At 67.8% G+C, this 55,492-nt stretch carries 57 protein-coding genes and 3 tRNA genes (1 of these 60 cut by a window edge); 27 read left to right on the plus strand and 33 right to left on the minus strand.

Annotated features, from left to right (window positions below; all coding sequences use genetic code 11):
* Window positions 1-166: 166 nt before the first annotated feature.
* Window positions 167-1,471 carry a DUF4032 domain-containing protein gene (locus DW307_RS04470; RefSeq protein WP_029258683.1) on the minus strand — a complete coding sequence of 435 codons (1,305 nt, stop codon included), beginning with the start codon at window positions 1,469-1,471 and terminating at the stop codon, window positions 167-169.
* Between the two features lie 83 nt (window positions 1,472-1,554).
* On the minus strand, window positions 1,555-2,658 hold the full coding sequence (locus DW307_RS04475; RefSeq protein WP_021199080.1) for an ABC transporter ATP-binding protein: 1,104 nt from the start codon (window positions 2,656-2,658) through the stop codon (window positions 1,555-1,557).
* Window positions 2,659-2,887: 229 nt separating this feature from the next.
* Here DW307_RS04475 and DW307_RS04480 point away from each other — a divergent pair, with 229 nt between their 5' ends.
* Both DW307_RS04480 and DW307_RS04485 read left to right on the plus strand, forming a co-directional pair.
* Window positions 2,888-3,838, plus strand: coding sequence for a DsbA family protein (locus tag DW307_RS04480; RefSeq protein ID WP_136024143.1), 951 nt, complete (start codon window positions 2,888-2,890; stop codon window positions 3,836-3,838).
* A 45-nt stretch (window positions 3,839-3,883) separates the two neighbouring features.
* Window positions 3,884-3,956 (plus strand) — tRNA-Thr (locus tag DW307_RS04485).
* A 192-nt stretch (window positions 3,957-4,148) separates the two neighbouring features.
* Here DW307_RS04485 and DW307_RS04490 read toward each other — a convergent pair.
* On the minus strand, window positions 4,149-5,009 hold the full coding sequence (locus DW307_RS04490; RefSeq protein ID WP_081859764.1) for a M15 family metallopeptidase: 861 nt from the start codon (window positions 5,007-5,009) through the stop codon (window positions 4,149-4,151).
* A 453-nt stretch (window positions 5,010-5,462) separates the two neighbouring features.
* Between DW307_RS04490 and DW307_RS04495 the strand changes: the two genes are divergently transcribed.
* Window positions 5,463-5,741 (plus strand): hypothetical protein, encoded by a 279-nt coding sequence (locus DW307_RS04495; RefSeq protein WP_021199068.1) that lies wholly within the window; start codon window positions 5,463-5,465, stop codon window positions 5,739-5,741.
* Between the two features lie 31 nt (window positions 5,742-5,772).
* Here the strand turns inward: DW307_RS04495 and DW307_RS04500 are convergent, their stop codons facing one another.
* Window positions 5,773-6,111: a DUF7882 family protein gene (locus tag DW307_RS04500; protein WP_029267214.1), complete on the minus strand. Its 339-nt coding sequence runs from the start codon at window positions 6,109-6,111 to the stop codon at window positions 5,773-5,775.
* Between the two features lie 238 nt (window positions 6,112-6,349).
* Here DW307_RS04500 and ppk2 point away from each other — a divergent pair, with 238 nt between their 5' ends.
* Window positions 6,350-7,138, plus strand: a complete 789-nt coding sequence (ppk2, locus tag DW307_RS04505; RefSeq protein WP_036331583.1) for a polyphosphate kinase 2 — start codon at window positions 6,350-6,352, stop codon at window positions 7,136-7,138.
* 66 nt (window positions 7,139-7,204) lie between these two features.
* Window positions 7,205-8,158, plus strand: coding sequence for an aldo/keto reductase (locus tag DW307_RS04510; protein WP_029267210.1), 954 nt, complete (start codon window positions 7,205-7,207; stop codon window positions 8,156-8,158).
* Between the two features lie 10 nt (window positions 8,159-8,168).
* Here DW307_RS04510 and DW307_RS04515 read toward each other — a convergent pair whose 3' ends face one another.
* The 5 genes from DW307_RS04515 to DW307_RS04535 all read right to left on the minus strand — a co-directional run bounded on the left by DW307_RS04515 (window position 8,169) and on the right by DW307_RS04535 (window position 12,568).
* Window positions 8,169-8,843, minus strand: coding sequence for a response regulator transcription factor (locus DW307_RS04515; protein WP_021199064.1), 675 nt, complete (start codon window positions 8,841-8,843; stop codon window positions 8,169-8,171).
* Window positions 8,840-10,114 carry a sensor histidine kinase gene (locus DW307_RS04520; RefSeq protein WP_021199063.1) on the minus strand — a complete coding sequence of 425 codons (1,275 nt, stop codon included), beginning with the start codon at window positions 10,112-10,114 and terminating at the stop codon, window positions 8,840-8,842. Before DW307_RS04520 ends, DW307_RS04515 begins: the two co-directional genes overlap by 4 nt.
* A 9-nt stretch (window positions 10,115-10,123) precedes the next feature.
* Window positions 10,124-10,939, minus strand: coding sequence for a transporter (locus DW307_RS04525; protein ID WP_029267208.1), 816 nt, complete (start codon window positions 10,937-10,939; stop codon window positions 10,124-10,126).
* Window positions 10,936-11,847 (minus strand): ABC transporter ATP-binding protein, encoded by a 912-nt coding sequence (locus DW307_RS04530; RefSeq protein ID WP_021199061.1) that lies wholly within the window; start codon window positions 11,845-11,847, stop codon window positions 10,936-10,938. Before DW307_RS04530 ends, DW307_RS04525 begins: the two co-directional genes overlap by 4 nt.
* Before the next feature lie 94 nt (window positions 11,848-11,941).
* Window positions 11,942-12,568: an SOS response-associated peptidase family protein gene (locus DW307_RS04535; RefSeq protein WP_029267207.1), complete on the minus strand. Its 627-nt coding sequence runs from the start codon at window positions 12,566-12,568 to the stop codon at window positions 11,942-11,944.
* A gap of 101 nt (window positions 12,569-12,669) precedes the next feature.
* Between DW307_RS04535 and DW307_RS04540 the strand changes: the two genes are divergently transcribed.
* Complete coding sequence (locus DW307_RS04540) at window positions 12,670-13,581, plus strand: DMT family transporter (RefSeq protein ID WP_029258672.1); 912 nt, start codon at window positions 12,670-12,672, stop codon at window positions 13,579-13,581.
* Between the two features lie 4 nt (window positions 13,582-13,585).
* Here the strand turns inward: DW307_RS04540 and DW307_RS04545 are convergent, their stop codons facing one another.
* A complete protein-coding gene (locus DW307_RS04545) occupies window positions 13,586-14,233 on the minus strand; it encodes a nitroreductase family protein (protein ID WP_136024146.1) in 648 nt (215 codons plus the stop codon).
* Window positions 14,230-14,634: a peptide-methionine (R)-S-oxide reductase MsrB gene (msrB, locus tag DW307_RS04550; protein WP_029258670.1), complete on the minus strand. Its 405-nt coding sequence runs from the start codon at window positions 14,632-14,634 to the stop codon at window positions 14,230-14,232. The genes DW307_RS04545 and msrB overlap by 4 nt, the downstream gene beginning before the upstream one ends.
* A 71-nt stretch (window positions 14,635-14,705) precedes the next feature.
* Between msrB and DW307_RS04555 the strand changes: the two genes are divergently transcribed.
* From DW307_RS04555 to groL, 4 genes are all read left to right on the plus strand, one after another.
* Entirely contained in the window at window positions 14,706-15,698 is a 993-nt protein-coding gene (locus DW307_RS04555; protein ID WP_136024148.1) for a DUF2332 domain-containing protein, read from the plus strand.
* Window positions 15,699-15,707: 9 nt separating this feature from the next.
* Window positions 15,708-15,965 carry a DUF3263 domain-containing protein gene (locus DW307_RS04560; RefSeq protein ID WP_021199055.1) on the plus strand — a complete coding sequence of 86 codons (258 nt, stop codon included), beginning with the start codon at window positions 15,708-15,710 and terminating at the stop codon, window positions 15,963-15,965.
* Window positions 15,966-16,046: 81 nt separating this feature from the next.
* Entirely contained in the window at window positions 16,047-16,625 is a 579-nt protein-coding gene (locus DW307_RS04565; protein ID WP_021199054.1) for a LytR C-terminal domain-containing protein, read from the plus strand.
* A 124-nt stretch (window positions 16,626-16,749) separates the two neighbouring features.
* Window positions 16,750-18,369, plus strand: coding sequence for a chaperonin GroEL (gene groL / locus DW307_RS04570; RefSeq protein ID WP_021199053.1), 1,620 nt, complete (start codon window positions 16,750-16,752; stop codon window positions 18,367-18,369).
* A 66-nt stretch (window positions 18,370-18,435) separates the two neighbouring features.
* On the opposite strand, the gene DW307_RS04575 is transcribed toward groL, so the two are convergent.
* The 3 genes from DW307_RS04575 to DW307_RS04585 all read right to left on the minus strand — a co-directional run bounded on the left by DW307_RS04575 (window position 18,436) and on the right by DW307_RS04585 (window position 21,313).
* Window positions 18,436-18,723: a WXG100 family type VII secretion target gene (locus DW307_RS04575; protein WP_021199052.1), complete on the minus strand. Its 288-nt coding sequence runs from the start codon at window positions 18,721-18,723 to the stop codon at window positions 18,436-18,438.
* 141 nt (window positions 18,724-18,864) lie between these two features.
* Window positions 18,865-20,559: a sensor histidine kinase gene (locus tag DW307_RS04580; RefSeq protein ID WP_021199051.1), complete on the minus strand. Its 1,695-nt coding sequence runs from the start codon at window positions 20,557-20,559 to the stop codon at window positions 18,865-18,867.
* Between the two features lie 61 nt (window positions 20,560-20,620).
* Window positions 20,621-21,313 carry a response regulator transcription factor gene (locus DW307_RS04585; protein ID WP_021199050.1) on the minus strand — a complete coding sequence of 231 codons (693 nt, stop codon included), beginning with the start codon at window positions 21,311-21,313 and terminating at the stop codon, window positions 20,621-20,623.
* 175 nt (window positions 21,314-21,488) lie between these two features.
* On the opposite strand from DW307_RS04585, the gene DW307_RS04590 reads away from it, so the two are divergent.
* Window positions 21,489-22,538, plus strand: coding sequence for a CPBP family intramembrane glutamic endopeptidase (locus DW307_RS04590; RefSeq protein ID WP_136024149.1), 1,050 nt, complete (start codon window positions 21,489-21,491; stop codon window positions 22,536-22,538).
* 10 nt (window positions 22,539-22,548) lie between these two features.
* On the opposite strand, the gene DW307_RS04595 is transcribed toward DW307_RS04590, so the two are convergent.
* Genes DW307_RS04595 through DW307_RS04605 form a run of 3 tightly spaced genes read right to left on the minus strand, consistent with a single transcriptional unit; the run spans window position 22,549 to window position 26,221 of the window.
* Window positions 22,549-24,189, minus strand: a complete 1,641-nt coding sequence (locus DW307_RS04595; RefSeq protein WP_021199048.1) for a DNA repair helicase XPB — start codon at window positions 24,187-24,189, stop codon at window positions 22,549-22,551.
* Window positions 24,190-24,225: 36 nt separating this feature from the next.
* The gene (locus DW307_RS04600; RefSeq protein ID WP_136024151.1) at window positions 24,226-25,935 is read right to left on the minus strand and encodes a helicase-associated domain-containing protein; all 1,710 of its coding nucleotides are present in this window, start codon (window positions 25,933-25,935) and stop codon (window positions 24,226-24,228) included.
* A 10-nt stretch (window positions 25,936-25,945) separates the two neighbouring features.
* The gene (locus DW307_RS04605) at window positions 25,946-26,221 is read right to left on the minus strand and encodes a hypothetical protein (protein WP_021200011.1); all 276 of its coding nucleotides are present in this window, start codon (window positions 26,219-26,221) and stop codon (window positions 25,946-25,948) included.
* A gap of 117 nt (window positions 26,222-26,338) precedes the next feature.
* Between DW307_RS04605 and DW307_RS04610 the strand changes: the two genes are divergently transcribed.
* A complete protein-coding gene (locus DW307_RS04610) occupies window positions 26,339-26,719 on the plus strand; it encodes a cold-shock protein (RefSeq protein ID WP_021200010.1) in 381 nt (126 codons plus the stop codon).
* Entirely contained in the window at window positions 26,703-27,311 is a 609-nt protein-coding gene (locus DW307_RS04615) for a DUF3027 domain-containing protein (RefSeq protein ID WP_136024153.1), read from the plus strand. The genes DW307_RS04610 and DW307_RS04615 overlap by 17 nt, the downstream gene beginning before the upstream one ends.
* A gap of 10 nt (window positions 27,312-27,321) precedes the next feature.
* Here the strand turns inward: DW307_RS04615 and serC are convergent, their stop codons facing one another.
* A complete protein-coding gene (gene serC, locus DW307_RS04620) occupies window positions 27,322-28,434 on the minus strand; it encodes a phosphoserine transaminase (protein ID WP_136024156.1) in 1,113 nt (370 codons plus the stop codon).
* Between the two features lie 100 nt (window positions 28,435-28,534).
* Between serC and DW307_RS04625 the strand changes: the two genes are divergently transcribed.
* The 3 genes from DW307_RS04625 (at window position 28,535) to DW307_RS04635 (ending at window position 31,151) form a co-directional block, all read left to right on the plus strand.
* Window positions 28,535-29,236 (plus strand): metal-dependent transcriptional regulator, encoded by a 702-nt coding sequence (locus DW307_RS04625; RefSeq protein WP_021200007.1) that lies wholly within the window; start codon window positions 28,535-28,537, stop codon window positions 29,234-29,236.
* A 361-nt stretch (window positions 29,237-29,597) separates the two neighbouring features.
* On the plus strand, window positions 29,598-30,344 hold the full coding sequence (locus tag DW307_RS04630; RefSeq protein ID WP_036271506.1) for a M23 family metallopeptidase: 747 nt from the start codon (window positions 29,598-29,600) through the stop codon (window positions 30,342-30,344).
* A 309-nt stretch (window positions 30,345-30,653) separates the two neighbouring features.
* A complete protein-coding gene (locus DW307_RS04635) occupies window positions 30,654-31,151 on the plus strand; it encodes an HNH endonuclease (protein WP_029258662.1) in 498 nt (165 codons plus the stop codon).
* Between the two features lie 46 nt (window positions 31,152-31,197).
* Here DW307_RS04635 and DW307_RS04640 read toward each other — a convergent pair.
* The 9 genes from DW307_RS04640 to idi form a co-directional block, all read right to left on the minus strand.
* Window positions 31,198-31,270 (minus strand) — tRNA-Arg (locus DW307_RS04640).
* A gap of 40 nt (window positions 31,271-31,310) precedes the next feature.
* Window positions 31,311-33,497: an MMPL family transporter gene (locus DW307_RS04645; protein WP_136024158.1), complete on the minus strand. Its 2,187-nt coding sequence runs from the start codon at window positions 33,495-33,497 to the stop codon at window positions 31,311-31,313.
* Between the two features lie 27 nt (window positions 33,498-33,524).
* Window positions 33,525-34,418 (minus strand): prenyltransferase, encoded by an 894-nt coding sequence (locus DW307_RS04650; RefSeq protein WP_021200003.1) that lies wholly within the window; start codon window positions 34,416-34,418, stop codon window positions 33,525-33,527.
* On the minus strand, window positions 34,415-34,759 hold the full coding sequence (locus tag DW307_RS04655; protein WP_136024159.1) for a lycopene cyclase domain-containing protein: 345 nt from the start codon (window positions 34,757-34,759) through the stop codon (window positions 34,415-34,417). The genes DW307_RS04650 and DW307_RS04655 overlap by 4 nt, the downstream gene beginning before the upstream one ends.
* On the minus strand, window positions 34,756-35,103 hold the full coding sequence (locus DW307_RS04660) for a lycopene cyclase domain-containing protein (RefSeq protein ID WP_029258659.1): 348 nt from the start codon (window positions 35,101-35,103) through the stop codon (window positions 34,756-34,758). Before DW307_RS04660 ends, DW307_RS04655 begins: the two co-directional genes overlap by 4 nt.
* Window positions 35,103-36,704 (minus strand): phytoene desaturase family protein, encoded by a 1,602-nt coding sequence (gene crtI / locus DW307_RS04665; protein WP_029258658.1) that lies wholly within the window; start codon window positions 36,702-36,704, stop codon window positions 35,103-35,105. Before crtI ends, DW307_RS04660 begins: the two co-directional genes overlap by 1 nt.
* Complete coding sequence (locus DW307_RS04670) at window positions 36,701-37,609, minus strand: phytoene/squalene synthase family protein (RefSeq protein WP_136024161.1); 909 nt, start codon at window positions 37,607-37,609, stop codon at window positions 36,701-36,703. The genes crtI and DW307_RS04670 overlap by 4 nt, the downstream gene beginning before the upstream one ends.
* Window positions 37,606-38,685 (minus strand): polyprenyl synthetase family protein, encoded by a 1,080-nt coding sequence (locus DW307_RS04675; protein ID WP_136024163.1) that lies wholly within the window; start codon window positions 38,683-38,685, stop codon window positions 37,606-37,608. The genes DW307_RS04670 and DW307_RS04675 overlap by 4 nt, the downstream gene beginning before the upstream one ends.
* A 3-nt stretch (window positions 38,686-38,688) precedes the next feature.
* On the minus strand, window positions 38,689-39,210 hold the full coding sequence (gene idi / locus DW307_RS04680) for an isopentenyl-diphosphate Delta-isomerase (protein ID WP_029258655.1): 522 nt from the start codon (window positions 39,208-39,210) through the stop codon (window positions 38,689-38,691).
* An 88-nt stretch (window positions 39,211-39,298) separates the two neighbouring features.
* Here idi and DW307_RS04685 point away from each other — a divergent pair, with 88 nt between their 5' ends.
* Window positions 39,299-39,946: a MarR family winged helix-turn-helix transcriptional regulator gene (locus tag DW307_RS04685; protein ID WP_081860086.1), complete on the plus strand. Its 648-nt coding sequence runs from the start codon at window positions 39,299-39,301 to the stop codon at window positions 39,944-39,946.
* Between the two features lie 45 nt (window positions 39,947-39,991).
* On the opposite strand, the gene DW307_RS04690 is transcribed toward DW307_RS04685, so the two are convergent.
* From DW307_RS04690 to DW307_RS04700, 3 genes are all read right to left on the minus strand, one after another.
* Entirely contained in the window at window positions 39,992-40,336 is a 345-nt protein-coding gene (locus tag DW307_RS04690) for a histone-like nucleoid-structuring protein Lsr2 (protein WP_136024165.1), read from the minus strand.
* 97 nt (window positions 40,337-40,433) lie between these two features.
* The gene (locus DW307_RS04695) at window positions 40,434-41,291 is read right to left on the minus strand and encodes a LuxR C-terminal-related transcriptional regulator (protein ID WP_029258652.1); all 858 of its coding nucleotides are present in this window, start codon (window positions 41,289-41,291) and stop codon (window positions 40,434-40,436) included.
* Between the two features lie 168 nt (window positions 41,292-41,459).
* Entirely contained in the window at window positions 41,460-41,972 is a 513-nt protein-coding gene (locus DW307_RS04700; protein WP_021199993.1) for a methylated-DNA--[protein]-cysteine S-methyltransferase, read from the minus strand.
* Window positions 41,973-42,211: 239 nt separating this feature from the next.
* Between DW307_RS04700 and DW307_RS04705 the strand changes: the two genes are divergently transcribed.
* Entirely contained in the window at window positions 42,212-45,880 is a 3,669-nt protein-coding gene (locus DW307_RS04705) for an ATP-binding protein (protein WP_136024167.1), read from the plus strand.
* The gene (locus DW307_RS04710; RefSeq protein WP_029267182.1) at window positions 45,873-46,076 is read left to right on the plus strand and encodes a hypothetical protein; all 204 of its coding nucleotides are present in this window, start codon (window positions 45,873-45,875) and stop codon (window positions 46,074-46,076) included. Before DW307_RS04705 ends, DW307_RS04710 begins: the two co-directional genes overlap by 8 nt.
* A gap of 118 nt (window positions 46,077-46,194) precedes the next feature.
* Here DW307_RS04710 and mscL read toward each other — a convergent pair whose 3' ends face one another.
* Genes mscL through DW307_RS04725 form a run of 3 tightly spaced genes read right to left on the minus strand, consistent with a single transcriptional unit; the run spans window position 46,195 to window position 47,525 of the window.
* Window positions 46,195-46,617 carry a large conductance mechanosensitive channel protein MscL gene (gene mscL, locus DW307_RS04715; protein WP_021199990.1) on the minus strand — a complete coding sequence of 141 codons (423 nt, stop codon included), beginning with the start codon at window positions 46,615-46,617 and terminating at the stop codon, window positions 46,195-46,197.
* Between the two features lie 24 nt (window positions 46,618-46,641).
* On the minus strand, window positions 46,642-46,914 hold the full coding sequence (locus DW307_RS04720) for an FmdB family zinc ribbon protein (RefSeq protein WP_021199989.1): 273 nt from the start codon (window positions 46,912-46,914) through the stop codon (window positions 46,642-46,644).
* Between the two features lie 14 nt (window positions 46,915-46,928).
* Entirely contained in the window at window positions 46,929-47,525 is a 597-nt protein-coding gene (locus tag DW307_RS04725) for a 5-formyltetrahydrofolate cyclo-ligase (RefSeq protein ID WP_136024168.1), read from the minus strand.
* Window positions 47,526-47,566: 41 nt separating this feature from the next.
* Between DW307_RS04725 and galU the strand changes: the two genes are divergently transcribed.
* The 8 genes from galU to DW307_RS04765 form a co-directional block, all read left to right on the plus strand.
* Window positions 47,567-48,454 (plus strand): UTP--glucose-1-phosphate uridylyltransferase GalU, encoded by an 888-nt coding sequence (galU, locus tag DW307_RS04730; RefSeq protein ID WP_029267178.1) that lies wholly within the window; start codon window positions 47,567-47,569, stop codon window positions 48,452-48,454.
* Between the two features lie 43 nt (window positions 48,455-48,497).
* A complete protein-coding gene (locus DW307_RS04735) occupies window positions 48,498-49,109 on the plus strand; it encodes a GNAT family N-acetyltransferase (RefSeq protein WP_021199986.1) in 612 nt (203 codons plus the stop codon).
* Window positions 49,110-49,201: 92 nt separating this feature from the next.
* Window positions 49,202-50,047 (plus strand): hypothetical protein, encoded by an 846-nt coding sequence (locus DW307_RS04740; protein ID WP_029267172.1) that lies wholly within the window; start codon window positions 49,202-49,204, stop codon window positions 50,045-50,047.
* A gap of 52 nt (window positions 50,048-50,099) precedes the next feature.
* A tRNA-Ala gene (locus DW307_RS04745) sits at window positions 50,100-50,172 on the plus strand.
* Window positions 50,173-51,033: 861 nt separating this feature from the next.
* Window positions 51,034-51,579, plus strand: coding sequence for a hypothetical protein (locus DW307_RS04750; protein ID WP_136024169.1), 546 nt, complete (start codon window positions 51,034-51,036; stop codon window positions 51,577-51,579).
* A 64-nt stretch (window positions 51,580-51,643) separates the two neighbouring features.
* Window positions 51,644-51,934, plus strand: a complete 291-nt coding sequence (locus DW307_RS04755; RefSeq protein WP_029267162.1) for a hypothetical protein — start codon at window positions 51,644-51,646, stop codon at window positions 51,932-51,934.
* A 543-nt stretch (window positions 51,935-52,477) separates the two neighbouring features.
* A complete protein-coding gene (locus DW307_RS04760) occupies window positions 52,478-53,191 on the plus strand; it encodes a GntR family transcriptional regulator (RefSeq protein ID WP_168440984.1) in 714 nt (237 codons plus the stop codon).
* Between the two features lie 195 nt (window positions 53,192-53,386).
* Window positions 53,387-55,492 carry the 5' portion of a LamG-like jellyroll fold domain-containing protein gene (locus tag DW307_RS04765; protein ID WP_205810379.1) on the plus strand. The gene runs 1,023 nt beyond the window's last position, so the window shows 2,106 of its 3,129 coding nt (coding positions 1-2,106); its start codon is at window positions 53,387-53,389; its stop codon lies off the right edge, out of view.

A 55,492-nucleotide genomic window follows, 5' to 3' on the forward strand; every position in this document is an offset into this window, starting at 1 on the left:
CCCCCCCCCCCCCCCCCCCCCACGCCCGCCGGGCCGCGTCGAGATCACGTGATCTCGCCGAGCGCACGGCTTGCTGGCGTCAACAGGCGGTGCACTCGAAGACAACCCGTGCACTCGACTACCCCCGCACTCGACGACAACCCGTGCGCGGGGAGCGGAGGGGCGGTCAGACCAGGTCGCGCCAGTCGACGTCCTCATCCTCGTCGGCCACCGGGGTCACGCCGGTGATCACCGGAAGGCTCATCGTCTCGGTGGGCGGCCCCATGATGGTGGCTTCGTCGCGCCGGTGGCGCAGCACCTCGTTGATGTAGCTGGTGAGCACCTCGGCGAGTGGGATCGAGCGTCCTTCCGCCTGAGACAGGTACCAGCGGTGTTCCAGCACCTGGTGGAACACCTCAGCCGGCTCGAGCTTGGCGCGCAGCTCGTAGGGGATCGCGCGAACGACGGGCTCGAACACGCGGGTGAGCCACTCGTGCGCGTACATCTCTTCGTCCGCCCATTGCTTGGTCGAGCGCGCGCGGAACTCGTCGAGGTCGTTGAGCAGCCGTCGTGCCTGGTTCTCCTCGACGTCGAGCCCCGTGAGACGGATGAGGCGCCGCTGATGATGCCCGGCGTCCACGACCTTCGGCTGGATCTCGACGACGGTGCCGTCCGCGGTGGTCGACATCGACATCTCATCGATGTCAAATCCGAGGGCGTTGAGCCGTTCCACGCGCTCGGTGATGCGCCACGTCTCGGCGGCGGAGAAGGACTCCTGTGCGGTGAGCTCGGCCCAGAGCGAGCGGTAGGACGACACGATGCCGTCGGCGATCGCGACCGCATCCACCCCGTGCTCGAGGCGTCCGCCGGCGGCGAGGTCCATGATCTCGCCGGCGATGTTCGTGCGAGCGAGGTCGAGATCGTAGGCGCGCTGCCCGTCGGTCAGACCCTCCTCATGGAGCTCTCCGGTCTCCGCGTCGACGAGATAGGCAGCGAAGGCCCCGGCATCACGACGGAAGAGGGTGTTCGACAGGGAGACGTCGCCCCAGTAGAAGCCCACGTTGTGGAGGCGCACGAGCAGCAGTGCGAGCGCGTCTACCAGACGGTTGGCGGTGTCCGGGCGCAGGACGCGCGTGAACAGCGCACGGTACGGCATCGAGAAGCGCAGGTGCGAGGTGACCAGTGCCGCGGGGAGGGGATCGCCATGGGCATCGGTGCGCCCCGCGATCACAGCGACCCGGTCGACGCACGGTACGTCGAGCCGGGCGAGGTTGCCCAGCATGTCGTACTCGCGCTGTGCCATCTCGGCAGTGGTCTCCTTGACGGCGACGACGCGACCCGAGAGGTCGGCGAACCGGACGAGGTGGCGGGAGAGCCCCTTGGGGAGCGAGACGATGTGCTCGGACGGCCACTTGGCGAGCGTGGTGGACCAGGGGAGGGCGAGCAGTCCCGGATCGACCTTGCTGGCGGTGATCCGCAGCGAATCCTGCATGATGCTCCTGGTGAAGTACGAAGAGGAAAAAGAGACGCGGCGCAGGCGACCGAGGTCAGCCTGCGCCGCGTCTGTGGATCCGATCAGGCGGAGACGACCGGCTTGTCGTTCAGACGGTCACCCGACTCGATGTCGAACGCGTGCACGTGGCCGGCCGAGGCGGCGAGTGTGACGGTCTCGCCGGCGTTCGGGTGGTTGCGACCGTCGACGCGAGCGACGAGGTCGGCGCGCTTGCCGTTGATCTCGGTGTGACCGTAGAGGTAGCCGTCGGCGCCGAGCTCTTCGACGAGGTCGACCGTGACCGAGAGGCCCTTGCCGTCGGCGGGGCCGACGACGATGTCCTCCGGACGCACGCCGACCGTCACCTGCGAACCGTTGGCGCGACCGACGGTGTCGCGGTCGAGCGGGACGACCTCGGTGCCGAAGCGGATGCCGCCCTCGGCGAGGTCGGCCGAGAACAGGTTCATCGCGGGCGAGCCGATGAAGCCGGCGACGAAGACGTTGTTCGGCTTCTCGTACAGGTCGCGGGGCGAGCCGACCTGCTGGAGCAGACCGTCCTTGAGGACCGCGATGCGGTCGCCCATGGTCAGCGCCTCGGTCTGGTCATGGGTGACGTAGACCGTGGTGACGCCGAGACGACGCTGCAGCGATGCGATCTGGGTGCGGGTCTGGACGCGGAGCTTGGCGTCGAGGTTCGACAGCGGCTCGTCCATGAGGAACACCTGCGGCTGACGCACGATCGCACGGCCCATGGCGACACGCTGACGCTGACCACCGGAGAGGGCCTTCGGCTTGCGGGTCAGGTAGGGCTCGAGGTCGAGGAGCTTCGCGGCCTCGAGCACGCGTGCGGCGCGCTCTTCCTTGCCGACGCCGGCGATCTTGAGCGCGAAGCCCATGTTCTCGGCGACGGTCATGTGCGGGTACAGGGCGTAGTTCTGGAAGACCATCGCGATGTCGCGGTCCTTCGGCGGGACGTCGGTCACGTCGCGGTCGCCGATGAGGATGCGGCCGGCGTTGACCTCTTCGAGGCCGGCGAGCATGCGCAGAGATGTGGACTTACCGCAACCGGAAGGACCGACGAGGACGAGGAACTCTCCGTCACCGACCTCGAGGTTCAGCTTGTCGACGGCCGGACGGGTTCCACCGGGGTACAGGCGGGTGGCTTCGTCGAAAGTCACAGATGCCATTGTGTTTCTCCTTCACCGGCAGGTACGTGCCGGACGATCCGTAGTGATGAAGCGGTGGGGTGAGCCACCGTGACCCGTCTTTGGGTCGAGATCAGTATGACATGAACGGCTGTACCTGGGTATTTCTCAGCCTCACTGGTTAGCATCGATCTCGGCCGCGCCCAGCGGCGATCGTCGCTCAGCGGCGGTCGGGGCCAACCCGGACCCCCGCAGACTCACAAGAGGAACGATGTCGAGCGACGAAACGCCGAACGTCCCCACACCTCGCAATTCTCGCGAGGCCGTGCGGGAGAAGGCTCAGAAAGTGCACGCCCAGCAGTCGAGGGCGCGCCTCATGCGACGGATCATCATCGGCGCCGTCGCCGTCGCCGTCGTCGCGGTGGGGGCGATCGGCACCGCCGTGACCCTTGCGGTGTCCGCTCAGGTGTCGAAGCCGAAGCTCACCCCGACGGGGATGGAGTCGGATGGCGTCGTCGTCACCGACATCACCGCCGTTGCCGGATCCGATGAGGTCCCCGCGACGCCCTCGGCAGAGCAGACCGATGCGGGCGCCTCGACTGAGCCGACCCCCAGCGCGACCTCCTCCGACAAGGTCGACATCCACGTCTACGTCGACTACCTCTCGCCGGACGCCGGAAAGTTCGAGCGGGCCAATGCGCGTCAGCTCGCCGGTTGGATCGGGGAGGGGGCGGTCACCGTCAGCTACCACCCGGTCGCCTTGCTCACCGCGAGCTCGAACGGCACCAAGTACTCGTTGCGTTCCGCTGCGGCCGCCGCGTGCGTCGCCACGCACTCGCCTGCGCAGTTCTACGCCTTCAATCACGACCTGCTCGACGACCAGCCCGAGGTCGGCAGTGACGGGATGTCAGACGAGGACCTGGCGAATCTGGCAGCCGCCGTCGGCACCGACAACACCAAGGCCGTCCGGTCGTGCATCGAGAACGGTGACTTCGTCGGTTGGGCGAAAGAAGCGACCACGCGCGCACTCGACGGACCGCTCGCCGGCTCGAAAGACCTGATGCTCAACACCGCACCCATGATCGTCGCGAACGGCGAGGCGTACGTCGGTGCGTTCGACGACCCGGCCGAGTTCTCGCAGTTCGTGCTGAGCGTCGCGAGCGATGCCTCCCGTGCGACGCCGTCTCCGACGCCCACGTCGACCACCACGCCCGCCCCGTAGTTCGAACCGGGGTCGATGCCATCGCTAAGCTGGTGGATGGCATCCGCCGACTTGGCGCAATTGGTAGCGCACCGTACTTGTAATACGGGGGTTACGGGTTCGAGTCCCGTAGTCGGCTCAAGAAGTAGCGGTTCGGAAAGCAGAAGACCGCCTCGGTTTCTACTCGAGGTCGGGCATCAGGGCAGCCCAGGTCCGGGAATGGGTAGCATCGAGGATCGAGCGTCCCGGAGGGCGAAGACCCCCACCAAGCCTTGCGGCTGGGCGGGGGCCTTGTGCCGTTCAGGCTGTCGCGCTGAAGAACGCTGCGTTCTTACTCGGGCGCACCGATGTAGCGCGAGAGGTATATGAACGTGTCCCACGTCACGCCGGGAACCGTGGACAGCTCAGGCAGCGCCATAACGTCGGTTGCACCAGCGTTACGAAGGAACGCGATCTGATCGCGGAACGTGTTGTATTCCTGCGGCGTCCCGAAGTTCGTCTTTCCGCCGGGGCGAAGGTGAACCACGATTCCATTCGGTGCTCTTACGATTGCTTCCACTGAATCCTCCATCGTTGTCGTTGTTGGCGTGCCGTTGTAGACACCGTTGAATTCCCAATGCCAGGGTTCGGGACGTGACGTCCCGGGCTCGGCCCAGGCCGGGTGTATGTAGCCGAACTGTCGGGCATTCGACTTGAGCCACAGGTAGATCGGATGGCTGAAGCTCAGCTGCACTCGATTGGTGTCGGCCAGGTCGACGGCGATTGCCCATCCGTGGTTCGAGGTCCCCGGCTCCGCAGCCTTGTCTCCGTACTTCTCCTTCGCACGGACCTGCTCGGCGAGATCTCGGTAGCCGTCATTCACGGTGATGTTGTGCCCAAATTGAGGGCGGAACGCGTTGTTCAGCTGAACGAGCGCGTCCCGTGCGTCTGTCCGCAAGATGCGGACGGTGTCCCAGGGCACGGGAGCCAGGATGTTGACCGGGATGCGCCCGTTCTGGTAGTTGCCCCAATCCGCGAACGCCGGAGCTGCGTGCCCGACGAGTGGTCCGGCGGCCGCGACAATCGCAGCGATCGCAGAGGCGGACAAGAAGGTTCGTCGTGAGACAGGTTTACGGCCGGCGGGTGGTGACGCTGTGACCGTGCGTTCGGCCGCAACGATCCCCGGCGGCGGTGCCTCGAGGGTTGTGTTCATGGAGCCAGGCTATGGCTCAGGCGTCGGCCCGCGCTGTCCCCTTTTCGGCCTACAGACACTCGACCGCGAGCCTCGATAGGTTGAGAGATCCCCACCTGGCTGTCCGAGTTCTCGTGGTCGTTGCAGCACCTGATCCAGGGAACTCCGCCCGGTCGGCAGGGCGGGGCCCCGCGGCGTTTCCGGGGCGAGGACGTGGGGCCGCCGATGTAGCCGGTGCCAGTTGTAGGCGGGCCGGGGATGCTCCTCACGAATGTGATGGGCGGGGGGATCGAGGTGTCGCCGACGTTCCTGATCGGGGCTGCCGAGGGGTACTCGGTCGTAGGTGTTGTCGGACGAAGGGTTCTGCTCCTCGACCCTGGTTTCCACTCATCGCCGCCCTTCGGGGGGAAGGCCTCGCTCACGTGCGTGCGCGGGAGCATCGCGGCGGCCTGTCCCTCGCCCTAGGCTGGTCTGATGCTCCACGGACTGATCCGCCCGCTCGAAGCCCACAGCGTCACCCTCAAAGGCGAAGATCTCGCCGAGGTCCGTGCACAGCTCACCGCTCAGGCGCCTGCGGGATGGGACCTGGTGTCGGCCATGGCGACGATGGAGAAGGCCGGATCGATGCGATCCGTCGAGGGCAAGTTCCTGCGTCGCGACGGCATCCGCGAGATCGAGGGTGACGACATGGCCGCGCTCGAGTCCCAGGTGCCGGAAGGATGGCAGCTGCTCTCCGTGTGGCGAGCGAGCTGACGCGCGTCCGCACGTCGCTCATTCGGAGAGTTCAGTCCAGGTGAGGTGAGTCCGCGTCGCCGGTCGGCGGCGCTTCGACCACTTCCTCGATGAGGCTGATCCCGCCCGTGGAGCTCGCCGACTGCATGAGGTCCTGAATCCATTTCGGGTTGAGCTGAGGGGCCTCTGGCTCGTCGAAGGTGAAGCGCAGCGGGATCGATGGGTGCAGCCAGATGGTCGAACGGCCGGGGGCGTCGCCGTCGGGGTGCCGCCACGACAGGGTGAAGCTCTCATTGCGTCGCAATTTCGTGGCGATGACCACTTTGAGATGTGCGAGTGCGCGGTCCTCGATGTGGATCTCGTCACCGCTGCCGTACTGGATCGTTCCCATGAGTGAACGATAGCCGTGACTTCGACCTCGTCGCGTCTCCGGTGACGGCTGGGTGCGAGAAGTACATTCCGGAGTATCGCGCTACGAGGTGATATGTTACTGAGCGTTGAGTTTCCTGGTGGATTCAACGAGATCACGCCGGGTCGATGACGGCGCAGGTGGCCGACTCCCCGCCGCGGCCACCTGCGCTTTGCCTCATGCGTCGCGCGATCGACAAGCGCCAGGGGAGGGGGAGGCGATGGGCAGCACGTCCGAACTCCCGACGGTCACACGGGCGGCATACGCGCGCGAGAAACGACTGCTGCAGATCGAACTCCTCAAACTCCAGGCGCACATCACGCGCTCGTCGGGACGGGTCCTCATCTTGTTCGAGGGGCGGGATGCGGCGGGCGCGGGCGGTGCGATCGCACGCTTCATGGAGCACCTGAACCCCCGCGGCGCTCGTGTCGTCGCGCTCGACAAACCCAGTGATGTCGAGCGGACGCAGTGGTATTTCCAGCGCTACGTCGCGCATCTGCCGTCGGGCGGTGAGATCGTGCTGATGGATCGCTCCTGGTACAACCGAGCGGGCGTCGAACGCGTGATGGGGTACTGCTCGTCGGCGGAGTACGAGGAGTTCATCCAGACCGCGCCGGAGTTCGAGCGCATGCTCGTCGGTTCGGGCATCCGCCTCATCAAGCTGTGGTTCTCGATTGGCGAGGCGGAACAACGGCGCCGCTTCACCCGTCGCGGCGAGGATCCGCTCAAGCAGTGGAAGCTCAGCCCTACCGACCTCACGAGCGTCGACAGATGGGAGGACTACACCGAGGCAGCGGCGGCCATGTTCTTCCACACGGACACCCCGGCCCTCCCGTGGGTCGTCATCTCGTCGAACGACAAGAGGCGCGCGCGGCTGGAAGCGATGAGATGTGTTCTCGCACGGTTCGACTATCCGGGCAAGGACCCGATGGTCGCCCACGCTCCGGATCCGCGGATCGTGGGCCGCCCCTCGCAGATCCACGACGAGGGGGAGGCATCGCCACCGTGACGTTCATGGAGCGCAACACGGCGTCGTCCGGGAATGCGGGAGGCGGGCTCACCGGTTGCTCTCATCATGACCCGCATCGGTACCAGTGATCTCGACGTCCTTCCGCTCTCGCTCGGCGGCAACGTGTTCGGCTGGACAGCCGACCGTGACACGTCCTTCGCCGTCCTCGACACCTTCGTGGACGGAGGCGGAGACTTCATCGATACCGCCGACTCGTACAGCGCGTGGGTGCCGGGAAACGAAGGAGGAGAGAGTGAGACGATCGTCGGCGAGTGGTTGGCCTCGCGCAAACCTGCGGGTGTGGTCGTCGCGACCAAGGTCAGTCAGCACCCGCAGTTCCGCGGCCTCTCCGCCGCGAATGTCCGCAAGGCCGCCGAGGCCTCGCTGAAGCGCCTGGGCATCGATGAGATCGACCTGTACTACGCGCACTTCGATGACGAGACCGTTCCGCTGGAGGAGACCGTCAGCGCGTTCGGGGGACTCGTCGAAGACGGGCTGGTCCGGCACGTCGCCGTGTCGAACTACTCCGCCGAGCGCATCCGCGAGTGGGTCGAGATCGCCCGTCGACTCGGTGTCGCGCTGCCGGTCGCGGTGCAGCCGCACTACAACCTCGTGCACCGCAACGAGGTCGAGGACACGATCATCCCGGTCGCCGAGGAGTTCGACCTCGGACTCATCCCGTACTACTCCCTGGCCAGCGGCTTCCTCACCGGCAAGTACCGCTCGACGGACGCCGCGGGTCAGGCGTCGCCCCGGGCGCAGGGCGCCGCGAAGTACGCGACCGAAGCGGGCCTGCGGATCATCGACGCGCTCGAGGAGATCGGCGATGCGCACGGCGCTTCGATCGCCGCGACCTCGCTCGCGTGGCTTCGCGCACAACCGACCGTGGTCGCACCGATCGCGAGCGCGCGAACCGTGGAACAGGTTCCCGACCTGCTCGCCGGGGCGCGTCTGGAGCTCTCGGACGATGAGGTGCAGCGGCTCGACCGCGTCTCGGAATGGGCGCCGTCGCGCGCCTGATGAGATCGGGCTAGTCGCCGACGAGCCCGAGCCGATGCGCCAGGATGACCGCGTGGATCCTGTCCCGCGCGCTGAGCTTCGCCAGCACACGACCGACGTGGGTCTTGACCGTGGACTCGCCGACGTACAGACTCTGAGCGATCTCTGCGTTGGTGAGTCCGCGGCCGATCGCGAGGAAGACGTCCCGCTCACGTTCCGTGAGCGATTCGAGAGCAGCGCTCTCCTCTGCGGCCGGAGTCGCGGGCGCTCCGCCGAGCCGAGGCGTCACGTGCTCCAGCAGCGCTCTCGTCACACGCGGGGACAGCACCGCATCCCCGCGGTGGACGGCGCGCACCGCGGAGATCATCTCGTGGCGCTGGGCATCCTTCAACAGGAATCCGCTCGCGCCCGCGCGGATGGCTCCGAACGCGTATTCGTCGAGATCGAAGGTGGTCAGAACGAGCACCTTGGTCTGCGGACGTTCTCGGACGATGGCCTCGGTGGCGGCGATGCCGTCCAGCTCCGGCATCCGGATGTCCATCAGCACCAGGTCGGGAGCGAGCAGCGCGCTCTGCGTGATCGCCGCTTTCCCGTCGCCGGCTTCGCCGATGACGACGATGTCCTCCTCAGACTCCAGCACCATGCGGAAGCCGAGACGGATCAGCTCCTGGTCATCCACCAGCAGCACTCTGATCGCCTGCGTCATGCGTCGTCCTCCATCGTCTGTCGCGGTGCGGCGGGCCTGCTTCCCGATGTGGGAAGCACCGCCCGCAGAATCCATCGTCCTCCATCCGCAGGTGCGGATCGCACCGTCCCATGCACATGGGCGGCACGCTCGGAGAGCCCGCGCACACCGAATCCGTCTGAGCCGATCTCACCCGAGACGCCGTCGTTGACGATCTCGATCACGACCGTGTCGGCCGTGTACTCCAGCCGCACGGTGATGCTCTTCGCGGTCGGGGCGTGGCGCATGGCGTTGGTCACGCCCTCCTGCACGATCCTGCCGATCGCATGCGCGACGGCGGGGGAGACATCGGCCTGCCCGATGACGGTGAGCGTCGCCGGGTAGCCCGCGCGCTGAGCCGTCTCCACGGTGTCACGCGCGGGAACGGGTTGCATCGGCGCCAGCGGCAGCGGCGATTCGTCGTCGCGCAGCACACCGAGCATCGAACGCATCTCGGTGAGAGCGCCTCTGGCGGTGTCCGCGACGGATACCGCAGCCCTCCGGGCCTGTTCCCGATCGGGGGTGGCGGCCGCCCCTTCGGACAGTGCGACGATCACGGTGAGGGAGTGGGAGACGATATCGTGCATCTCCCGTGCGATGCGGGCGCGTTCCGATGCGGCGGCGAGTTGCGCCTGCTGATCGCGCTCGATCAGGAGTTGACGGGATCGGTCGATGATGGCGAGGAGATAGCGCTTGCGGCCGCCCACATTGACCCCGACGAGCGTGCCGATGAGCCCGAGCGCGACGTAGCCGAGGGCGGTATCGATGCCGACCTGGAGCAGGGTCGTGCCGGTCAGCATGAGGATCGTGGTGAGTCCGAGGAACCAAGCGGCACCGATCCCGTAACAGATCCAGGCCAGACGCGCCGATCTGTAGACCGCCACGCCGTAGCAGGCGACGAGCAGGAGGACGATGCCTCCGGACATGCCTGTGAACAGTCCGACGGTCCCCAGGATCACCGCAGCGACGAAGGGACCCAGGGGTGCCCGTCGACGCCAGAGGAGAGTGCTGCATCCGATCGCGACCATCACCAACGTCGCGATGTTGATGGCGATGTATGTGCCCTCCGGGAGCGAGGTGTTGGGGTACGGCGCGGCGGGGGCGAGGGACAGGAACAGGCAGATCAGCGCGAGCAGGATGTCGGCGAACAGCGGATGGCGGGCCCAGAACCGTCGGAACAGGCCCGGGGCGCGCGGAAGCCGCAGCTCCTCGTCCTCGCGGACCGAGTCGCTGCGGCTTCGCGTTCTGCTCACAGGCCGACTTTACGCGTCGCGGGTGCGCAGCACGCCCCACGCGACGGCAGCACCGCCCACGACCCAGCAGGCCAGCGTCAGGAACGCAACCGGAGCGTCGAGTGCGGCACCGGCTCCGGGCATGATCGCACTCCGTGCGGCGGCGTCCGGAAGGTAGGCGGCGGCCTGCAGGACCCATGCCCACGTCTCTCCGGCGAAGGAGAAGAAGTTCGCCACGATCGGCAGGACGAACAGCACACCGACGGTTGCGGCGATGGCGCCCGCACCGGAGCGCAGGACGAATCCGAACGCGACGCCGATGAGCGCGAAGACGGCCATCGACAAGGAAGCCACCACGATCGGAAGCACCGATGCTGTCGGGTCCGACCAGTCGATGCCCTGGTCACGCGGGGCGACGATGAGGGAGACGGCCACCGCGGAGACGACGAAGATCACCAGCGACGAGACGAACAGGAACAGTGCCAGCACCGTCGACTTCGCGGCCAGCACCGAACCGCGAATCGGGTTCGCAGTGAGCGTCGAACGGATCATCCCCGTCGAGTACTCACCGGTGACCGAGATCGCGCCGATGATGCCGGCGAGCAGCATCGTGAACTGGATCGGCATGACCACGGCCTGGATCGGGCTGAAGTCCGGCACATCGACAGCGAGGGCGATGAGCACGGCGATGCCGACCGTGAGGGCGGCGGTGATGCCGATCGACCACCACGTCGAGCGCAGGGTGGCGAGCTTGATCCACTCGCCGCGCAGTGCGCGCATGAACGTCAGCCGACGACCGGTGTCGACGCGTGTCCGCGTGGGAGCGGGAGCCTGTGTCGTGGTCATGAGATCTCCTTGGTGCGGTACTCGACGGAGTCGCCGGTGAGGGCGAGATAGGCGTCTTCGAGTGATCCGGTGGTCGGGGTGAGTTCGTGGAGCGGGATGCCGCGGTCGGCGGCCAGATCGCCGATCCGCGCGGCGGGCAGCCCCACGATGTCGAGCAGATCGGGAGCCGAGCTCACGATCTCCACCTCCGGCCCTCCGACGGCGGCAGCCAGGTCGGCTGGTCTCGGTGTGCGGACCCGCACCGTGTTCCGAGTCCAGGAGCGCACGAGCTCCGCGAGCGGGGCATCCGCGAGCACCCGACCGCGGCCCATCACGATGACGTGGTCGGCGGTCTGCGCCATCTCACTCATCAGGTGGCTCGAGAGCAGCACGGTGCGCCCCTCTGATGCCACGTGACGGACGAACTGGCGCACCCAGCGCACCCCCTCGGGGTCGAGGCCGTTCACCGGCTCGTCGAGGATCAGCGTGTGCGGGTCGCCGAGCAGTGCCGAAGCGATGCCGAGGCGCTGCCCCATTCCGAGCGAGAATCCGCCCGCGCGTTTACGTGCCACCGACCCGATGCCCGCAAGGTCGATGACCTCATCGACTCGGGAGGAGGGGATGCCGTGTGTCGCGGCCATGGCGCGGAGGTGGTTGCGAGCGGTGCGACCGGTGTGCACCGCCTTGGCGTCGAGGAGGACACCGACTTCGGTGAGAGGTGCGCGGAGCTTGCGGTACTCGCGTCCGGCGATGGTGGCACGCCCCGACGTCGGGCGGTCGAGGCCGACGATCATCCGCATGGTGGTCGACTTCCCGGCGCCGTTCGGGCCGAGGAAGCCGGTGACGCTGCCCGGCTTGACCGTGAACGACACGTCGTCGACGGCGGTCTTGTCTCCGAACCTCTTCGTGAGGCCTTCTGCTGTGATCATGGGCACAACGTTACGGAGCGCCCCGGGTGTCGCGCGTCCCCCTCAGGTACACATCTGACGGCGAAGTGTCCGACCCGCGTGGGACATCAGAGGGTCAGGCGCGAGGGCGAGCCTGCACCCGCGCGGCCATCTCGTCTGAAGCGATGACGGCCTCGTCGATGATCTCCCGCGACGCCGGTGCGGTCAGCCAGTCATGGCTCAGGGTGGACGGGACGAGGAGGGGCATCCGGTCGTGCAGGTCGACGAGGTGAGGGGGAGCGGGACGCATCACGATGGAATAGCACGTGAACCACTCGCCGTCGGCCGTGCGGCCGCGCTGCGTGACCGCAGCCATGCCGAACAGAGTGCCGTCGTCGACGATGAACTCGTTCCACTGCCGAGACGGCTTCTGCATCTCGTACCAGCTCGTCGCGGGGACGATCGCTCTCGACTTCGCCCCGCCCGGACGCTCCTGCAGCCGCTCCGAGCGGGTGTTGATCGAGGGGAACTTCGCCGGCTCGCCGTCGACGAGGAACCCCCACCACGCGGGTTCGAGGGTCGGGGCGGTATCTGGCTGCACGATCAGCGGGTTGAGGTTGCGCAGGTTCTTGCCCGTCGGTCGGACGGTCTCGCCGGCGTTCTCCTGCGCCCACACGCGGAGGCCCTCGAGCACCGCATCGTCGGCGGCGGCGAGGAGTTCGGCATCGGTGAATCGGGGATCGAGTCCGTAGCTCGCGCACATGCCGCCAGCGTAGTCCCGGCCTCGGACATTCACGGGCGAGGAGCGGCCGGCGGCTCGGGTAGGGTCGACAGGTGCCAGAGACCCGTCGACTTCCCGCTCCACTGGCCCTCGGAGGAGCGGTCGCGATCGGTGTCATGACGGCGATCCAGGCGCGGATCAACGGGGTGCTCGGTGTGCGCGTCGACGACGGGATCGTCGCCGGCTTCGTCTCGTTCTCCGTAGGACTCGTGGCGCTCGCCGTCGTGATCTCCGCCCTCCCGTCGGCTCGGCGAGGCGTCGCACGCCTGTGGAGCGGCATCCGACACCAGACGATCCCCGTCTGGATGCTGCTCGGGGGAGCGTGTGGCGCACTCACCGTCTCGACCCAAGGTCTCACCGCCGGTGTGCTCGGCGTCTCCCTGTTCACCGTCGGTGTGGTGGCGGGGCAGACCGTTCACGGCCTCGTGCTCGATCGGATCGGATTCGGGCCCGCAGGAGTCGTGGCGGTCACGCCAGGGCGGGTGCTCGGGGGGCTGCTCGCGCTCGCCGCGGTCGGCATCTCGCTCTCCGGCGACGTGCTGGCCACCGCGCCGCTGTGGATGCTGCTGCTCCCGTTCGCCGCGGGTGTCGGGATCGCCTGGCAGGCAGCGACCAACGGGCGCCTGGCCCAGCGGGCGCGTTCGCCCCTCGCCGCCACCCTGATGAGCTTCATCGCCGGCACCGTGGTGCTCGCCCTGGCATCCGGGGTGAGCATCGCGTTCCGCGGCGCACCGGCGGGGCTTCCCACCGAGCCCTGGCTGTACCTCGGAGGGTTCCTGGGCGCCTCCTACATCCTTCTCGGCACGTTCATTGTGGCGCAGACCGGGGTGCTGCTCATGGGCCTGGGGTCGGTGCTCGGGCAATTGGTCACGTCGGTCGTGATCGACCTCATGTGGCCGCCCGCGGCCGGACCAGCGCTCTGGCAGGTGCTCGCGATGGTCGTCGTGGCCGTCGCGTCGGTGGTGGTCGCGGTTCCGTGGCCGCGTCGCCGCTGAGGGGTTACCTCTTCTCGGCCTTCTTCGCCTTCTCCGCTTTCTTGGCCTTCTTCACCTTCTTCACCTTCTTCACCTTCTCGGTGGTCGTCGCCGTCTTCGGGGCATTCTCGGTATTCGCGTGCGGCATGCGCGTGACGAGTGTGCGTGCATCGACGGACTTGCGCCGACCGGGCTTCTTGTCTTCGGGCTTGCCTCCCACATACAGCCAGCCGAGGAGCTCCTCGTTCTCGGCGAGGCCGTGAGCTCTGGCGACCGCCTTCGCGCGCGTGTAGTGGCCGGTGCGCCAGATGACGCCCCACCCCGCTTCGTCGAGGAGCAGGCTCAGCATGTGGGCGACACCGGAGGCGACGGCCTCCTGTTCCCAACGGGGTACCTTCTCGCTCTTCCGGTAACTGGCGACGACGGCGATGAGCAGAGGGGCACGAAGCGGCTTCGACGAGGGCGAGGAGTCGCCCTGGGCCTCGGCGATCGCCGCGCCCAGCACCTCGCGATCCGCGCCGCGGAGTTCGATCAGCCGCCAGGGGCGCAGAGAAGAATGATCGGCCACACGGCCGGCCGCCGAGACCAACGTGAGCAGTTCGTCGCGAGTCGGCGCGGTGTCTTCGACCTTCGACCAGGACTGCCGCGCCAGGACGGCATCGAGGGCGCTCACGAGGCTTCGGGAGTGAAGTTCAGTGCGATCGAGTTCATGCAGTAGCGGTCGCCGGTCGGCGTGCCGAATCCATCGGGGAAGACATGGCCGAGGTGCGATCCGCAGTTGGCGCAGCGCACCTCGGTGCGCACCATCCCGAGGCTGTCGTCCTCGATGAGCTCGACCGCATCGGGGCGGATCGACTCGTAGAAGCTCGGCCATCCGCATCCGGAGTCGAACTTCGTGCCGCTCTTGAAGAGCTCCGCATTGCATGCGCCACAGGTGTACAGGCCCGCCCGCTCCTCATCGAGCAGCTCGCCGGTCCAGGCCCGCTCGGTCGCGGCCTGGCGCAGCACCGCGTACTGCTCTTCGCCGAGCTCCTCGCGCCATTCTTCTTCGGTCTTGTCCACGCTGTACGACATGTGTCCTCCTGAGTCCCGTCCATTCTCCCCCGTGCGACGGGGTATAGGGTGCTCCGGGTCAGAATGGACGCATGACGGATGCCGTGCAGGAACGATACGCACGATTCGCCCGTGACGAGGCCCCCGGCCGCAGCGCGCTGTACGCGGAATGGGCGGCCGGCGTGGCGGCCGATGTCGAGGTGAGGCGCATCCTGCTGCGGATTCCCGAGACACGGAGGCAGCCGCCGCTCGTGTTCGCCGTCACCCGCCTGCTCGGAGCCGAGCTCGCCGGTTATCCGCAGTGGCGGGACTTCGTGCTGCGCAACGCCGACGAGGTGGTGGCGGAATGCGCCCGTCGCAGCTTGCAGACGAACGAACCGCTGCGCCTCGCCGCGCTGCTTCCTGTGCTGGCTGAGATCGAGGGTCCGATCGCGTTGCTCGAGATCGGAGCCTCCGCCGGGCTTTGTCTCTATCCCGACAGGTACTCGTATCGCTTCGTCGATGAAGCGGGTGCGCTCCGCGTCGGGCTCGATCCCGTGGATGGACCGTCGACCGTCGTGCTGGAGAGCCGGGTGACCGGCGCGATGCCCCCGCTGCGGATGCCGCAGGTGGCGTGGCGGGCGGGCATCGATCTGGCGCCGCTCGACGCGGCCGACCCACGTGACCGGGGATGGCTGCGGGGACTCGTGTGGCCGGGTGAGGAGGGACGGGAGCAGCGGATCGATGCTGCGCTCGAGATCGCGGCCTCCGATCCCGCACTGCTCCTCGTCGGAGACGCTCTGGAACGCATCGATGCCCTGGCGGCTGACGCGCCTGGGAATGCCACGCTCGTCATCACCACGCCCGGAGTGCTGGTGCACATCCCGCGAGCGCAGCGGAACGCACTGGTCGCCCGCATAGCCGCGCTGGACGCCCGCTGGATCACGATCGATCCGCCGGGCGCGCTCGACGTCTGGGTGCCGTCGGTGGATGCGGACGGCTGGCCGGGCTTCGTCGTCGCCATCGACGGGAGGGTGCGCGCCGCCGCCGATCCCCTCGGAGGCTGGTGGGAGTGGCGAACGTCTCCCTCGACCGTCGCGTCCTAACCTGGACTCATGCTCGGAGACCTGACGGAGCGCGATCGCGCGATCCTCGCCATCGAGGTCGCCTGGCCGCGGCACGGCTCAGCCAAGGAAGAAGTCATCCGCGCCCAGCTGGGCATGAGTTCGGCCCGCTATTACCAGCTCCTCGGGCGGCTCATCGAGTCGGAAGCCGCTCTGGAGTACGATCCGATGCTGGTGCGGCGGCTGCGCCGCATCCGGGATTCACGCGCCAGGCAGCGCTCGGCTCGCACACCGGGTTTCGTCGGCTGAGAAGAGCCGTCGGCGGCTTCCCGAATCGGGTGTTCCGCGCCGCGGATCGGAATGCCAGGAAGGTGACGCTAGCATCGAGGGGTGTCCAAGCCCTCCCGCGATCGCTTCGATGACGTTCCCCGTTCCTCCGGACGTGTGGGAGCGCATCGCGCCGAAGCTCCGGGGATGAACGGCTGGGTCGTGCTGCTCTGGTCCTTCGTCGCCGCCCTCGTCCTCATCATCGCCGGGATCTTCGGTTCCCTCGTGGTGATGGGGCGCATCTCGCTCTTTCCTGAGGCGGCGTCCACGCCGGTCCCCACTCCGGTCGAGACGGGTGTGGTGGACACCTCGGTCTCCGTGATGATCCTCAACGGCACGCCGGACGAGGGGCTCGACACGCAGATGCGGGACGTCCTCGTCAACAATGGATGGGCGCCGGACATCGTCTTCGCCGGAGACAGCTCGAGTCAGGACTTCGCCACCACCACCGTCTTCTACGTCAACGATGAGGATGAGCTCGCCGCGATCGGATTGGCGAACCTCCTCGGTGGCGCTGCCGTGCAGCAGAGCGACTATTACTCCGGTCAGACGGAGGACGGTCTGAAGCAGTTCACGGTGGTGATCGGCCTCGATCGATCGAGTTCCGCGCCCGAGACGCCCGGGGAGACCCCGGCCCCCTGACCTCCGCGTGCGCCACTCCTCCGGCGGCTTGCACTCGAAGGTGTCGAGTGCCAGAATGGCGTTAGCACTCTCTTACTCTGAGTGCTAAACCCAACGTCTACGTCCAGGAGGGACGAAAAAACTCATGGCAAAGATCATTGCTTTCGATGAGGAGGCCCGCCGCGGCCTCGAGCGCGGCCTGAACATCCTCGCCGACGCGGTCAAGGTCACCCTCGGCCCGCGTGGCCGCAACGTCGTTCTCGAGAAGAAGTGGGGAGCCCCCACGATCACGAACGACGGTGTCTCCATCGCCAAGGAGATCGAGCTGGACGACCCGTACGAGAAGATCGGCGCGGAGCTCGTCAAGGAGGTCGCCAAGAAGACCGACGACGTCGCAGGTGATGGCACCACGACCGCCACGGTCCTCGCTCAGGCTCTGGTCCGCGAGGGTCTGCGCAACGTCGCAGCCGGCGCCGACCCCATCTCGCTCAAGCGCGGCATCGAGAAGGCCGTCGCCGCGATCACCGAGGAGCTGCTCGCCAGCGCCAAGGAGATCGACTCGAAGGAGCAGATCGCTGCCACGGCTTCCATCTCCGCGGCTGACCCCGCGATCGGCGAGCTCATCGCCGAGGCGATCGACAAGGTCGGCAAGGAAGGCGTCGTCACCGTCGAGGAGTCGCAGACGTTCGGTACCGAGCTCGAGCTCACCGAGGGCATGCGCTTCGACAAGGGCTACCTGAACCCGTACTTCGTCACGGACCCGGAGCGCCAGGAGGCTGTCTTCGAGGACCCGTACATCCTCATCGCGAACCAGAAGGTCTCCAACATCAAGGACCTCCTGCCCATCGTCGACAAGGTGATCCAGGACGGCAAGGAGCTCGTCATCATCGCCGAGGACGTCGAGGGCGAGGCTCTCGCGACGCTCGTCCTGAACAAGCTCAAGGGCATCTTCAAGTCGGTCGCCGTCAAGGCTCCCGGCTTCGGCGACCGCCGCAAGGCGCAGCTGCAGGACATCGCGATCCTCACCGGTGGACAGGTCATCACCGAAGAGGTCGGCCTCAAGCTCGAGAACGCCACGCTCGACCTGCTGGGTCGTGCGCGCAAGGTCATCGTCACCAAGGACGAGACCACGATCGTCGAGGGTGCCGGTGAGGCAGACCAGATCGAGGGTCGCGTCACGCAGATCCGTCGCGAGATCGAGAACACCGACAGCGACTACGACCGCGAGAAGCTGCAGGAGCGCCTGGCGAAGCTCGCCGGTGGTGTGGCCGTCATCAAGGCCGGAGCCGCGACCGAGGTCGAGCTCAAGGAGCGCAAGCACCGCATCGAGGACGCTGTCCGCAACGCGAAGGCGGCCGTCGAGGAGGGCATCGTCCCCGGTGGTGGCGTCGCGCTCATCCAGTCCGGAACGAAGGCGCTCGACGCGCTCTCGCTCACGGGTGACGAGGCGACCGGCGCGAACATCGTCCGCGTCGCGATCCAGGCTCCGCTGAAGCAGATCGCGCTGAACGCCGGTCTCGAGGCCGGTGTCGTCGCGAACAAGGTCGCCGAGCTCCCCGCGGGCCAGGGCCTGAACGCGGCTACGGGAGAGTACGTCGACATGTTCGGCGCCGGCATCATCGACCCCGCGAAGGTGACCCGCTCGGCGCTGCAGAACGCAGCCTCGATCGCGGCGCTGTTCCTCACCACCGAGGTCGTCGTCGCTGACAAGCCGGAGAAGGCCGCTGCTCCCATGGGTGACCCGTCGGGTGGCATGGACTTCTGATCCTGCTCTCATGACAGAACGCCCCCGGCTTCGGCCGGGGGCGTTCTGCGTCGATACGCGTGTGCGTCAGCGGAACAGGCTGGCCGAGTACTGATCGGCGTCTGCGTACTGGGTCGCGACCGCGCCGAGCGACGTTCCGATCGATTCGAGCACCTGCTCCACATGGAGCTGCGCGCCCTGCCACTGCTCGGCGCACGTCTGGAAAGCATGGGATGCCGTGCCGGACCACGTCGACTGCAGCTGTCGGAGCTGCGCCATCAGAGTCGCGGACTCGCCCTGCAAGCGCTCGATCGTTGCGCGGGTGGCGCCGTGGGCCGCGTAGACGGCCTCGGTGTCGACGGTGAAGACAGACATGGGAACTCCTTCTCGTAGGGGTTCCGAGGCTAAGCGAGCGTCGGCGTCCGTATCCTCTCCGGGTCGCTGTCATCCCGTGCGCTGTGAGCAACGGGGCAGCCGGGCAGGCGGTGCAGAGAGCGCCCGGCGTCGGAACGGCCGCTACGGCAGGTCGAGTCGATCCAGAGGCTGCGTGTCTTCGAGGAGATGCGCAGGCGTGGCGCGCGCCGGTGCGAGCGGGAGAGTCACAGTGAACGTCGCACCCCCACCCGGAGTCTCCGATACATCGACGCCGCCGTGGAGCGCTTTCAGGATCGACGCGACGATCGCGAGTCCGAGGCCGGAGCCTCCGGTCTCCCGCGCGCGGGAGGTGTCGGCACGCCAGAAGCGTTCGAAGATCTGCTCCCGGATCTGCGGCGGGATGCCCTCGCCGTGATCGACGATCGCGATGCTCGCGGTGCCGGCCGCCCGGTCGGAGTCGACCACGATCTCGATCGGCCCGTCCTCGGGGGAGAAGCGGCGCGCATTGCCCAGGAGATTCGTGACGACCTGGCGGACCTTGTTCTCTTCGCCGAGCACGATCGGCGGGGTGCGCACGGGCAGATCGGGAACTTCGGTGAAGTCGATCGCGGGAGTCTGGTCCGGCTGCCGAGGGCGTCGGCGAAGACGCGAGAGCGTGGCTCGGGAGAGGCCTCGCGGCGTCGGCGGCTGCGGTGGTTGGAGAGGTGGGATCTCGTGCAAAGGTACCGCGGTCTTGCTGTCCGCGGTGCGGTCGATCACCGTCACGGTCCGGCCGGGGGCCGCGGCACGCAGATCGAGCGCTGCATCCCGCGCGATCGGCCGTAGGTCGAGGGGGACGATCTCCGGTTCGCGCTCCTCGTCGAGCCGGGCGAGAGCGAGGAGGTCCTCCACCAGGACCCCCATCCTGATCGCTTCCTTCTCGATGCGCTCCATGGCCCGCGCCGTGTCCTCCTCGCCCTTGATCGCGCCCATGCGGTAGAGCTCCGCGTAGCCGCGCACGCTCACCAGGGGGGTGCGCAGCTCGTGGCTCGCATCGCCGATGAAGCGCCGCATGTGCTGCACGGTGCGGTCCCGCTGTGCGAGCGAGCGATCGACCCGGTCGAGCATCGTGTTGATGGCGGTGTTCAGCCGGCCGACCTCGGTGGTCGGCTCGAGGTCGGTCAGCCGCTGCCGGAAGTCGCCGGCCGCGATCGACATGGCGGTGGCCTCGACCTGACCGAGCCTGCGGAACGTGAGTGTCACGAGCCCGCGCGTCAGCAGCGCGGCGATCAGGATCGTGATCAGGGCGATCGAGATGTAGATGCCGAAGTACTGGCTGATGATGCGATCGGCGGGTGCGAGAGGAAGAGCGACCAACTGGATGCGCAGGACACCGCCTTCCGAGGGGACGACGGCGACCGCCGCGTGGAACAGCTCGCCTTCGGCTCCCGTCATCTCGAGCGGGATCTGATCCGTGTTGGCGGTCGCCTTCGCGAGCGAGTACTGCGAGGGGAAGAGAGGCGCCTGGCCTGAAGTGCCTCGTGCCGTGGCGCGGAGTTCACCCGTCGCATCGTAGATCGCGAAGGAGAAGTCTCGAGGCTGCTCATCGCGCGGGCTGTAGGTGGTGACGCCGTCGACCGTCACCGTGTCGAAGTAGCGGTCGACGAGATCGCTCGAGACCAGGGCGGGCAACTGGGCATCGATGTTCGCGACCAGGGCGTTGCGCAGGATCGGCACCGTGCCGATACCCGCGACGAGCAGCCCGAGCGCCAGCACCGCCACCGTGACGCCGGTGACCTTGGCCCGAAGGCTGATGCGCCGCCACCAGCCGGTGACCGCATCGGGCTTGTGCGCCATGCGGTCCTCCCCGGTGCGGCGACTGCGCCGCGAGGCGGCGTCGTTGGTGGTGCGGTGGTCGTCAGACCGTCTTGCCGACCTTCAGCATGTAGCCGAAGCCGCGCTTGGTCTGGATGAGCGACTCCTCGGTGTGCGGGTCGATCTTGCGACGCAGGTAGGAGATGTAACTCTCGACGATGCCGGCGTCACCGTTGAAGTCGTACTCCCACACGTGGTCGAGGATCTGCGCCTTCGACAGCACGCGGTTGGGGTTGAGCATCAGGTAGCGCAGCAGCTTGAACTCGGTCGGGCTCAGCTCGATCGGTTCCTTGCCGACATGAACGTCGTGCGTGTCCTGGTCCATGGACAGCTCGCCGGCGCGGATGATCGACTCCTCGTCGGCCTGCATCGTACGGCGGAGGATGGCCTGAGCCCTGGCGACGATCTCGTCGAGGCTGAAGGGCTTGGTGACGTAGTCGTCGCCACCCGCGTTGAGTCCCTCGATCTTGTCCTCGGTGCCGTCCTTCGCCGTGAGGAACAGGATGGGCGCCGTGAATCCCGCACCGCGGAGGCGCTTGGTCACGCTGAACCCGTTCATGTCGGGCAGCATGACGTCCAGGATGATGAGGTCGGGTTCCTCTTCGAGGACGGCCGAGATCGTGGCGGCGCCGTTGGCGACCGTCTTCACCTGGAATCCGGCGAAGCTGAGACCCGTGGAGAGCAGGTCGCGGATGTTGGGTTCGTCGTCGACGACCAGGATGCGCGGAGCAGTCATGTCCCCATTATGGTGACTTCGGCCATGGGGATGCTGACTATTGTGCGGAACGGCGTGGAGTCGCCCCTTCGGGAAGCGTGCGCACGCATCCTCCGATGCTGCGTGCACAGTCCGTAGGAGCGAGATCGTCCCGGGGGTGGATGCGCCGCACAGGTGCACGGGGGAGGATCGATGCATGAGCTGGAACGAGGACGTCACCGTCGCCCCCGGAAGCCCTGAAGCCCCCGGAAGCCCCGTCACCCTGCCGGACGCGCCTGATGTCGATCAGGTCGCCTATCATCGGCTGGCGCATCTGCGTCCGCGGTATCGCTGGTGGCGCATGCTGCTGACCGGACTCGTCGGCATCGCCCTCTACGTCGCGATCCTCGTGATCGTGATCGTGCCGTTGGCCATCGTGTCGATGTTCGTCCCCGGGTGGGGTGTCGAATCGCAGACGCTCCTCACCACCTCGCAGTTCTTCGACCTCGACCGGCCGTGGCTGCTCGTCGCACTGGTGCTGCCGCTGATCCTGATGATCCCCGCACTGCTGCTGGCCTCGCGCCTGGTGGAGGGTCGCGGTGTGGGGCTGCTGTCATCGGTCACCGGACGGCTGCGGATGGGGTGGCTCGGAAAGAGCCTGTTGCTGGCGCTCGCCGTGTTCGCCGTCTACTTCGTTGCGGTGCTGGGTTGGTCGGCCCTGAGCGGCGATGCGGTCGTCGCGGACTTCTCCCACCCGGGGCTCTGGACGATGGTGCTGCTCGTGCTGCTGCTCATCCCTTTTCAAGCCGCCGCGGAGGAGTACGTGTTCCGCGGATACCTGATGCAGTTGGTCGGGAGCTGGCTCCGTCATCCCGCCTTCGCGATCCTGCTGCCCGTGCCGCTGTTCGTGCTCGGTCACGGCTACGACATCTGGGGTGCGGCGAGCGTGGGCATGTTCGCGATCGTCGCCGCCTGGCTGACCTGGCGTACGGGGGGACTCGAAGCCGCGATCTCCCTGCACATCGTCAACAACGTGCTCATCTTCCTGCTCGGATCCGTCACGCTGGTCGATGCCAACGCGACTTCGGGGACCGCCGTCGACCTGCTCGCCTCGGCACTGGCCATGGTCGTCTACGCCCTGCTCGCCGACCGCTGGGCTGCAAGGCTCGGGATCGCACGCACGGCCCGGGCCGCATCAGCGCCGGCCGGAGTGCTCGGAACCCATCGACTGGGCGGCGTACTGCACGGCCGCACCACCGGAGCATGATCTCCCGAGGTCAGGCGGCGATCGCGTCCGAGTCCATGATCGTGTAGCTGTAGCCCTGCTCGGCCAGGAAGCGCTGACGGTTCTGGGCGTAGTCCTGGTCGATGGTGTCGCGGGCCACGAGGGTGTAGAAACTCGCGGTGTGGCCCGACTGCTTCGGGCGCAGCAGGCGGCCCAGACGCTGGGCTTCCTCCTGACGCGATCCGAACGACCCGGACACCTGGATCGCGACGGAAGCCTCGGGGAGGTCGATCGAGAAGTTCGCCACCTTCGACACCACGAGCAGCGAGATGTCGCCTTCACGGAACGCACGGTAGAGCTCTTCGCGCTCGTCGACCGGGGTCGCGCCGGTGATCTGCGGGGCGTTCAGGGCCTCGGAGAGCGACTCGAGCTGATCGAGGTACTGCCCGATCACGAGGATGCGTTCGCCCTCGTGCTTCGCGATGAGCTCGCGCACGGCCTGGACCTTCGCCGGGGCGGACGCCGCGAGACGATACCGCTCATCGTCGGTCGCCGCGGCGTACTCGAGCCGGTCGTCCGGCGGCAGATCGACGCGCACCTCGTAGCAGGCGGCGGGGGAGATGAAGCCCTGCGCTTCGATCTGCTTCCAGGGGGCGTCGAAGCGCTTCGGGCCGATCAGGCTGAAGACGTCGCCCTCGCGACCGTCCTCGCGCACGAGGGTGGCGGTGAGGCCGATGCGGCGGCGCGCCTGCAGGTCGGCGGTCAGCTTGAAAACCGGCGCGGGGAGCAGGTGGACCTCGTCGTACACGATGAGCCCCCAGTCGAGCGCGTCGAGCAACGCCAGGTGGGCGTACTCGCCTTTGCGCTTCGCGGTGAGGATCTGGTAGGTCGCGATGGTGACGGGCTTGACCTCTTTCGCCTGGCCCGAGTACTCGCCGATCTCCTCGGGGGTCAGACTGGTGCGCTTGAGCAGTTCGTCGCGCCACTGCCGCGCCGACACCGTGTTCGTGACGAGGATCAGCGTCGTCGTCTTGGTCGCGGCCATCGCGCCGGCGCCCACGATCGTCTTGCCGGCACCACAGGGCAGCACGACCACGCCCGATCCGTCCTTCGCGAAGGCGTCGACGGCATCCTGCTGGTAGGGACGGATGTGCCAGCCGTCCTCGGCGAGGTCGATGTCGTGCGGGGTGCCCGGGGTGTACCCGGCGAGGTCTTCGGCGGGCCAGCCGATCTTCAACAGCTCCTGTTTGATCTGCCCGCGCGCCCAGGCATCGACGACGAACGTCTCCGGTGTCGGGTGCCCGATGAGCAGCGGCTGGATGCGCTTGTTGTTCGCGACCTGCGCCAGCACCGCGGGGTCGGAGGAGCGCAGGATGAGCGTTCCCTCCTCATCGCGTTCGATGACCAGACGCCCGTAACGGTTGACGGTCTCGCGCAGATCGACGGAAACCGAGGGGGGCACCGGGAAGCGCGACCAGCGGTCCAGAGTCTCGAGCATGTCCTCGGCGGTGTGCCCTGCGGCGCGGGCGTTCCACAGACCCAGACGCGTGATCCGGTACGTGTGGATGTGCTCGGGAGCCCGTTCCAGTTCGGCGAAGATCGCCAGTTCATGCCGGGCGCTCTCGGCATCGGCATGGGCGACTTCGAGCAGCACGGTGCGATCGCTCTGGACGATCAGGGGGCCATCAGACATAGCTCACCAGTTTAGCGGTCGTGCGGGGTGCGAGGCCTATGACGCGACGATCGTCGCTGTGAGGATGCTCGACACGGGAAGTGTCCGTTCGACATCGGCTGCACGGTCGCGCCCGCGGAGTCGGCCACCGCCCATCCCGGTCGCTTCCAGGAGGAGCTGTCGGGTGGACCCGTCCGGCATCCCCACCGTGACTTCGAGGACCGACTTCGCCCGCACGGCCGCTTCGAGCTCGCGGTCGAGCCACGCGGCGTCGGCATCGGGCCCCTGGTGGGACCGGAGCCGCGTGATCAGCGGCATGAGGTCTGTGGAGTCTCCGCTCGGAGCGGGGGCAGGGGGAGCGGGGTGGCGCTCCCGCACCAGGAGGGATCCGTCGGGGCCGACGAGCGTCGCGGGGTACCGCGCGTCCGTGAGAGCCCAGTACACCGTGTCGCGTCCGACGCGTGTGGTCAGGGAATCGAGATGCGCCGACAGGGCCAGCGGACGCAGCGACTGGTCCACCGCCATCGCCTGGATGAGGTGAGCGTCGGAGCTCTCGATCCGCGTGCGGCCGGTCTCGTCGTCCGTCGAGACGCGGACCAGTCCGTGACGCTGCGCTGTCTGCGCGATCAGGTAGCCGAGGGGCTGCGGGATTCCCGTGAGGGAGACGGAGGTGAGGAAATCGAGGATCGACGCCTCGGTCTCGCCGGCGACGAACGCGTGCGCCACGGACTCGGAGGTGAAACGGTACGACGACGCCTGGGCCGCGGACTCACGGGCGGCGATCGTGCGCAGCCGCACATCCAGCGCCGGCTGCAGCGGACCCGGTGCGATCGCGGTCAGGTCGTTCTGCAGGAAGATGCGATCGACCTCGGCCGGCAGCAGTCGCGCGAGAGCCTCGGCCTCCGCGTCGCCTCCGCGTCGCAGGCTCACCGCCCATGCGGGTTCGGTGCCGTCTTCGGCGATCAGGCCGAGGAGCGCGGCCGCATCCTGCAGGACGTGCGCACGCTCGGCCCAGGTGGGATCCCAGGGGTGGGCGAACGGCCAGGCCTCCGGAGGAACCCATCCGCCGCCTGCGGAACGGACACCACGGGGAAGGGCGTCCCGGAACGCGGTGACCAAGACAGCCCATCGGTCCGCTGCCGACGAACGCAGCCATTCCTCTGCGGACTGGCTCGATCGCAGCCGCCGGTCCGCGGACACGGCGAGCCCGGCCTGGAGGGCGATCGCGGCGAGGGTGTCGACGATCTCGGTGGGGACGCCGGCCTCCGCCAGTTGGCGCTTCTCACCCGCGCTGACGCCACCGCCGGTGAGGAGGGCGAAGGGGCTATCCCTCGCGATCAGGAGCAGGTCGGCGAGGACGGCCACTGTCGTGAAGGCGCGCTCGGCCGCGTGCGCCGCTGCGGTCTCCGAGGACGGAGACGCCGGTGCCGCGGCGGGCGGGAGGGGGATCGAGCGCCCGGCGATCGCGGTCACGACCGGTGGATAGGGGGTGCCGTCCGGGCGGAGCAGTGCGAGCGCCGTCAGCTGTTCCCGGTCCTGCCCGGCTTCGCCGCCGGACGCGGCGTCGAGCAACGCGCGCGCTTCGGATGCCGTGAGCGCGGGCAGGACACGCGACAGCGACGCCGGATCGAGCAGTGCCTCGGCGGCGTCGAAGAAGTCGTGCCACGGGGCGTCGGCGCGCACGGCCCGTGCCGCGAAGAGGCGGAGGAGGTCTTCGTCGCGCGCCGCCGCCAGCCAATCGGCCAGCGGTCGCGCGTGGGTGCTCATGGGCGTGGCCTCAGGAACGCGACGACGCGCGGCCCTTCCGGATGAAGCTCATCGTCAGGAGCGTGATGATCATGAGGAACGCCACCGGCAGTCCCCAATAGGGGATCGCGGCGATCACGGGCCAGATACCCTCGCCGAATGCGGCCTGCCCCATCCCGAGCGCCGTGCCGATGATGATCGCGAAGAAGCACACCACCGACGCTGCGGCGATTCCGAGCGCGGTGAACGCCAGGATGCGATCCAGCCGGCGGATGGGAACCTCCGGTTCCGAGTTCTGCGTGCTCATCCGCATCAGCCTACTCGCACTGAGGCTTCTGCTCTGCGCGCGCCGCGACCGGTAGGCTGGGGACACGCGCACGAGCGCGTCCACTGTTCTGCATATCGATCTCAGCGAGGTTCTCCCATGCCCACCGGCAAGGTCAGGTTCTACGACGAAGACAAGGGTTTCGGCTTCATCGCCAGCGATGACGGCCAGGACGTCTTCCTGCACGCCTCCGCGATGCCTGCCGGCACCGCGGTGAAGGCCGGTGCGCGCGTGGAGTTCGGCGTGGCCGACGGCAAGCGCGGGCTGCAGGCGCTGTCGGTACGTGTGCTCGAAGCGCCGCCCAGCCTCTCGAAGGCCAAGCGCAAGCCGGCTGACGACATGGCCATCATCGTCGAGGACCTCGTGAAGCTCCTCGACGGCATCGGCGGGGATCTGCGCCGTGGACGCTACCCCTCCTCCGCTCAGGGTCGCAAGATCGCGGCCGTCCTGCGCAAGGTCGCTGATGACCTCGAAGCCTGACGCCGACGCGCGTCTCCTCGACGCCCATGATCTCGCGCTGGCCGCGCTGGCCGAGATCACTCCGGCGTCCACCGTCGGCCCCGCCGCCGGATATCTCGCCGAGGACGACGGGTCGGTGTCGCTGCGCTTCGAGAACCGGCTCGCCGGCTACCCGGGGTGGTACTGGACGGTGACCGTCGCTCGCGTCGAAGGCGAGGAACCGACGGTACTCGAGGTCGAGCTCCTTCCCGGTGACGGCGCTCTCCTGGCCCCGGAGTGGGTGCCGTGGGCCGAGCGTCTCGCCGAGTACCGCGCGCATCAGGTCGAACTCGCCGAGGCGGCCGCGGCCGCCGGGGACGACGCAGCCGGCGAGGAAGCGCTCGACGCCGACGAGGACGGTGTCCTCGAGGACGACGACCTCGACGATGACGATGACGACGGTGAGGCCGACATCCTGCACGCCGGCGACCTGGACGGCGTCGACATCGACGAACTCGATGAGGGCGCCGCCGACGACGAAGAGTCGGAAGACGAAGAGTCGGAAGAAGAAGAGTCCGACGACGACGCCGACGCCCTCGATGAGGACGCCGGCGAGGTCGACGAGGAGGAGTGACGCCGGGCGCTCAGGCGCCCAGGTTCTCCAGGACATACTCGATCGATCGGGTCAGCTGGCGCACGTCATCCGGCTCGATCGAGACGAACGTCGCCACCCGCAGCTGGTTGCGCCCGAGCTTCCGATACGGCTCCGTGTCGACGATGCCGTTGGCGCGGAGGGCCTTGGCGATCGCCGCGGCGTCGATGCTGTCGTCGAAGTCGATCGTCGCGACCACGGGGGAGCGGTGCGACGCGTCCGTGACGAAGGGCGTGGCGACCGAAGACGCCTCGGCCCAGTCGTACAGCACCGAAGACGACTCGGAGGTGCGTGCGGCCGCCCAGCCGAGCCCGCCGTTGTCGAGGATCCAGCGGAGCTGGTTGTCGAGGAGGTGCAGGGTCGTGAGCGCGGGGGTGTTCAGCGTCTGGTTGAGGCGCGAGTTGTCGACCGCGTTCTTCAGGCTCAGGAACTCCGGGATGTAGCGACCCGATGCCGCGATGCGCTCGATGCGCTCGACGGCAGCCGGCGAGACCGCGGCGAACCACAGGCCGCCGTCGGAGCCGAGGTTCTTCTGCGGCGCGAAGTAGTACACGTCGGCCTGAGCGGCGTCGAAGTCGATGCCTCCCGCGGCACTCGTCGCATCGATGACGGTCAGGGCGCCGTCGGCGGCGATGCGCTGGACCGGAGCGGCGACGCCGGTCGAGGTCTCGTTGTGCGGCCAGGCGTACACATCCACGCCCTCCACGACCTCGGCGACGGTGAGCGAACCGGGCTCGGCCTTGCGCACATCGGGCGCCTCGAGCCAGGGGGCGCCTGCGGAAGCGGCGAACTTCCCGCCGAACTCGCCGAAGACGAGGTTCTGGCTGCGCTGCTCGATGAGGCCGAAGGCCGCAGCGTCCCAGAAGGCCGTCGATCCGCCGTTGCCCAGGATGATCTCGTATCCCTCGGGAATGCGGAACAGAGCGGCGAGCTGCTCGCGAATGCTGCCGACGAGGTTCTTCACGGGCGCCTGTCGATGGGATGTCCCCAGGATCGAGGCTCCCGACGTGACCAGTGCCTCGAGCTGCGCAGGGCGCACCTTCGAGGGACCGCAGCCGAAGCGGCCGTCGATGGGCAGGAGGTCACGGGGAATCTCGATCGCCATGCGTCGATTCTAGGGGGCGCCCGGCATGTCTCCGGACCGCAGCGAGTCCGATGTCGGTCCGGGAATGTAGGCTTGCCTAAGAACCTCGGAGGGCCTGCACATGACCGACCTGATCGACACCACGGAGATGTACCTCCGCACCATCCTCGAACTCGAGGAGGAGAACATCGTGCCGCTGCGCGCGCGCATCTCCGAGCGCCTCGGCCACTCGGGGCCGACCGTGTCGCAGACCGTCGGTCGGATGGAGCGCGACGGGCTCGTCATCGTCTCGGAAGACCGCACGCTCGAGCTCACCGACGCCGGCCGTCGCAAGGCGGTCGACGTGATGCGCAAGCACCGTCTCGCCGAGCGTCTGCTCTCCGATGTGATCGGACTCGACTGGGCGTTCGTGCATGAAGAGGCCTGCCGGTGGGAGCACGTGATGAGCGAGCAGGTGGAACGTCGCCTGGTAGAGCTGCTCGGACACCCGACGGAATCGCCGTACGGCAACCCGATCCCCGGTCTCGACCAGCTCGGCGACGTGCCGGCGCGCACCTTCGACGAGGGGGTCATCGGTCTCGTCCAGCGTCTCAATGCGGCGGGGGAACCGGTCGAGGGCACGGTCCGTCGTCTCGCCGAGCCCGCGCAGGTCGATCCCGAGCTTCTCGAGCAGCTGCGCGATGCGGGAGTCGTTCCCGGAGCGCACGGCGACTTCCGCTTCAGCGAGGGTTACGTGCTCATCCAGATGGACGGCAAGGAAGACGGCCTCGAGCTCCCGGTGGAGCTGGCATCGCACATCTTCCTGGTGGGCGAACCGGCCTGATCCCGCGCGGAAACCGGGTGCGACACCGCCACGGAGACGGGGCGTCGCGGGCTTCTGCGAGGATTGCCAGTTTCCCAGGGTGACATGATCGTTATCTTCCGGTAACCTCGGTCAAGTCGCCAGCGAAGAAGCCCGCTGGAGATGAACCCGCGAAGATCGCCTTCCAGGCTCGTCGTCTTCACGGCAGGAACGCACAAAGTACCCGAGCTACATTCGTGCCACGAGAGCAGAGTGCCGACGAGCCAGCGCTGACCCGAACAGCGTGAGGGCCCAGGAGGACCAAGTTTTGGCCGCAGACATCGAACCGCCCGCGAAGAAGACATCTGAAGACCGCGTACCCGCCCGCCGCACCGGCGCGAGGGTGAGTGCTCGCAAGGCCGTCAAGCCACTCCGATCCATCGCCATCTTCGGGGCCGTCGGCGCACTCGTCGCCGGCATCGCCCTGCCCGCTTTCGCCTCGTCGAAGCCGAGCGAGGCTGCGCCGACGACCGTGCAGCAGCTTGCTGCCGTCGACGCACAGTCGCTCGTCGTCGCCTCCCAGGCCACCGCGGCGCCGCTCGCTCGCGGCACGTTCAGTGCGACGACTCCCGAGGAGATCGCGAAGAAGAAGGCAGAAGAGGCTGCTGCCGCCCGTGCCGCTGCCGCTGCCGCTTCCACCGCATCGACTTCCTCCCGCTTCAACACCGCGGGCTACGCGCTCACGTCGCCGGGATCGGGTGAGGTGCGCTATCCGCTTCCGATGGGATCGTGGAACGTCAGCCGTACCGTGGGCGGTGGGCACAACGGTGCCGACATGCTCGCCCCGGCCGGCACCCCGATCTATGCGGCTGCCGCCGGTGTGGTCCGCGCCTCCGCCGAGAGCATCGGCGGCTACGGCGTGGCCGTGATGCTCGACAGCGTCGTGGGTGGTCAGCGTCTGCAGACCACGTACGGCCACATGCTCTACGGTTCGCGTCAGGTACAGGTCGGCCAGACGGTCTCCGCCGGACAGCTGATCGGCTACGTCGGCAGCACCGGTCGCTCGACCGCGAACCACCTCCACTTCGAGGTCTGGATCAACGGCGGACTCGTCGAGCCGATGTCCTGGCTCTCCGTCAACGCCGGCTGATTTCCGGACACGCCTCCTTCCATTCATCCGCCGTTTCGCCCTGCACCCAGGGGGATGGGTTAGCCTGATCCCGTTGTCGTACAGGTGGGAGAGGCTGATGGAGCGAATACCGACCATCCGAACCATGGATGCCCTCGGTCGTCACGTCCTTCTGCATAGCCCGCAGGGATGCCACGGCGTTGCCGTGCGCGAAAGGCGCTGTCTTTAGACGGCGCCTTTTTTCGTCCCCGCGTTCGATCTGCCTCCTGCACGACCTCGTGTGAGTCGAGAGTGCCGGGAAGCCGTCCCGGCGGATCGAGAGGATGACGAATGCGCACACTGGTCCTGAATGCCGGATACGAACCGCTCGCGATCGTGTCGTTCAAACGAGCCCTGGTGCTGGTGATGAACGACAAGGCGACCGTGATCGAACGCGTGGAGGAAGACCCCGTCTGGGGCACCCACGGCGTCTACGATCGCCCGGCGGTCATCATCCTGGCGCGTTATGTGCGGGTTCCGACGAGCAGGCGCGTGCCGGTCACGCGTCGCGGTGTGCTGCGCCGCGACAACCACCGCTGCGGTTACTGCGGCAAGGCGGCGTCGACGATCGATCACGTGCTGCCGCGTTCGCGCGGGGGAGCGGACTCCTGGGAGAACCTCGTCGCCTGCTGCCTCCGCTGCAACAACGTCAAGAGCGATCGCACACCGCAGGAGATGCGCTGGCAGTTGCGCTTCACTCCGCGTCCTCCGCACGGCACCGCCTGGACGGTGCGGGGGACCGAACGCAGCGATCCACGGTGGGAGCCCTACCTGGCGCTCGCCGCCTGAGACGTCGAAGAGGGGCCACCCTTCGGATGGCCCCTCTTCGACGTCGTGCCCGCGACAGGATTCGAACCTGCGACCTGCCCTTTAGGAGAGGGCTGCTCTATCCCCTGAGCTACGAGGGCGTGCACCCAGTCTAAGCGACCGGATGCACGCCGCCACGTCTCAGTCCTCTCCGCGCCGCCACAGCTTCGACGGCCACCAGATGGCTTTGCCGATGTCGTAGGTCAGGGCGGGAACCAGCAGCGAGCGGACGACGAAGGTGTCGAGGAGCACGCCGAAGGCCACGATGAAGGCCAGCTGCACGAGGAAGAGGATCGGGATCACCGACAGTGCGGCGAAGGTCGCGGCGAGGACGAGACCCGCCGAGGTGATCACCCCGCCCGTGATCGAGAGCCCACGCAGGATGCCCTCCCGAGTCCCGTGCGCCTTCGATTCCTCACGGACGCGCGTCATGAGGAAGATGTTGTAGTCGATGCCGAGCGCGACGAGGAACACGAACCCGAAGAGCGGAACCGCGGGGTCGGCGCCAGGGAACGCGAAGATCCCGTTGAAGACGAGGGCGGAGACCCCCATCGCCGTGCCGAAGGACAGCACCGTCGTGAGGATCAGCAGCACCGGTGCGAGGATCGACCGCAGCAGCAGCATCAGGATGAACATGATCACCACGAGGATCACCGGGATGATGAGGTTCCGGTCGTGGATCGATGCATCGTTCGTGTCGATCGCCGTGGCCGTGACACCGCCCACGAGCGCGCCCATGCCGTCGAGTTCGCCACGCAGCTCGCGCACGGTCGACGCGGCGGCGGCGGAGTCGGCGGCATCGGTCAGGGTGCCCTGCAGGAGCACCTCTCCGTCGACCGTCGTCGGCTCGGGTGCGGGCGTGCCGGGTGCTCCGATCGCCGAGATGCCGTCCTCGGTGACGGGGGCGCTGCCGCTGGGCGAGTCGGCGGCCGTCACGGAGACCCCGTCGACACCGTCGTTCGCGAGCAGGACGTCAGCCGCATCCTGCAGCCGATCCTCCTTCACCACCACGTAGACGGGGCTTCCGGATCCACCGGGGAAGTGCTCGCCGAGCGCGACCTGTCCGTCACGGGCCTCCGAGGCGCCGAGCACCAGGTCGGACTGCGGCACGCCATCGGCGTCGAGCTGGGTGATGCCCGCCGCCCCGGCCAGGAGCACGAGCGTCGTCACGATCCAGATCACCCGTGGGCGGCGCTTGATGAGGCCGGCGAGACGTGCCCACAGGCCCGTCGTGCGCATGCCGTGCTCGGCGGCGACGACCTCCGGTTCGAAGCGGGGGCGTCGCGGCCAGAACACCGCGCGGCCGAAGAGCAGCAGCAGCGACGGCAACAGGGTGAGAGCCGAGAGCATCGCGAACACGATGCCGATCGCCGCGACCGGCCCCAGGGTGCTGTTCGACTTCAGATCGCTGAGCAGCAGACAGAGGAGTCCGGCGATCACGGTGCCGCCCGACGCGACGATCGGTTCGACCGAGCCCTTCCATGCCGCCATGACCGCCGTTCCCTTGTCCTGCGCGATGCGCAGTTCCTCTCGGAAACGCGCGACGAACAGCAGCGCGTAATCGGTGGCGGCGCCGATCACGAGGATGAAGAGGATCCCCTGTGTCTGACCGCTGAGCAGCAGCACCTCGAACTTCGCCAGCCACCACACCACGAGCAGAGCGACGCAGAGGGCGAACAGGCTCGTCGACAGCACGACGAGTGGCAGGAGGAACGATCGGTAGACCAGCACCAGGATGACGAGGACCGCGAGGAGGGCGACGCCGAGGAGCAGCCCGTCGATGCCGGCGAAACCGGCCACCAGGTCGGCGCTGAAGCCGGCGGGTCCTGTGATGTACACGGTGACCCCGTCGGGGACCGCATCGCGCAGTTCCTCGCCGAGAGCCGTCGTCACGTCCGCGAGCTCGGCATCGGCGTCGATCGGGATGAACGCCTGCACCGCCTGCCCGTCATCGGAGGGGAGCGCCGGAGAGACCTCGTCGCCGACGCCTTCCACCTTCGGCGCATTCGCGACGGCGTCGGAGATCGCGTCGATCTCCGACGCCGTGAGCGCGTCGTCGGACGTGAACACGGCGATCGCCGGGATGGAGTCGCTGTCGTTGAACTCCCCGAGAAGCTTCTGCACCTGGGTGGCATCCGCCGATTCGGGGAGGTAGGTCGTCTGCTCGTTGGAGGACACCTCGTCGACCTTGCCGAACAGGGGCCCTCCGAGTGAGGCACCCACCAGCCAGACGAGGATCAGCGCCACGGGGAGGAAGATCCGCACCCAGGAGTGTCGTCGTGAACGCTCCCTCGCGGGCGAAGTCGGCGTGGCATCGGGGCGGGACATCGGGTTCCTTTCGGGCGGAGCTGGGGGTCAGGAGATCCAGGCGAGGATGAGGATCATCGTCGCGAGGAAGCCGGCGAAGTAGTTCAGGGCGATGAAACGTCGCCAGGCGCGGTTCGTGGAGGCGGAGGTCTCGTCGGTCACGTTCCACCACGGCGCCGCGTTGACGATGTAGGGCAGCGCGAGGGCGGCGGCGAGCGTGCCCGGCCAGGGGGTCAGCAGCATCGCCGCCCCCGCGATCACCCACAGCGACACCGACAGTCGCACCGTCGCGCGTGCGCCGATGACCGTCGCGATAGACGAGATCCCGGCTTCCCGGTCAGGGCCGATGTCCTGCACGGCTCCGAAGGCGTGGGCGGCCATGCCCCACAGGAAGAAGGCGCCGAGCGTGATCGCCGCGCCGACGGTCACGGGCGCCTCGGCCAGGGCGAGCCCGACGATGGCGGGGCTCACGAAGTGCGTACTGGAGGTGACGGAATCCAGGAACGGGCGCTCCTTGAATCGGAGGACAGGCGCGGAGTAGGCGATGACCGCGAACACGCTGACCGTCAGCCAGAGCCACGACGCCGGGTTTCCCACCACGACGAGGTAGACCAGGAAAGGGATGTTGGTCGCCGCGGCCGTCCACAGCGTCGCTCGATGGATGCGAGGGGCGAGGAGAGCCCCTTCGATGCCGCCCTTGCGCGGGTTCGCCAGATCGGAGGCGTAGTCGAAGACATCGTTGATCCCGTACATCGCGAGGTTGTAGGGGATCAGGAAGTACAGCGTGCCGATCACGAATGTCAGATCGATCTCGCGGGTGCTGAGGAGGTAGGCGGCGGCGAAGGGGAAGGCGGTGTTGATCCAGCTGATCGGACGCGACGACAGGATGATCTGGGCGATGTCTCGTCCGATGCTGCTCGGCGGAGCTGCGGCGGTGCTCATCGTGAAGTCTCCTCATCGATCGGTCGACGATCCTGCGCCCGCCGCCGGGCACGCATCGCGGTCCACAGGGCCGGGAGGAGCAGCGCCCCCGCGAGCGGATAGGCGAAGTCCTCGATCGGAGCCAGGCCGACGTGCACGCCGAGCAGCGGGTCCTGCGCATAGTGGAACAGGCCGCTCGCGATCATCGCGGTATCGAACGCCGCGGTGAGCACGAACAGCACGACCACGGTCAGCAGCACGGCGAGCGGGCGCGGGCCGCGCGTGCGGGAGGCGAGCGCGAGCCCGATTCCGCCCAACGTGGCGACAGCCACGAAGCAGGCGGAGAGCTGGAGGTAGGTCATGATGCCTCCGCCTCGTCGCGCCGCCGCGCTCGGCGTCGGGAGATGACCCGGGCGGATCCGGTGTAGATCACCATGGTGCACACCACGAGGAACACCAGGAACACGGGTTCCTCGATGGGAAGCTCGGGGGCCAGGAGCAGACCCGACGCGATCGCGCCCTCGCCCCGGAAGAAGATCCCGTTGGCGATGCCCGCCACGTCCCAGAGCACGAAGAAGACGAGGCCGACGGCCGTGACGACCGCGGCCGACACCGCGTCGCGCCAGAAGAAGAGGCGGAACCGCCAATCCAGCAGCAGCATGCAGCTCAGCGACAGGAGGAGGGCCGCCAGATACACGACGCCCATCAGGGCGCCTCCGTCATGGCAGCGGAAGAGCCGGGAACGGGGAGCGGGCCGGGGGAGTGGTCGCCGCGGACGCGCTTGAGGACGATCTCCGCACTGATCAGGCACATCGGGACACCGACGCCGGGCGCGGTGGTGGCCCCGGCGTAGAAGAGGCCCTGCACGCGCCGAGAAGTGTTCTGCGCGCGGAACATCGCGCTCTGCGAGAGGATGTGCGCCGGCCCCAGCATTCCTCCGCGCCAGGAGTGATAGTCGTCGCGGAAGTCTGCGGGACCGGTCGTCTCGCGCACGACGATGCGTTCGCGGAGGTCGGGGATCCCCGCCCACGCCGAGATCTGATCGATTGCCGCATCCGCGGCGCGCTCGATCTCGGGCGATCCCGCTCCGTCGGGTCCGCCGTGTCCGAGATCGACGTCCGCCGGGACCGGGATCAGCACGAACAGGTTCTCGCTGCCGGCAGGGGCCACGTCGGGATCCGTTGCGCTCGGCCGGCACACGTAGATCGATGCCGGCTCGGGAACGGTCGGCGTGGCACCGAAGATCGCGTCGAAGTTCGCGTCCCAGTCGTCGGTGAAGAACAGGGAGTGGTGCGGCAGCTCGGGGAGTGTGCCGCGAACCCCGAGCATCACGAGGATGCCGCCCGGTCCGCTGGTGCGCCGTGCCCACCACGACTCGGGGTAGGTCTGCAGCGAGGGGGGAAGCAGCGCCGTCTCGGTGTGGTGCAGATCGGCCGCCGAGACCACCACATCGGCGCTCTCCGTGTGCGTGGAGCCGGAGGCGTCGACCCAGCCCACGCCGGTCACGTGGGTACCGTCGCCGCCGTCCTGGGTGCGGATTCCGGTGACCTCCGCCCCGGTCTCGATGCGGACCCCCGCGTCGCGCGCCAGCGCCTCGATCCGCTCGATCACCCGCCAGAAGCCGCCCTGCGGATAGCTGACTCCCTGGTCGAGATCGAGGGCGCTCATCAGGTGGTACATCGCCGGCGCGCTTCGCGGGTCGGTGCCGAGGAACACCGCGGGATAGCCCAGGATCTGTCGGACCACGGGGTGCGTGAAGCGCCGGGCCGCGAAGGACTGCAGGCGTGTTCCGAGCAGGGCGGAGAGGCGCGGCAGTGCTCGGAGGACCTCGGGGGCGAGGAGCGAACGCATGCGCGTGAAGGGGTTGTAGAGGAAGTACTTCTGCGCCATCGCTCCCGCATGCTGCGCGGAGTCGAGGTAGGCGTCCAGCGTCGCCGTGGAGCCGGGCTCCAGTGCTTCGAAGAGTCCAGTGACCTGATCGCGTCCTGCGGGGACGGTCACGGGACCGGATCCGCCACCGACCGCATCCGGGTCGCGGAACACCCGGTATCCCGGATCGAGGGGGATGAGATCGAGCTGCGCATCGGTCGTGGTGCCCATCATCTCGAAGAAGTGGTCGAAGACCTCGGGCATCAGATACCAGGACGGCCCGGAGTCGAAACGGAAGCCGTCGCGTTCGATCGTCCCGGCGCGGCCGCCGACGCGATCGTTCTTCTCGAGGATCACGACCTCGTGCCCGTCCCGGGCGAGCAGTCCCGCGGTCGCGAGACCGGCGACTCCGGCACCGATCACCACAACCCGGCTCATCGGTCCCGCTCCATCGCTGTGACGAGCACGGACCGAGCGGCGAGAGCGGCTTTGATCGGATCCGGAACGCGTACCCGGCGTCGGTAGAGGACGTCGGCGGGGGTCTGTGCCACACGGCGGGTCAGAGCGGCGAACAGAGCCAGGGCGCTGCGCACCGCCGCGCGGGCGTCCTTCGGCAGCAGGGGGATAGCGTCACGCGCGTCGGCCAGTTGCCGGAACACGGTCTGCACCCATGCGTCCCGGTCGGCATCGGTCAGACGCGCAGCGCCGCCGAGGTAGCCGCGGTGCAGGCGGTCGGTGTCATCGGCGAGGTCGCGCAGGAAGTTCACGTTCTGGAAGGCCGCACCGAGCTGACGGGCGCCGTGCCGCAGCGTCGCGAGGTCTTCGGGCGCGCGTTCGGTATTCCGGAGGAACACCTGCAGGCACATGAGACCGACGACTTCGGCGGAGCCGTAGACGTACGCCGCGTGGGCTTCGACGTCATAGGCGGCGAAGCCGGCGTCTTCGTCGATGTCTGCGCGCATCGAGTCGAAGAACGGCTGCGTCAGGTCCTCGCCGATCCCGCACTCGCGCGCGGTCCGCGCGAACGCATGCAGGATGAGATCGCTGCTGTAGCCGCTGCGCATCGAACGATGCGTCTCCGCGATGTAGGAGTCGAGCGCGGCGGATTGCGCGGTCACGTCCAGACCAGCTTCGGCGGCGACGCCGTCGACGATCTCATCGGCGATGCGCACCATCGCGTAGATGTTTCGGACGTGCTGGCGATGACGGCGTCCGAGAAGACGGGTCGCGAGTCCGAACGACGTCGAATAGCTGCGGATGACATCGGTTGTCGCGATCTCCGCCGTGCGGTTGAAGCGCCGGAGGGCGGTGCTGTCCCGACGATCGGCCGCGTCCGCGTTCATCGGCTGCGACTTCCGACTCGGGAGGCGAGGGTTCGCAGTACCTGTCCGGCCGCCGGGGGCAGACCATCGGCTTCCGCTTCGAGGAGTGCGGCGTCCGTGGCATCGAGATGCTCCTGCACCAAGCCTCGGACGAATGTCTCCGAGCCGCACTCGCGCAGTCGATCACGGGCAGCGGCACCGTCGGTCGGGCTGAGATCCGGTCTTCCGAAGTGCAGTTCGATGTCGTCCCACTGGCTCGTCATGCGGGCGTAGGCGATGATCGCGGTCTCCTTGCCTTCGCGTAGATCCGAGAACGGGTCCTTGCCGTGCTCTTCCGGGTCTCCGAACACGGAGAGCAGGTCATCCTGCAGCTGATAGGCGAGGCCGAGGTGCAACCCGATCATGGCGAGATACTCCTCGGTCGCAGTCGACGAGTCGGCGAGCACCGCTGCAGCGCGCAGCGGGAGCACGAAGGAGTATGTCGACGTCTTGTACGCGCTCGTGGAGAGGATCGTGCGCAGATCGGGGGCGATGATGCCGTCGCTGAGGGCGACGTCGGCGTGCTCGCCGGCCACCGTCTCGAAGATGGTCTGTTCGAGCAGGCCGAGCAGACGATCGCGGGCTTCGGGCATGACGTCCGCTCGGGCGAAGCCCAGCACCGCCGAAGACAGGAGCAGGTCTCCGAGCAGGATCGCGCTCGATCGGGCCCAGTGCAGGGCGGCTTCGGTCGGTCGCGCCGCGTGCTCGGCGACGAGCGCACCGATCAGATTGGGACGCCGTCGTCGCATCAGATCGCCGTCGATGACATCGTCGTGCAGCAGGAAGGCGAAGTGGAGAAGCTCGACATGGGCTGCGACATCGATGGCCGTGCGCGTCTCATCGGCGGTCAGGGGAGCGGGGGCCAACGCGTGCGTCAGATCCAGGAGGAGCCGGGGGCGGATGAGCTTTCCGCCGAGGGCGTGCTCCTCCGCGGCCCGCCACAGCCCCACGAACTCGTTCCCGTACCGCTCTGCGGCGGCGCTCCTCTCGGAGAATCGATGACGCAGCGCCTCCTCGATCCGCGTCGCGAGCGATTCCTCGGTCGTCGTCACGCTCATGCGTCACACCTCGCCGAGTTGTCGCAGCTGCGGCAGCTGCTCCACGAGCCAGGGGCTGAACGCGAAGGGTGCATGCGTGACAGCCTCGATCAGCGAATCGACTTCGACCCAGATCCATTCCGACACCTCATCGGGATTGGCGGCCGGGTCGCCGTCGAGGATCGTGACGTGCACGGGGCAGATCTCGTTCTCGACGATGCCACTCGCATCCACCGCGCGATAGCGGTAGTCGGGGAGTGCCATGCGGATCTCGGTGAGGTGGATGCCGAGCTCGCCGACGCCATGTCGGCGCACGGCCTCGTCCATCGTCTCGTCCGGTCGTGGATGACCGCAGAAGCTGTTCGTCCAGACGCCCGGCCACGTCTTCTTCGCGAGCGCTCGACGAGTGAGGAGCAGCCGCCCCTCCCTGTCGAGGACATAGCAGGAGAAGGCGAGATGCAGGGGAGTGTCTCTCGTGTGGACTTCGCTCTTCGGGAGCGTGCCGAGAGCGGTCCCGTCTTCGGCGAGGAGGGTCACGTCGTCCATGGCATCTCCCAGATCTCGAGCGTTCATATTTAGCTAACTTGGTGAGTAGTCAACTTAGCATGAAACTGTTGGTGTGTAACATGATCGCATGACCACGGAGCCCGGCACCAGCCCGCACGCGGGCGCGCAGGATTCGCTCCCCGTCGGCGACGGCGGATCGCGAACGTCCGCGGATACGCCTGACGGGCTCGTCCACTCGGCGATCTACGACGTCGAGGCAAGTGATCCCCGCAGCGTCCTGATCGATCGCAGCGGTGTTCCGCCGGAGGAGTTGAAGCAGATCGCCCGGGTGATGGAGTCGCTCGCCGGACTGCGCGAAGCCGAGCAGGCGCTGTCCCAGGCGTCACGTCGATACATGCGTCTGAATGAGACGGACATGCGTGCGTTGCACTATCTGATCGTGTGCGCGAACCGGAACCTGGTGGCGACGCCGGGGGGAATCGCGCACCACCTCGGTGTCTCGACTGCGGCGACCACGAAGCTCCTCGATCGTCTGGAGCAGGGAGGCCACATCACGCGTGCCCCTCACCCCACCGACCGCAGGGCACTGGAGATCACCATCACCGCGGAGACGCGACATGCAGCCATGGAGACGGTCGGTCGTCAGCAGGCGAAGCGCTTCTATTCTGCCGCCCGTCTCACTCCCGCTGAAAGGGAAACCGTGATCCGATTCCTCACGGATATGACGGAGGAGATCACGCTCCGCGACGAAGCCTGGGTGCAAGAAGGGGCGTAAAGTTCCCCCGCTTCAGCAGGGGAACTCGACGATCTCGGTCTGCGATCAGTGCGCCGCGTTGTACGCGTCGACGATCTGCGCGGGAATGCGGCCACGCTCGGAGAGCTTGTGTCCGTTCTCGTTCGCCCACGCGCGGATGGCCGCGACCTCAGGGTTTCGTGCAGGTCGCTTGCGAGTCGATGTCGCGCGCGGAGAAGTCGACGAGCCGGCCTTTCGGCCTGCTGCCACATAAGGCGCCAACGCCGAACGCAATTCATCCGCATGCGCGGCATTCAGATCGATCTCGTATGCCGTGCCGTTGAGCGAGAAATGCACCGTCTCGCCTTCGCCCACTTCCAGGACGCTGCCATCGATGTCGTCGACCAGCTGATGCACAATTCTTCTCGCCATGATCGCGACTTTACTCGCTCCGAGGAAATGCGACAAGTTGCGAATAGCGAGCCGCGGTAATGTGACGCGCAATACGCAATAAATCAATTCTGTGTGGTCAGGGGAGAAGTCCGGCGCGGCGAGCCCTCGCCACGGCGGCATGACGAGTCGAGGCGTCGAGTTTCGACATCGCCGTGCCGAGGTAGGCCTTGACGGTCCCCTCGCGCAGACCGAGCTGCGCGGCGATCTCGGCATTCGTCGAACCGAGAGCCGCGCATGCGAGCACATCGGTCTCTCGCGGAGACAGGTGGACGGTGGGGATGGGGCTCGTCGCGGGTGATGCGACGTCACCGGCGAGGGTCATGAGTCGTCGTTCGACCTGCGCGATCCGGTCGCGGACATCCGCGTCTTCCACGGAGGCGGCGATGCTCCGCAGCTCTGCGAAGCTCTGCCTCAGCTCCTCGCGCTGTGCCGGCGCCACGACCTCGTCGCCGCGCGTGGTCTCCTGCAGACGGCGCTGCACCTCGTCGCGGATGCGCAGCTCATCGGCGACGGCCTGCGCGACCTGCATGGCGGGTGCCGTGGTCACACCGCCTACCCGCTCCTCATCCCATCCGCCGGCGTACAGCACTCCGCGGGAACGGCCGTGGACCACGATCGGCAGCGCGAGGAGGGTGCGCAGGCCCTCGCCGAGGACGAACACGTCGTAGTCGTGCGTGATCTGCTGTGACGACCCGTAGTCGCTCGTCATCCGGGGGCGGAGCTCCATCATGGCCCGCCCGCCGAGCCCGCGCTCGGGTCGCACCCGGAGCCCGTCCAGCGACCGCGTGCGCGCACCGACGATGCTCGTGACGCTCACGACGCCTTCTTCGATGAGACCGCCGAACGCGACGGGGAAGCGCGTCCGCCTGGCGAGCTCGCGCACGGCGTTCGCGACGAGATCCGCCTCGGATTCGCGGGTGACGGGTGAGGACACGACTACCTACTTCCGGGGTGACGCTGTTCCCCGTTTCGTAGCGTCGACGATATCACCCGTGTCATCGTCACCGTCGTCGTCGCGGACGGCGTCGGATCCATCGGCTCCCAGGGGAAGCGTGTGGACCCGGCGGCCTACTCGCCGGGTCCACGACGTGGCCTGCCGACCTCAGTGCGCCTCGAGGTCGAGCAGGAACCGCTTGCGCTCGGGGTGCGCTCCGTACTGCCCTGCGCTGCCGTCGGAGCGCACCACCCGATGCACCGGCACGATGATCGAGAAGGGGGTGATGCGGCACGCGGTGCCGACGGCGCGCGCAGCCCCGGGGTGACCCGCGAGGATCGCCACCTCCCCGTAGCTCATGGTCTGGCCCCACTCGATGCTGCAGATGGTCTGCAGCGCGGCGAGGGCGAACCCGTCGACGAGCCGCCAGTCGAGGCGGATGTGCCTGTCGAAACGCACCGGCTCGCCGTCGAAGTAGTCGGACAGGAGATGAGCGAGTTCGTCGGCGGCTCCGGGGTCGGGCTCTGGCACTGCTCTCAACTGATGGGACACGCCTTCGAGCAGCCAGGGCACGCGCGGGTCTTCGGACTCGGAGAGGTCGAATCGCACGATGCCCTCGTCGGAGAACACCGCGAGAGCATCCCCGAACGGCGTCGGGGCGAAGTCGTAGCGGAACGTCATGCCCCCATCCTGTCCGCTCGGCTCGACGCGGAACCGCATGCTTGACGTTCCGAGTGGAGAACGCGACCCGGGTTCACATCGGGCAGGAGAAGTGCGCCACCCCCTACGTAGCGCAGAATCGCCGGAAATTCGGCGGAAACCCGCCTGGGATACCCCGTCTCCGCAGGTCGCACGCCTAGGGTGTCAGTGTGTGGCGACGTGAAGACAAGTCTGCGGACGACACAGCGGTGGATGCTGCTGTGTCGATCAGCGATCTGCACGGAACCACGACAGGCCTCGACATCGCACACGCCGCAGAGGCCGAGCGGACGCGTCTGAGGGCCGAGGCAGCCGATCTCGGTGGCCCTTCGCCGCTCGTGAGCTTCCGTGACAGCCCGGAGTCGGGCATCGACATCTCCAAGGCGCACCCGGGGAGCTTGCCGCAGTTCATCACCGGCAAGTCGACTCTCCTCTCGAATCTCTTCCGCGACGAGGTCGGGCTGCGGACCGCTCGACTCGCCGCGGAGCGCATCACCGCGAAGAACACCGAGCTCCGTACCGTCCGCGGGATCGAAGCCGTGCACCTCGCCGTCGGAGTCGCCCGGTGGCGCATCGGGGGAGCGGGTTTCGCGGCCCCCGTGCTGCTGCGTCCGTTGGCGATCCGCCGCCACCACTCCGATTTCGAGTTGAAGCTGCAGGGCACCTTCGAGGTGAATCCCGAACTCGTGCGGATCGCTCGCGATCACTTCGGCCTCACGATCGATGCCACCGCGCTCGCCGCGTTGGCCTACGACGGCGGCATCTTCAAGCCCCAACCCGTGATCGACAGTCTGCGCGCGATGACGCGTTCGATCGACACGTTCTCGGTCGAACCGCGTCTGGTGGTCTCGACGTTCGCCGATGTGTCAGGACTGATGTCCCGGGACGGGGGCAGCCTCGATCATCCGGTGCTGAACGCCCTGGCCGGTCACGTGGGAGACCGCGAGCGCGTCACCGCTCCGCGAGCCATCCCGCATCACATCGGCCCGGATGATCGCGCACCGGCCTCGGACAACCTCCTCCTGGATGCGGACGCGGAGCAGGAAGCAGTGCTGGCCCGTATCGCGGCAGGGCATTCCCTCACCGTCGCGACCCTTCCCGGAACCGGGGGGACCCAGACCGTGATCAATGCGCTGGGTGAACTGGTGCGCGGCGGCAAGCGCGTGCTCGTCGTCTCCGCGCGGCGCTCCACCTTGGACGGGGTGCGTCACCGACTCGCCGGGATCGGCCTCGACAGCCTGGCGATCTCGCCGGCGAGCGTGCGGCGCGATCTGGTCAGGGCCATCGGACGCAATGAGAAGGCCACGGCGCCCAAGGTCAGCGAGGTCGACGATGCACTCGTGCGTCTGCGGACCGTCCTGCGCGACTACCGTCAGGCGCTCAGCGCACCCGTCGCCGGACTGGACGCCTCGGTGCTCGACGCCACCCGTCAGCTGACACGGCTGGCGTCGCTGCCCGTGCCGCCGTCGACCACTGCCCGACTCGGCCCCGATGCCCTGCGTCGACTCGCCGCCGATCGCACCGAGGCCGCCGAGGCGCTCGCCCAGGCGGCCCGTCTCGGCGAGTTCCGCTTCGGACCGAACGACTCGCCGTGGTACGGCGTCACCTTCTCCAGCACCGAGGCCGCTCGTGCCGCCCACGAGCTCGCCGGTCGACTGCACGCGAACAGCGTTCCCGCCCTTCTCGAGCGCGGCTACGAGCTGATCGCCCAGACCCACATGCGGCCGTTCTCGACCATCGACGAACTGGGTGAGTACCTGCGTCTGCTGCAGGGGATCCGCGACTCGCTGGACCGATTCAGCCCGACGGTGTTCGAGCGGCCGCTGGGCGAGCTCATCCAGGCCCACGGTTCGCGCCGCGACGCGCCGGGGCTGTCCGGGGCGAACAGACGTCGGCTGCGGCGTCTCGCGAAGGAGTACGTCCGTCCGGGCGTGCACGTCACGGAGATGCACGAGGCGCTGCTGCGCATCCAGGCGCAGCGCACGCAGTGGCAGCGGTGCGTCGAGGCGGGCGTCGCGCCCGAGATCCCCCTCGGTCTCGCCGACGTGTACGTGGCCTGGCAGCGGGTGGAGGCCGAGCTCGCCGAGCTCGACACCGCACTCGGACGACGCGAGCCGTTGGCGTCGCTCCCGGTGGCGCGACTCGTGCGCACGCTCGCGGGACTGGCCGCCAAGTCCGATGTCTTCGAGAACCTCGTCGAACGCGCCCAGCTGCGCGACCGACTCGCTCTGCTCGGGCTGGAGCCGCTGCTCGCCGAGCTCTCCGTGCGCCATGTCTCCGAATCCCAGGTGGGGGAAGAACTCGAGTTCGCGTGGTGGCAGTCCCTCCTCGAGCGCGCGTTGCAGGACAACCGCGCCCTCCTCGGCGCGAACACCGCAGTCGTCGATCGGCTCGAACGCGACTTCCGGCTGGTCGATGAGGCGCACGCCGCCATGGCCGGACCGCTGCTCGCCTGGCAGCTGGCCAACCAGTGGCGGATCGCGATCGTCGACGAGCCGCAGCAGTCGCAGCACCTGCGCCGTGCGCTGACGCAGTCGGCGACCACGACCGCGCAGGTCGTCAGTGCCGCGCCCACCCTCGTCGACGTGCTCGCCCCGGTCTGGATCTCGTCGCCGTACCTGGTGCCGGAGATTCCGGACTCGGTGGAGTTCGACACGGTGATCCTGGTCGATGCCGCAGCGATCAACCTCGCAGAGGCCGCCCCGGCGATCCGGCGCGCGCGCCAGATCGTCGCGTTCGGCGACCCGGTGACGCAGCGTCCCACGCCGTTCCGCATCGCGGTGGACCCGGAGGAGTCGTGGGAGGCCGAGGTGCCGTTCGACGACGTCTCGGCCTTCGAGCGGCTCTCCGAGCTCCTGCCGGTGATGACGCTCACCCGCAGCTACCGTGCGGGCGGCGAAGACCTCGCGGAGCTCATCAACGATGCCTTCTACGGCGGCGAGATCGTGTCGCTTCCCTGGGCGGGCTCGTATCTCGGTCGCGGAAGCCTCACGGTCGACTACGTGGAGGGCGGCACGGGAACACCGGATCCGATCTCCGGCGCCGTCGAGAGTCCGGACGCCGAAGTAGCGAGGGTCGTGACGCTGGTGGTCGAGCACGCCGTGCATCGTCCTGCCGAATCGCTCATGGTCGTGACCGCGAGCGCGCGCCATGCCGAGCGCGTACGCGCCGCCGTCACCTCGGCCTTTGCCGGGCGCTCCGACGTCGCGGACTTCGTCGGACGCGACACGGTCGAGCCGTTCGCGGTGCTGACGCTCGAGGAGTCGGTCGCCGAGAGCCGTGACCGCGTCATCTTCTCGCTCGGCTTCGGACTCACCAAGCACGGTCGGGTGCTGAGCGACTTCGGCGATCTCTCCACTCCCGACGGAGAGCGACTCCTCACTGTCGGGATGACGCGCGCGCGCCGCTCGATGGTGCTCGTCTCCTCGATCCGTCCCTCCTCCTTCGACGACGGACGCCTGGAGCATGGAGCGGCGACGCTGATGTCGATCCTCGGCGGACTGGCCGCCCGCAGCCGAGACGCGCGCCTGGAAGACCTCGCCGATCCTCTCACCCTCGCCCTCGCGCGGGAGCTGCGGCGTCTGGGCGCCTCGGTGGACGTCGACTATCGCGGATTGCTGCCGCTGGTGGCCCAGCACGGTGGCAAGGCGGTCGTGATCGAGTCCGATCCGGAGACGCGGGGCGAGTCTCTGCGGGAGACACTGCGGCTGCGACCGCACGTGCTGCGTCGTCTGGGCTGGCACTATGTGCGTGTGCACGCCTTCGATCTCTACAGCGACCCCGTGACCGCCGCGACGCGGATCGCCGCGGTTCTCGGCATCTCGGAGTCGACGCCGCGTGCGGACAATGACACGCAGCCGATCGACATCGCCGACACCCGCGATGACTGACGAGTCCGACACCCCGACGCCGCGCCAGCGCGTGGTGCGGGTCACCGGTTCACGGCGTGCCCGCCTGACCCCGGTGCCGGGGAGCGACCCCGAGCCGGAATCCGGCCCGGCCGCGATGCCTCCGCGGTCACGGCCGAAGGGCGGCAAAGGGCCGAACGACGACCAACTGATCCAGGACGTGCCGCCGCACTACTGAAGCGCCGGATGACGGGGCGCTGCTGTCGTTGAACACCGTGTCGGTTCTCGGGGCCGCGGAACCAGAGACGCACGGCCCTCCGAAGAGGACCGTGCGTCTCTGGTGCGAGCGGAGGCGGTCAGGCTCCGCGCTGTGCCTTGAGCAGGTCGCGGATCTCGACGAGCAGCTCGGACTCGGTCGAGGCGGCCGGCTCCTCCTCGGGCTCCTCGGCCGGAGTGCCCTTGCGGGCCTCGACGCGGGCCTTGAACGTGTTCATCGGCAGCACGAAGACGAAGTAGACGACGGCGGCGACGGCGAGGAAGCTGATGATCGCCGAGATCAGCTCGCCGATGGGGAACGTGACGGTCTCGCCGTAGATGTTCGTCACGGGGATGCCGAACTGACCGGCGGCATCCGCCTTCAGGAAGAGCGCGATGAGCGGGTTGATGATGCTATTCACGACGGCCGTGACGATCGCGGTGAAAGCCGTACCGATGACGACAGCGACGGCCAGGTCGATGACGTTGCCGCGGAGCAGGAAGTCCTTGAAACCTTTGAGCATGGGATCCCCCAACAGATCGGGGCCTCAGGAAGAGGCCGGAGTCGACGCAGCCGCCGGTTTGGCGCTCGTCGTCGATTCCGTCTTCGATGATGCCGAACCATCCTTCGATCCACCGGATTTGGCGCGCGAGTCCGTGCGATAGAAGCCGGAGCCGTTGAAGGTCACGCCGATCGAGCCGTACTGCTTGCGCAACGCGCCACCGCATTCGGGGCACACGGTGAGAGCGTCGTCGGCGAAGCTCTGCACGGCGTCGAACTTGTGTCCGCACGAGGTGCAGGCATAGGCGTAGGTGGGCATGGGGGTCCTTGCGATCAGCGTCGCCGCGGCGACAGGGTGAGGGTCTGCGACGGGGTCACGACGCCATCCACGGGCTGGTCGTGCACCTCGCGCGGAAGTTCGTCGAGTACCTCGGAATCATAGATCACGGCATAGACGGGCGGGCGCTTCTCCATCGAGCCGATGGTCTTGTCGAAGTAGCCGCGTCCCCAGCCCATGCGCATCCCGGTGCGATCGACAGCGGCAGCGGGGACAATCATGAGGTCGACGTCGTTGACGGCGATCGGGCCCAGCACCTCGCCCGTGGGCTCGGGCAGACCGAACAGCCCCTCGCTGACCTCGTCGTCGTCGGTCGCCACGGCCCAGTCCAGCAGCCCATCGGCGCGAGTGACGGGGAGGAGCACGCGGATGCCGCGCCGCACGGCCCTGGTCACGAATTCACGGGTGCCCGGCTCGGTGGTGGTGGACAGGAAGCACGAGATGGAGCGGGCGCCGAGCTCGTCGATCAGGGCGTCGAGGCGTTCGCCGATGGCCGTGGCCGCGGCGTCGCGCTGCGTGCCGGAGAGGAGCTGGCGTCGTTCGCGGAGTTCGGCGCGGAGTGCACGCTTCGCATGTTCGACGTCGTTCGACATGGCTCCGAGTCTACGTCGGCGCTCACCACTAGGCTGGCAAGATGGCTGACCACAAGATCAAAGCCGTCATTCCCGCCGCAGGCCTGGGGACGCGATTCCTCCCTGCGACGAAGGCGATGCCCAAAGAGATGCTGCCCGTCGTCGACAAGCCGGCGATCCAATACGTCGTCGAAGAGGCGGCGAACGCCGGTATCGACGACATCCTCGTCATCATCGGCCGCAACAAGAACGCCATCTCCAACCACTTCGACTCCGTGCCGGAGCTCGAGGTGAAGCTCATGGAGAAGGGCGATACCGGTCGTCTCGAGCGCGTGATGAAGTCGAGCGATCTCGCCGACATCCACTTCGTCCGCCAGGGCGAGCCGAAGGGGCTCGGTCACGCGGTCCTGCGTGCGCGCACCCACGTCGGCGACAGCTCTTTCGCCGTGCTCCTCGGAGACGACCTCATCGACGAGCGCGACCCGCTCCTCACCGACATGATCGCCGAGCACGAGCGTTCGGGCGCGGCCGTGATCGCGCTCATGGAGGTCGACCCCGCGAACATCCACATGTACGGTGCGGCCGCCGTCGAGCCGCTCGAGGGGTCCGACGCCGTCCGGGTGACCGGTCTCGTCGAGAAGCCCGCGCAGGAAGACGCTCCGTCCAACCTGGCCATCATCGGCCGCTACGTGCTCCCGGCGTCGGTTTTCGACATCCTCGAGCACACCGAGCCGGGCAAGGGCGGAGAGATCCAGCTCACCGACGCGCTGCAGGTGCTCGCGACCGATCCCGACGGCCCCGGCGTGGTCGGCGTCATCTTCGGCGGACGCCGTTACGACACCGGCGACCGCGTCGACTACATCAAGGCGATCGTGCAGCTCGCCGCGGACCGCGATGACCTCGGGCCCGAGCTGCGTCCCTGGCTCAAGGAGTTCGCGGAACGCCTCTAGGCGACTCTGCGGGCGTCGGTGCGGCATGGATCTGGCGACGGGAATGCGACACGGACCCATAGAACTGCGGCTCGTCCGTGCGAAGGATGCGCGACCGCTGCAGCATGAACTGCTCGCCAACAGGTCGTGGCTCCAGCCGTGGGAGGCGACCGTCCCCTACGGCTCGGTGTCGTTCGACATGAGGCTCAGCATCCGACGCCTGCTCCAGCAGTATCGTGACGGCTCGGGCTATCCGTTCGTCATGGAGTACGACGGCGAGGTCGCGGGACAGCTCAACGTGTGGGGAGTGTCCCGCGGCTCGCTGTGCTCGGCCACGATCGGGTACTGGGTGAGCGAGCGGTTCGCCGGCCGGGGGATCACTCCGACTGCGGTGGCGATGGCCACGGACGCGTGCTTCACGGAGTACGGACTGCACCGCATGGAGATCTGCATCCGGCCGGAGAACGCGGCGAGTCTGCGCATCGTGCAGAAGCTGGGGTTCCGGTACGAGGGGCTGCGTCGTCGTTACATCCATATCGACGGCGACTGGCGCGACCACTATGCGTTCGCCCTGACGAAGGAAGATGTGCCGCAAGGGGTGCTCGCACGCTGGCTCAGCGGTCAGGTGCCGCCCGACGCCGCAACGGTGCCCCCCTCCGACCGCATTTCGCAGTGAAAAGGGTCATCTGGTCCTGATCCGGACGGACACGCCGCGACACGCGCCTTACTGTACGGCCCAGCCAGCTTCCAGCCCTTAGCGTTGTCGGTATGGACGGGCCGGTGCTGAGCGGGGGAGTGATCGTGCTCGTCGCCGTGCTGCTCTGGATGCTCTATCTGCTGCCATCCTGGCGGGGGCGATTCCAATACAACGCCGCTGAACGCAACGCGGTGCGACTGAACCAGGCCCTGCGTGTGCTCGCCGAGACGAGCGAGACTCCCGGTGAAGTGCGCTTCGAGTTGAACGCGCGCACCGCGCTGGCCCAGCAGAAGCTGGCCAAGCGGGTGCAGTCCGAACGTGAGGCTGCCGAACTCGAGTCCCTTCGTGAGCAACTCGCGGCGACCAGGGCCGATCCCGTGATCCGACGGGCACGGGCACGTCGACGTGTCCGTGTCGCCGCGACCAGCACCCTCCTCGTCGGACTCGTCATCGCCGGCCTCGGCGTGTGGCAGCTCCTGGCTGCCGGGAGCTCGGCGCTGCTGTGGATCGGTGGCGCCGCCGTCGTCGTCGCCGGCATCGCCCTGCAGCGCATGGCCGCTGTCGCCGGTCGAGTCGCACGCGCCACGCACGTGGTGGCCACGCCGGCCGCCCCGCGCGTCGCCCCCGAGCTGCACGACCAGGGGCGGGCGACGTGGACACCGCGTCCGCTGCCGGAGCCGCTCGTGTCGGTGCCCGGGTCTCGTGCGCAGGCTGCGCAGGCCCAGATGGAGGCACAGGAACAGCGTCGCAAGGCCGCGCGCGTCGCCGCCCTGCGCGAGCGTGCGGAGCAGATGGCCCCCGAGGCGCCGGTGGCGCTGCCCGCGGCCTCGTCGCCGTACGCACGGATGGGCTTCGTCGACGACGCCGAGATCGAGGCGCACGTGCGCGAGCTGCTCTCGCGCCGCGCCGCCGGATGACCGCTCGCGGCGCGAACAGCTTCTCCGTCGTGATAGCGTAGATGTCGTTCAAGGGCCTATGGCGCAGTTGGTAGCGCGCCTCGTTCGCATCGAGGAGGTCAGGGGTTCGAATCCCCTTAGGTCCACCGAGGGGTATTCGCGTATCTCGAGGATTTTGTTCTCGTATCTCAGAATGCCAGGTCAGAAGGAAAGCCACCGGATATCCGGTGGCTTTCCTCGTCTTCAGCGAGAATCGGCTCCGGCTCAGGTTGCTTTCGCAAGCCTGAGGCTCCGCTCGCTCGGGACTAGCCGTGGGGCGTCGACTCCGCCCCTGCATCGCCTCCCCGGAGCTCTCAAGGTGGTCAAGAGGGGAGAGCGGGCGCGAGAGTGTCCTCCAGGGCGCTGCGCAGATGGTCTACCGGCCGCGGCTAGTACAGACGTCGTGTGAGCATCGGGTCCGGGCGCTCTTTGACGCAGGCAAGATCGCCGTCGCTTTGCTCCACATCATGGAAGACTCCGCGGAGTAGGCGTGGCGGTGCTGCGGGCGACGCTGGCCCGGTTCACGACTACACATCAGGGGGAGTTGGTCGGCGTCTAGCCCAGTTCGACGCTGGAGACCTACGCCAAACCCGCACGCTGCCACGCGGCGTAAAACAGCAAGGCAGGTCCGTATGGCCGACGTCAGCAAGTCGTACCGTGCAGCGTAGCCCCGCAGTGCGATGAGTGTCAGAGTCATTACGACCTCCAGATCAGCGTGGTTCCCGCCCTCTGAGCGAGAGCGGACCCACGCCATCGTTCGGATGGCAAGCGCGCTCGTCTCCGCGATGCGGCACGTGGGGGCCTCGGCCCAGCGCTTTTATCACTGCGACCGGCTGCGCCACTGCATAAGTGGAGAGTGTCGGAGTCGGAAGTGCGTGTGAGCGTAACCAGAGGAAGGCGTGGGAACAGAGGGGAGTGGAAGGCCCGCGGAGAGAGTGGAGGTGCGAAGCTTCTTCACGGAGTACGGCGTGGACGTCGACACCCAGGACGCTCTCATCGCGTCAATGGAGTCGGGCGACCTCATCGACGCACTGAAGTCGGGGGAGGAACCCGTGTCTTCGACGACACAAATCCAAGATGGTTTCGAAGAGACAATTCTCACGTACGCCGATGGGTCGGTCGGCGTGACCGCGCTCGAGATCCCCCGACCGGCACCGACGACGGGTGCATCGACACGCGCAATCTCTGGATGCACTGTCCATTCAGGTGCGGGATGGGCGTCCTCGACGAACTGCAAGGTCAGCCACACCGCCGCCTATGCGTCGCTTAGCTTCTACGCGAACTATCAGCAGACCGCGAGTGGCGGCTCAATCTCGAACCCCCGCGACGGCGTGATTAACACCACCATTGGATCCGTTTCCAATAAGACGCTCAAGCTGATTCGGGCGAACTCGACCTCGTCGCAGCCGGCGGTCGCAACCCTCCACGGCTACTGGAGCACGGGCAGCGTTACCGAGGACCTCTACTTGTCGTTGCGTGTCAACTCGAGCGGCGGCTGGACGACGACCTACTAAGCCGACGTGTGTGCCCAGTAGGCTGACGAATGCTCACTGGGCACACACCTGAAGAAGGGGCGCTGTGGAAGTTCAACGAAAAGGCCGATACGACCGCAACGCTTTCGCAAGCTGCATCCTCGCGCTGGCGGCTGTGCTGACGAGCGGATGGTGGCTGGCGGGTACCGTGCTGGCGTGCGCGGCAATTGGCTTCGCTCTTGCGTCGCGGAAGGCGCTCAAGGCGGACGACACCTTGCGCGGAGCGGGAATCTCGCTTGCCGGATTCCTCGTCTCGGTCGCAGTTCTTCTGTTTGCGACTGTCGGTCCGTCTCTGCTTACGCTGTTCCTCTTCGCCATCGCACCGCCTCCGCAGTAGCCGCTGCATACGCAACTGACGTTAAGCGACGATAGGTCCAACTCGACCGGCGCGTAACTTGCCGACAGAGAGCTCATCGAAGGTCTCGGGGCAGCGCGACGCCCGGATCCATTGCGGGCTTGCTCGGTGGTGATGGGCGCCGACTGCGTGGATCAGGGCCGATGTGAACGTCAGAGAGTGAAATGTGGCGTGGCGTTCGCCCTGCGGCTCGGTGACACGTCTGAATCGGACGCGAAGGCGGCCGTAGCCAACCCTGACTTCAGGCTGTCCCTTCCTCAAGGGAGAGTAGGGCGTTCAGGGGTATGCATGGGAATAGCAGAAGGAACGCGTGGGAAACGCGTGGGAATAGCGATCTTCGTTCCGTGACGGGAGTAGGGATCGGAGAGATACGCGAATTCCCCACAGAACACTGAAGCCCCCAGGCACATGCCCGGGGGCTTCAGTCATCTCCTGGCACCTGCACGCGGGCGTTAGAGTGAGCTGTGCCGTCGCCACCCGGGAGCGCTCCGCTCGACAACACCGTGATGCGATCGCATGCGGCCGATGAGTGAGGTGCTCGCGCTCCTTCGCGCGCAGATCCTCGACGGCACCTACGCCGGGGGTGCAGGGCTTCCCAGCGAGATGGAGCTGGCCGCCCTCCACGGGGTCTCTCGACGGACGATCCGCACCGTGCTCGCCACCCTGGCGCGCCAGGGCCTGGTCGAGTCGCACCGGGGCTCCGGGTGGTTCGTGCAACCCAGCCAGCCGCAGGGGTTCGACCGGATGCGCTCGTTCACCCAGTGGGTGCGTGGCCGCGGGCGCAGCCCCGGTGGACGCATCGTGGCCCGCACGACGCGGACGGCCACGGCGCGAGAAGCGCGACTGCTCGGGATCCGCACGGACGCAGACGTCCTGACCTTCACCCGTGTGCGGACACTCGACCAGCGCCCCGTGATGGTGGAGCGCTCGACATGGGCGCCCTGGGTGGTTCCGCACGTCGCAGGTCTTCCGGATGACGTGGTCTCCACGACGCGGGTGCTCGCAGACGCCGGGATCGTGGTCTCGTCGGGAAACCATCGGATCGAAGCGGTGGCTGCGGCGACTGAGGATGCGCGTCTGCTCGGAGTGCGCAGATCCAGTCCGCTCCTGCAGGTGCGACGCGAGACTTTCGCCTCGAACGGCCGACCCGTCGAATGCGCCGAGGATCGCTACGTTCCGCACACGATCTCCTTCGAAGCGCAGGCCTTCGGAGCGGCCGCGCTCCCCGGCGAGGACTGAACGGGTCGCGCGGCCGCGCTCCCCGGCGAAGACTGAACGGGTCGCGCGACTGCGCCCACTGTGCGCACCGGGTCGCCCGGATCGCCGCGCGGGCGGCCGATGACACGTCTGCGTCGGCCGGTGTTCACCCCGGCGTCATCTTGCGGCGGTCGATTGGGGAAGTCCGATTTCTTCTCGTCTCACAGAGGATGCTCCGTGTCTCGTCGTAAACCGCCCGCCCCCGATCCGTCCCTTTCTCGCCGCGGATTCGCGCGGCTCCTCCGCCCCGCATCGCTCGTCGCCGTCGCCGCCTGTATCGCGGGGCCTGTGCTCCCGGCTGCTGCGTCGGTGGCCGTACCGGTCGTCACCACGTCGAACGCGACCCTCGCCGTGACCGATCCCGAAGACGTGTCGCCCGCCACCGAGACGGGCGGCACCATCATCCGCCTCGAGGGTGAGGCACCGACCAGCGGTCGGGTGGGGAGCGCTGTGCTGCTTCCTTCGGCCTCGGCTGCCGATGTCGACGGCTCCGCGAGCGAGCTCGTCGTCACGGTGGAAGACCCGTCCGGTGTGGTCACGATGGTCATGCCGGAGGAGTCCGGCGGGTATCGATTCACCCCGACCGTCCCCGGTGATTACGTCGTCGGCTACTCGATCAGCGATGCCGCAGGCGGCGTGAGCACGGAGACCCGCACGATCACGGTGACCGGGGCTCCGGATGCGGACACGGTGGCGAAGCCGAGCGTGAGCGCTGCGCCGGCCGCCGAGGCCGGAGGACCGGACGTGCGCTTCGCGGCGATCGGCGACATCCACGTCAACTGGGACGAGCTCGCCGAGGCGTACGACTTCTGGGCGCAGGAGAACGTGCAGACCGCCCTGTTCGTCGGCGACCTCACCAACAGTGCGACGCCGGGTGAGTTCGCCGGCCTCAAGCAGACGATGGATTCGAAGGCCGGCCTCGGCATCCCGGCGATCGCGTCGCTCGGAAACCACGATGTCTCGGGTATCTCGTCGTACGACCTGTTCACTCAGGCCACAGGCGGACAGAAGCCGAACGCCGACTACACCGTGAACGGCTACCACGTCATCACGGTGTCGCCGGGCAGCGGCACCATCGACCCCGACACGGGCAAGCCCTCGGGAGCGAGCGGTGGCAACTACGCCTACGCCCAGTCCTGGCTGCAGCAGAGGCTGGCCGCCGCCACCGCCGAAGACCCGAACAAGCCCGTCATGGTGCTGGTGCATCACCCGCTCCAGTGCACGCACTACGTCTCGAACGAGTGGTACGGCACGGGCCTGTCCAGCGGCTGCGGCGACGGCTTTCAGTCTGTGTTCGACGACTTCCCCCAGGCGGTCGTCTGGGGCGGCCACATCCACACGCCGCAGAACATCCCGACTTCGATCTGGCAGGGCCAGGAGAACCGGTTCGGCGATCGGTCGACTCAGGGCTTCACCACCGTGAACGCGCCTCCGCTGGCGTACTACGAGTTCGAGTCGGGCGTCGTGAACTCGAGCCCGACCAGTCGCGGCAACGACACCACCCCGGATGATGCGGGCAACAACCGCCAGACGGCCATCGTCGAGATCACCGGCACGACAGTGACCATCAAGAACTACGACCTGCTCGCCGACCAGTGGATCGACCAGACCTGGACCTGGGACGTGGCCGACTCGGTCGATGAGACCAAGTCCTATGACGAGCGGTTCCCGTTCAACAACACTCACCGCGCAGCGCAGTCCGCCGGCCCGATCTGGCCGGAGGGTGCGGCCGTGACCGTGGCCGACATCGCGAGCACGAAGGCGATGGCCTCCTTCCCGCAGGCCGTGCCCGCGCCGAACTCCGTCGGCGACATCGTGCACAAATACCGCTACTCGACGGTCGACGTCGCCACCGGCGAGGAGGTGAACTCGTTCCTGCAGTGGTCGGGGTTCTACAACCTGCCGATGCCGGTCGACCGCAGCCACGAAGTGTGGAACCTGCTCCCCGGACGGGAGTACGAGGTGCGGGTCACCCCGATCAACGCCTGGGGTAAGGAGGGCGCCGCGCTGACGACGCGGTTCACGAGCACGGAGGGCGGCGATGGCGAAGGTCCGTTCGACCCCAGCAGCCTGACCTTCGACGACCTCCGTGCCGCGGTGCCGACGGCTGATCTCCTGGACGTCGGGTTCGCCGGAGGGGTGGCGACCGACTCCTCCCCGGCCGCGCGTCCGCTCGCCACGGGCGCCGATGTCCGGATCGAGAACGATTCCACCGTCGGATCCGACGTCGTGATCGGCGCGGAGAGAGCCGCCACCGGCATCCGCACACCGAAGTGGACCGAC

Origin of the sequence: Microbacterium sp. K27 (assembly GCF_004794435.1) — a bacterium.
GTDB lineage: Bacteria > Actinomycetota > Actinomycetes > Actinomycetales > Microbacteriaceae > Microbacterium > Microbacterium maritypicum_A.

Coding starts and splice junctions, on each gene's coding strand:
- DW307_RS04470 (WP_029258683.1), bottom strand. CDS start 1,471: ATGCAGGATTCGCTGCGGATCACCGCCAGCAAGGTCGATCCGGGACTG.
- DW307_RS04475 (WP_021199080.1), bottom strand. CDS start 2,658: ATGGCATCTGTGACTTTCGACGAAGCCACCCGCCTGTACCCCGGTGGA.
- DW307_RS04480 (WP_136024143.1), top strand. CDS start 2,888: ATGTCGAGCGACGAAACGCCGAACGTCCCCACACCTCGCAATTCTCGC.
- DW307_RS04490 (WP_081859764.1), bottom strand. CDS start 5,009: ATGAACACAACCCTCGAGGCACCGCCGCCGGGGATCGTTGCGGCCGAA.
- DW307_RS04495 (WP_021199068.1), top strand. CDS start 5,463: ATGCTCCACGGACTGATCCGCCCGCTCGAAGCCCACAGCGTCACCCTC.
- DW307_RS04500 (WP_029267214.1), bottom strand. CDS start 6,111: ATGGGAACGATCCAGTACGGCAGCGGTGACGAGATCCACATCGAGGAC.
- ppk2 (WP_036331583.1), top strand. CDS start 6,350: ATGGGCAGCACGTCCGAACTCCCGACGGTCACACGGGCGGCATACGCG.
- DW307_RS04510 (WP_029267210.1), top strand. CDS start 7,205: ATGACCCGCATCGGTACCAGTGATCTCGACGTCCTTCCGCTCTCGCTC.
- DW307_RS04515 (WP_021199064.1), bottom strand. CDS start 8,843: ATGACGCAGGCGATCAGAGTGCTGCTGGTGGATGACCAGGAGCTGATC.
- DW307_RS04525 (WP_029267208.1), bottom strand. CDS start 10,939: ATGACCACGACACAGGCTCCCGCTCCCACGCGGACACGCGTCGACACC.
- DW307_RS04530 (WP_021199061.1), bottom strand. CDS start 11,847: ATGATCACAGCAGAAGGCCTCACGAAGAGGTTCGGAGACAAGACCGCC.
- DW307_RS04535 (WP_029267207.1), bottom strand. CDS start 12,568: ATGTGCGCGAGCTACGGACTCGATCCCCGATTCACCGATGCCGAACTC.
- msrB (WP_029258670.1), bottom strand. CDS start 14,634: ATGTCGTACAGCGTGGACAAGACCGAAGAAGAATGGCGCGAGGAGCTC.
- DW307_RS04555 (WP_136024148.1), top strand. CDS start 14,706: ATGACGGATGCCGTGCAGGAACGATACGCACGATTCGCCCGTGACGAG.
- DW307_RS04560 (WP_021199055.1), top strand. CDS start 15,708: ATGCTCGGAGACCTGACGGAGCGCGATCGCGCGATCCTCGCCATCGAG.
- groL (WP_021199053.1), top strand. CDS start 16,750: ATGGCAAAGATCATTGCTTTCGATGAGGAGGCCCGCCGCGGCCTCGAG.
- DW307_RS04575 (WP_021199052.1), bottom strand. CDS start 18,723: ATGTCTGTCTTCACCGTCGACACCGAGGCCGTCTACGCGGCCCACGGC.
- DW307_RS04580 (WP_021199051.1), bottom strand. CDS start 20,559: ATGGCGCACAAGCCCGATGCGGTCACCGGCTGGTGGCGGCGCATCAGC.
- DW307_RS04585 (WP_021199050.1), bottom strand. CDS start 21,313: ATGACTGCTCCGCGCATCCTGGTCGTCGACGACGAACCCAACATCCGC.
- DW307_RS04590 (WP_136024149.1), top strand. CDS start 21,489: ATGAGCTGGAACGAGGACGTCACCGTCGCCCCCGGAAGCCCTGAAGCC.
- DW307_RS04595 (WP_021199048.1), bottom strand. CDS start 24,189: ATGTCTGATGGCCCCCTGATCGTCCAGAGCGATCGCACCGTGCTGCTC.
- DW307_RS04600 (WP_136024151.1), bottom strand. CDS start 25,935: ATGAGCACCCACGCGCGACCGCTGGCCGATTGGCTGGCGGCGGCGCGC.
- DW307_RS04605 (WP_021200011.1), bottom strand. CDS start 26,221: ATGAGCACGCAGAACTCGGAACCGGAGGTTCCCATCCGCCGGCTGGAT.
- DW307_RS04610 (WP_021200010.1), top strand. CDS start 26,339: ATGCCCACCGGCAAGGTCAGGTTCTACGACGAAGACAAGGGTTTCGGC.
- DW307_RS04615 (WP_136024153.1), top strand. CDS start 26,703: ATGACCTCGAAGCCTGACGCCGACGCGCGTCTCCTCGACGCCCATGAT.
- serC (WP_136024156.1), bottom strand. CDS start 28,434: ATGGCGATCGAGATTCCCCGTGACCTCCTGCCCATCGACGGCCGCTTC.
- DW307_RS04625 (WP_021200007.1), top strand. CDS start 28,535: ATGACCGACCTGATCGACACCACGGAGATGTACCTCCGCACCATCCTC.
- DW307_RS04635 (WP_029258662.1), top strand. CDS start 30,654: ATGCGCACACTGGTCCTGAATGCCGGATACGAACCGCTCGCGATCGTG.
- DW307_RS04645 (WP_136024158.1), bottom strand. CDS start 33,497: ATGTCCCGCCCCGATGCCACGCCGACTTCGCCCGCGAGGGAGCGTTCA.
- DW307_RS04650 (WP_021200003.1), bottom strand. CDS start 34,418: ATGAGCACCGCCGCAGCTCCGCCGAGCAGCATCGGACGAGACATCGCC.
- DW307_RS04655 (WP_136024159.1), bottom strand. CDS start 34,759: ATGACCTACCTCCAGCTCTCCGCCTGCTTCGTGGCTGTCGCCACGTTG.
- DW307_RS04660 (WP_029258659.1), bottom strand. CDS start 35,103: ATGGGCGTCGTGTATCTGGCGGCCCTCCTCCTGTCGCTGAGCTGCATG.
- crtI (WP_029258658.1), bottom strand. CDS start 36,704: ATGAGCCGGGTTGTGGTGATCGGTGCCGGAGTCGCCGGTCTCGCGACC.
- DW307_RS04670 (WP_136024161.1), bottom strand. CDS start 37,609: ATGAACGCGGACGCGGCCGATCGTCGGGACAGCACCGCCCTCCGGCGC.
- DW307_RS04675 (WP_136024163.1), bottom strand. CDS start 38,685: ATGAGCGTGACGACGACCGAGGAATCGCTCGCGACGCGGATCGAGGAG.
- idi (WP_029258655.1), bottom strand. CDS start 39,210: ATGGACGACGTGACCCTCCTCGCCGAAGACGGGACCGCTCTCGGCACG.
- DW307_RS04685 (WP_081860086.1), top strand. CDS start 39,299: ATGACCACGGAGCCCGGCACCAGCCCGCACGCGGGCGCGCAGGATTCG.
- DW307_RS04690 (WP_136024165.1), bottom strand. CDS start 40,336: ATGGCGAGAAGAATTGTGCATCAGCTGGTCGACGACATCGATGGCAGC.
- DW307_RS04700 (WP_021199993.1), bottom strand. CDS start 41,972: ATGACGTTCCGCTACGACTTCGCCCCGACGCCGTTCGGGGATGCTCTC.
- DW307_RS04710 (WP_029267182.1), top strand. CDS start 45,873: ATGACTGACGAGTCCGACACCCCGACGCCGCGCCAGCGCGTGGTGCGG.
- mscL (WP_021199990.1), bottom strand. CDS start 46,617: ATGCTCAAAGGTTTCAAGGACTTCCTGCTCCGCGGCAACGTCATCGAC.
- DW307_RS04720 (WP_021199989.1), bottom strand. CDS start 46,914: ATGCCCACCTACGCCTATGCCTGCACCTCGTGCGGACACAAGTTCGAC.
- DW307_RS04725 (WP_136024168.1), bottom strand. CDS start 47,525: ATGTCGAACGACGTCGAACATGCGAAGCGTGCACTCCGCGCCGAACTC.
- galU (WP_029267178.1), top strand. CDS start 47,567: ATGGCTGACCACAAGATCAAAGCCGTCATTCCCGCCGCAGGCCTGGGG.
- DW307_RS04735 (WP_021199986.1), top strand. CDS start 48,498: ATGCGACACGGACCCATAGAACTGCGGCTCGTCCGTGCGAAGGATGCG.
- DW307_RS04740 (WP_029267172.1), top strand. CDS start 49,202: ATGGACGGGCCGGTGCTGAGCGGGGGAGTGATCGTGCTCGTCGCCGTG.
- DW307_RS04760 (WP_168440984.1), top strand. CDS start 52,478: ATGAGTGAGGTGCTCGCGCTCCTTCGCGCGCAGATCCTCGACGGCACC.